The organism is Dethiosulfatibacter aminovorans DSM 17477 (assembly GCF_900142005.1).
GTDB classification, from domain to species: Bacteria; Bacillota; Clostridia; order Tissierellales; family Dethiosulfatibacteraceae; genus Dethiosulfatibacter; species Dethiosulfatibacter aminovorans.
In genome coordinates, this window is record NZ_FQZL01000011.1 from 57,672 (window position 1) to 107,862 (window position 50,191).

The 50,191-nt window shown below is 40.9% G+C and carries 49 protein-coding genes (1 of these 49 running past the window's edge); 30 read left to right on the forward strand and 19 right to left on the reverse strand.

Annotation, left to right across the window (positions count from 1 at the left end; translation table 11 throughout):
* The 5 genes in view from pabB to folK are tightly spaced (at most 9 nt apart) and all read left to right on the forward strand, a layout consistent with a single transcriptional unit that may run on beyond the window.
* Positions 1 to 414, forward strand: the end of a protein-coding gene (gene pabB, locus BUB05_RS08845) for an aminodeoxychorismate synthase component I (protein WP_073049243.1). The gene continues 1,059 nt to the left of window position 1, outside the view; 414 of the gene's 1,473 nt are visible here — the last part of the coding sequence; its start codon lies off the left edge, out of view; its stop codon occupies positions 412 to 414.
* Positions 401 to 1,165 carry an aminotransferase class IV gene (locus BUB05_RS08850; protein WP_175548535.1) on the forward strand — a complete coding sequence of 255 codons (765 nt, stop codon included), beginning with the start codon at positions 401 to 403 and terminating at the stop codon, positions 1,163 to 1,165. Before pabB ends, BUB05_RS08850 begins: the two co-directional genes overlap by 14 nt.
* A gap of 4 nt (positions 1,166 to 1,169) precedes the next feature.
* Positions 1,170 to 1,667, forward strand: coding sequence for an HD domain-containing protein (locus BUB05_RS08855; RefSeq protein ID WP_245819817.1), 498 nt, complete (start codon positions 1,170 to 1,172; stop codon positions 1,665 to 1,667).
* A 9-nt stretch (positions 1,668 to 1,676) separates the two neighbouring features.
* Positions 1,677 to 2,477, forward strand: coding sequence for a dihydropteroate synthase (folP, locus tag BUB05_RS08860; protein ID WP_073049244.1), 801 nt, complete (start codon positions 1,677 to 1,679; stop codon positions 2,475 to 2,477).
* A gap of 9 nt (positions 2,478 to 2,486) precedes the next feature.
* Positions 2,487 to 3,299: a 2-amino-4-hydroxy-6-hydroxymethyldihydropteridine diphosphokinase gene (gene folK / locus BUB05_RS08865; RefSeq protein WP_073049245.1), complete on the forward strand. Its 813-nt coding sequence runs from the start codon at positions 2,487 to 2,489 to the stop codon at positions 3,297 to 3,299.
* Between the two features lie 74 nt (positions 3,300 to 3,373).
* Here folK and BUB05_RS08870 read toward each other — a convergent pair whose 3' ends face one another.
* Positions 3,374 to 3,925 carry a DJ-1 family glyoxalase III gene (locus tag BUB05_RS08870; RefSeq protein WP_073049288.1) on the reverse strand — a complete coding sequence of 184 codons (552 nt, stop codon included), beginning with the start codon at positions 3,923 to 3,925 and terminating at the stop codon, positions 3,374 to 3,376.
* 304 nt (positions 3,926 to 4,229) lie between these two features.
* On the opposite strand from BUB05_RS08870, the gene katG reads away from it, so the two are divergent.
* The 8 genes from katG to cobO all read left to right on the forward strand — a co-directional run bounded on the left by katG (position 4,230) and on the right by cobO (position 12,595).
* On the forward strand, positions 4,230 to 6,446 hold the full coding sequence (katG, locus tag BUB05_RS08875; RefSeq protein WP_073049246.1) for a catalase/peroxidase HPI: 2,217 nt from the start codon (positions 4,230 to 4,232) through the stop codon (positions 6,444 to 6,446).
* Positions 6,447 to 6,667: 221 nt separating this feature from the next.
* Positions 6,668 to 9,016 carry an ABC transporter permease gene (locus tag BUB05_RS08880; RefSeq protein ID WP_073049289.1) on the forward strand — a complete coding sequence of 783 codons (2,349 nt, stop codon included), beginning with the start codon at positions 6,668 to 6,670 and terminating at the stop codon, positions 9,014 to 9,016.
* 182 nt (positions 9,017 to 9,198) lie between these two features.
* Positions 9,199 to 9,636: a hypothetical protein gene (locus BUB05_RS08885; protein ID WP_073049247.1), complete on the forward strand. Its 438-nt coding sequence runs from the start codon at positions 9,199 to 9,201 to the stop codon at positions 9,634 to 9,636.
* Entirely contained in the window at positions 9,636 to 9,866 is a 231-nt protein-coding gene (locus BUB05_RS08890; protein ID WP_073049248.1) for a helix-turn-helix transcriptional regulator, read from the forward strand. Before BUB05_RS08885 ends, BUB05_RS08890 begins: the two co-directional genes overlap by 1 nt.
* Before the next feature lie 111 nt (positions 9,867 to 9,977).
* A complete protein-coding gene (gene cobU, locus BUB05_RS08895) occupies positions 9,978 to 10,553 on the forward strand; it encodes a bifunctional adenosylcobinamide kinase/adenosylcobinamide-phosphate guanylyltransferase (protein ID WP_073049249.1) in 576 nt (191 codons plus the stop codon).
* Between the two features lie 14 nt (positions 10,554 to 10,567).
* Positions 10,568 to 11,314, forward strand: coding sequence for a hypothetical protein (locus tag BUB05_RS08900; protein ID WP_073049250.1), 747 nt, complete (start codon positions 10,568 to 10,570; stop codon positions 11,312 to 11,314).
* Positions 11,315 to 11,331: 17 nt separating this feature from the next.
* The gene (gene cobS, locus BUB05_RS08905) at positions 11,332 to 12,075 is read left to right on the forward strand and encodes an adenosylcobinamide-GDP ribazoletransferase (protein WP_094762813.1); all 744 of its coding nucleotides are present in this window, start codon (positions 11,332 to 11,334) and stop codon (positions 12,073 to 12,075) included.
* A gap of 1 nt (position 12,076) precedes the next feature.
* Positions 12,077 to 12,595: a cob(I)yrinic acid a,c-diamide adenosyltransferase gene (gene cobO / locus BUB05_RS08910; RefSeq protein WP_073049251.1), complete on the forward strand. Its 519-nt coding sequence runs from the start codon at positions 12,077 to 12,079 to the stop codon at positions 12,593 to 12,595.
* 48 nt (positions 12,596 to 12,643) lie between these two features.
* Here cobO and BUB05_RS08915 read toward each other — a convergent pair whose 3' ends face one another.
* Genes BUB05_RS08915 through BUB05_RS08925 form a run of 3 tightly spaced genes read right to left on the reverse strand, consistent with a single transcriptional unit; the run spans position 12,644 to position 19,803 of the window.
* Entirely contained in the window at positions 12,644 to 13,693 is a 1,050-nt protein-coding gene (locus tag BUB05_RS08915) for a flavodoxin family protein (protein WP_073049252.1), read from the reverse strand.
* A complete protein-coding gene (locus BUB05_RS08920; RefSeq protein WP_073049253.1) occupies positions 13,686 to 14,933 on the reverse strand; it encodes a lactate/malate family dehydrogenase in 1,248 nt (415 codons plus the stop codon). The genes BUB05_RS08915 and BUB05_RS08920 overlap by 8 nt, the downstream gene beginning before the upstream one ends.
* A 7-nt stretch (positions 14,934 to 14,940) precedes the next feature.
* Complete coding sequence (locus BUB05_RS08925; RefSeq protein WP_073049254.1) at positions 14,941 to 19,803, reverse strand: nicotinate-nicotinamide nucleotide adenylyltransferase; 4,863 nt, start codon at positions 19,801 to 19,803, stop codon at positions 14,941 to 14,943.
* Between the two features lie 133 nt (positions 19,804 to 19,936).
* Between BUB05_RS08925 and BUB05_RS08930 the strand changes: the two genes are divergently transcribed.
* Positions 19,937 to 20,653, forward strand: coding sequence for a GntR family transcriptional regulator (locus BUB05_RS08930; protein ID WP_073049255.1), 717 nt, complete (start codon positions 19,937 to 19,939; stop codon positions 20,651 to 20,653).
* Between the two features lie 99 nt (positions 20,654 to 20,752).
* Here the strand turns inward: BUB05_RS08930 and BUB05_RS08935 are convergent, their stop codons facing one another.
* Together BUB05_RS08935 and iorA are read right to left on the reverse strand one after the other, a co-directional pair.
* Positions 20,753 to 21,328 (reverse strand): indolepyruvate oxidoreductase subunit beta, encoded by a 576-nt coding sequence (locus tag BUB05_RS08935; RefSeq protein ID WP_073049256.1) that lies wholly within the window; start codon positions 21,326 to 21,328, stop codon positions 20,753 to 20,755.
* Between the two features lies 1 nt (position 21,329).
* Positions 21,330 to 23,108: an indolepyruvate ferredoxin oxidoreductase subunit alpha gene (gene iorA / locus BUB05_RS08940; protein ID WP_073049257.1), complete on the reverse strand. Its 1,779-nt coding sequence runs from the start codon at positions 23,106 to 23,108 to the stop codon at positions 21,330 to 21,332.
* Between the two features lie 202 nt (positions 23,109 to 23,310).
* On the opposite strand from iorA, the gene BUB05_RS08945 reads away from it, so the two are divergent.
* On the forward strand, positions 23,311 to 24,378 hold the full coding sequence (locus BUB05_RS08945) for an NAD/NADP-dependent octopine/nopaline dehydrogenase family protein (RefSeq protein WP_073049258.1): 1,068 nt from the start codon (positions 23,311 to 23,313) through the stop codon (positions 24,376 to 24,378).
* Here BUB05_RS08945 and BUB05_RS08950 read toward each other — a convergent pair.
* On the reverse strand, positions 24,368 to 24,901 hold the full coding sequence (locus tag BUB05_RS08950) for a DUF2179 domain-containing protein (RefSeq protein WP_094762814.1): 534 nt from the start codon (positions 24,899 to 24,901) through the stop codon (positions 24,368 to 24,370). The genes BUB05_RS08945 and BUB05_RS08950 overlap by 11 nt on opposite strands.
* 173 nt (positions 24,902 to 25,074) lie before the next feature.
* Between BUB05_RS08950 and trmB the strand changes: the two genes are divergently transcribed.
* The 3 genes from trmB to BUB05_RS08965 all read left to right on the forward strand — a co-directional run bounded on the left by trmB (position 25,075) and on the right by BUB05_RS08965 (position 27,978).
* Complete coding sequence (gene trmB / locus BUB05_RS08955; protein WP_073049259.1) at positions 25,075 to 25,722, forward strand: tRNA (guanosine(46)-N7)-methyltransferase TrmB; 648 nt, start codon at positions 25,075 to 25,077, stop codon at positions 25,720 to 25,722.
* A 427-nt stretch (positions 25,723 to 26,149) separates the two neighbouring features.
* Positions 26,150 to 27,166 carry a 3-deoxy-7-phosphoheptulonate synthase gene (gene aroF, locus BUB05_RS08960; protein ID WP_073049260.1) on the forward strand — a complete coding sequence of 339 codons (1,017 nt, stop codon included), beginning with the start codon at positions 26,150 to 26,152 and terminating at the stop codon, positions 27,164 to 27,166.
* The gene (locus tag BUB05_RS08965; protein ID WP_073049261.1) at positions 27,160 to 27,978 is read left to right on the forward strand and encodes a prephenate dehydratase; all 819 of its coding nucleotides are present in this window, start codon (positions 27,160 to 27,162) and stop codon (positions 27,976 to 27,978) included. The genes aroF and BUB05_RS08965 overlap by 7 nt, the downstream gene beginning before the upstream one ends.
* A gap of 192 nt (positions 27,979 to 28,170) precedes the next feature.
* On the opposite strand, the gene BUB05_RS08970 is transcribed toward BUB05_RS08965, so the two are convergent.
* The 9 genes from BUB05_RS08970 to BUB05_RS09010 form a co-directional block, all read right to left on the reverse strand.
* Entirely contained in the window at positions 28,171 to 29,778 is a 1,608-nt protein-coding gene (locus BUB05_RS08970) for a complex I subunit 5 family protein (RefSeq protein WP_073049262.1), read from the reverse strand.
* A complete protein-coding gene (locus tag BUB05_RS08975) occupies positions 29,775 to 30,152 on the reverse strand; it encodes a sodium:proton antiporter (protein ID WP_073049263.1) in 378 nt (125 codons plus the stop codon). The genes BUB05_RS08970 and BUB05_RS08975 overlap by 4 nt, the downstream gene beginning before the upstream one ends.
* A gap of 26 nt (positions 30,153 to 30,178) precedes the next feature.
* A complete protein-coding gene (locus BUB05_RS08980; RefSeq protein ID WP_073049264.1) occupies positions 30,179 to 30,565 on the reverse strand; it encodes an MnhB domain-containing protein in 387 nt (128 codons plus the stop codon).
* On the reverse strand, positions 30,558 to 30,827 hold the full coding sequence (locus tag BUB05_RS08985) for a Na(+)/H(+) antiporter subunit B (RefSeq protein ID WP_073049265.1): 270 nt from the start codon (positions 30,825 to 30,827) through the stop codon (positions 30,558 to 30,560). The genes BUB05_RS08980 and BUB05_RS08985 overlap by 8 nt, the downstream gene beginning before the upstream one ends.
* Positions 30,824 to 31,366 carry a Na(+)/H(+) antiporter subunit B gene (locus BUB05_RS08990; protein ID WP_073049266.1) on the reverse strand — a complete coding sequence of 181 codons (543 nt, stop codon included), beginning with the start codon at positions 31,364 to 31,366 and terminating at the stop codon, positions 30,824 to 30,826. The genes BUB05_RS08985 and BUB05_RS08990 overlap by 4 nt, the downstream gene beginning before the upstream one ends.
* A 4-nt stretch (positions 31,367 to 31,370) precedes the next feature.
* Complete coding sequence (locus BUB05_RS08995) at positions 31,371 to 31,664, reverse strand: cation:proton antiporter (protein WP_245819819.1); 294 nt, start codon at positions 31,662 to 31,664, stop codon at positions 31,371 to 31,373.
* Positions 31,665 to 31,668: 4 nt separating this feature from the next.
* Positions 31,669 to 31,914, reverse strand: coding sequence for an MrpF/PhaF family protein (locus BUB05_RS09000; RefSeq protein WP_073049267.1), 246 nt, complete (start codon positions 31,912 to 31,914; stop codon positions 31,669 to 31,671).
* 4 nt (positions 31,915 to 31,918) lie between these two features.
* Positions 31,919 to 32,404 (reverse strand): Na+/H+ antiporter subunit E, encoded by a 486-nt coding sequence (locus BUB05_RS09005; protein WP_073049268.1) that lies wholly within the window; start codon positions 32,402 to 32,404, stop codon positions 31,919 to 31,921.
* Positions 32,405 to 32,611: 207 nt separating this feature from the next.
* Positions 32,612 to 33,457 (reverse strand): LysR family transcriptional regulator, encoded by an 846-nt coding sequence (locus tag BUB05_RS09010; protein WP_073049269.1) that lies wholly within the window; start codon positions 33,455 to 33,457, stop codon positions 32,612 to 32,614.
* Between the two features lie 227 nt (positions 33,458 to 33,684).
* Between BUB05_RS09010 and BUB05_RS09015 the strand changes: the two genes are divergently transcribed.
* The gene (locus tag BUB05_RS09015; RefSeq protein ID WP_073049270.1) at positions 33,685 to 34,692 is read left to right on the forward strand and encodes a YeiH family protein; all 1,008 of its coding nucleotides are present in this window, start codon (positions 33,685 to 33,687) and stop codon (positions 34,690 to 34,692) included.
* A 45-nt stretch (positions 34,693 to 34,737) separates the two neighbouring features.
* On the opposite strand, the gene BUB05_RS09020 is transcribed toward BUB05_RS09015, so the two are convergent.
* Positions 34,738 to 35,646 (reverse strand): DMT family transporter, encoded by a 909-nt coding sequence (locus BUB05_RS09020; RefSeq protein WP_073049271.1) that lies wholly within the window; start codon positions 35,644 to 35,646, stop codon positions 34,738 to 34,740.
* Between the two features lie 145 nt (positions 35,647 to 35,791).
* Here BUB05_RS09020 and BUB05_RS09025 point away from each other — a divergent pair, with 145 nt between their 5' ends.
* From BUB05_RS09025 to rsmI, 3 genes are read left to right on the forward strand one after another with little or no spacing between them, the layout of a single operon-like run.
* A complete protein-coding gene (locus BUB05_RS09025; RefSeq protein WP_073049272.1) occupies positions 35,792 to 36,607 on the forward strand; it encodes a PrsW family intramembrane metalloprotease in 816 nt (271 codons plus the stop codon).
* 12 nt (positions 36,608 to 36,619) lie between these two features.
* Positions 36,620 to 37,369, forward strand: a complete 750-nt coding sequence (locus BUB05_RS09030; protein ID WP_073049273.1) for a tRNA1(Val) (adenine(37)-N6)-methyltransferase — start codon at positions 36,620 to 36,622, stop codon at positions 37,367 to 37,369.
* Positions 37,359 to 38,180 carry a 16S rRNA (cytidine(1402)-2'-O)-methyltransferase gene (gene rsmI / locus BUB05_RS09035; protein ID WP_073049274.1) on the forward strand — a complete coding sequence of 274 codons (822 nt, stop codon included), beginning with the start codon at positions 37,359 to 37,361 and terminating at the stop codon, positions 38,178 to 38,180. Before BUB05_RS09030 ends, rsmI begins: the two co-directional genes overlap by 11 nt.
* A gap of 121 nt (positions 38,181 to 38,301) precedes the next feature.
* On the opposite strand, the gene BUB05_RS18925 is transcribed toward rsmI, so the two are convergent.
* Together BUB05_RS18925 and BUB05_RS09045 are read right to left on the reverse strand one after the other, a co-directional pair.
* Positions 38,302 to 38,634 (reverse strand): helix-turn-helix domain-containing protein, encoded by a 333-nt coding sequence (locus BUB05_RS18925; protein ID WP_073049275.1) that lies wholly within the window; start codon positions 38,632 to 38,634, stop codon positions 38,302 to 38,304.
* Positions 38,635 to 39,241: 607 nt separating this feature from the next.
* Positions 39,242 to 40,927 (reverse strand): sigma-54 interaction domain-containing protein, encoded by a 1,686-nt coding sequence (locus BUB05_RS09045; protein WP_094762816.1) that lies wholly within the window; start codon positions 40,925 to 40,927, stop codon positions 39,242 to 39,244.
* Between the two features lie 198 nt (positions 40,928 to 41,125).
* Between BUB05_RS09045 and BUB05_RS09050 the strand changes: the two genes are divergently transcribed.
* From BUB05_RS09050 to BUB05_RS18995, 8 genes are all read left to right on the forward strand, one after another.
* Entirely contained in the window at positions 41,126 to 41,752 is a 627-nt protein-coding gene (locus BUB05_RS09050; RefSeq protein ID WP_073049276.1) for a cobalamin B12-binding domain-containing protein, read from the forward strand.
* Between the two features lie 35 nt (positions 41,753 to 41,787).
* Positions 41,788 to 43,227, forward strand: coding sequence for a trimethylamine methyltransferase family protein (locus tag BUB05_RS09055; protein WP_073049277.1), 1,440 nt, complete (start codon positions 41,788 to 41,790; stop codon positions 43,225 to 43,227).
* Entirely contained in the window at positions 43,224 to 43,796 is a 573-nt protein-coding gene (locus BUB05_RS09060) for a proline racemase family protein (RefSeq protein WP_073049278.1), read from the forward strand. Before BUB05_RS09055 ends, BUB05_RS09060 begins: the two co-directional genes overlap by 4 nt.
* Positions 43,797 to 44,064: 268 nt before the next feature.
* Positions 44,065 to 45,513: a sodium:solute symporter family protein gene (locus BUB05_RS09065; protein ID WP_073049279.1), complete on the forward strand. Its 1,449-nt coding sequence runs from the start codon at positions 44,065 to 44,067 to the stop codon at positions 45,511 to 45,513.
* Positions 45,514 to 45,588: 75 nt separating this feature from the next.
* Complete coding sequence (locus tag BUB05_RS09070) at positions 45,589 to 46,596, forward strand: proline racemase family protein (RefSeq protein WP_073049280.1); 1,008 nt, start codon at positions 45,589 to 45,591, stop codon at positions 46,594 to 46,596.
* Positions 46,597 to 46,666: 70 nt separating this feature from the next.
* Positions 46,667 to 47,575, forward strand: coding sequence for a glycyl-radical enzyme activating protein (locus BUB05_RS09075; protein WP_073049281.1), 909 nt, complete (start codon positions 46,667 to 46,669; stop codon positions 47,573 to 47,575).
* Between the two features lie 17 nt (positions 47,576 to 47,592).
* Entirely contained in the window at positions 47,593 to 49,965 is a 2,373-nt protein-coding gene (hypD, locus tag BUB05_RS09080; protein WP_073049282.1) for a trans-4-hydroxy-L-proline dehydratase, read from the forward strand.
* A 134-nt stretch (positions 49,966 to 50,099) separates the two neighbouring features.
* A partial coding sequence (locus tag BUB05_RS18995) for a 4Fe-4S binding protein (protein WP_175548536.1) occupies positions 50,100 to 50,191 on the forward strand: 92 nt, incomplete at its 3' end.

Consider the following 50,191-nt stretch of genomic DNA (forward strand, 5'->3'; position numbering starts at 1 on the left):
ACTGTGGAGGGAATGTTAAAGGATGACTGCAGCAGCGTGGACTGCATCGAGGCGGCATTTCCCGGAGGGTCCATAACCGGAGCACCCAAGATTAGGGCCATGGAGATAATTGAGGAGCTGGAAAAGACCAGCAGGAACATATACACAGGTTCCATAGGCTACCTTGGATTTGATGGAAATGCGGATTTCAACATTATAATAAGGACCGTGCTCCTAAAGGATGAAAGAGCATATATTGGAGTAGGCGGAGGAATAACCTGGGAGTCTGACCCTGAAATGGAATATGTCGAAACCCTGGACAAGGCAAGAGCTCTTTTCAAGGCTTTGGATGCAGACTATGTAGAGGACCGATGCAAGTCGGATCAGTCATTGTATAAAGCACATGGAGGAAGGTGTAGCTGTGGAAATCAATGATGTAATAATGGAATGGAACGACGATTGCAAGAAAAGAATAGATATTGATGACGGTATGAGATACGGTCTGGGATTTTTTGAGACAATTCTTGTGAAGGACAGGGCGGTTTTTCTCAGGGAGCATGTTGAAAGGATAAACGGAAGCCTGGAGACATTCGACATAGAGAAGAGACTTACAGAGGAACTTGTACAGGACATAATCAGGGAGCATGGCATAAGGAATGAAGCTCTTAAGATTGTTGTCACTGAAAGGAACATAATAGCTTCGAGAAGGGATTTGTCTTATGGAAAGGAATACTATGAAAGGGGAGCTGACATTGCTGTCAGCAGCATTGTACGTTCCAGCGCTTCCTTTCTGGTAGGACACAAGTCCATGAACTATGGCGACATGATACTGTCCCTTAGGAATGCCAAGAAAAAAGGATATGACGACTGCCTTTTCCTGAACGAGGACGGTTGCATTACCGAGACTGCAATTGCCAATATCTTCATCGTCAAGAAGGGAAAAATACATACTCCCAGTCTTGATTGCGGACTTCTTCCCGGTGTTGTAAGGAGATATATAATTGAAAATCACGATGTAAGGGAAAGTCATCTGACACTTGAAGATTTGTACTGCTGCGATGGAGCATTTTTGACAAACAGTCTTGTTGGAGTGATTAGGGTCAACAGCATCCTTGGAAGAAGGATACCTGAGAGTGCAATTGTAAATGATATTTCGAATGAATACGTTGATCATATGGGAAGGTGAAGTGATGGATTGTAAATACATGGATGCAGTCGACAGAATATTAAATGATAAGATGTATCGGGAATGTCTTGGCAGGATATGTGAAATTGAGAAGGACAGGAAATTCTGCAGACACAACATGGCCCATTTTCTGGATGCATCAAGAATTGCATACATAATGTCCCTTGAGGATGGAGCAGTCATTGAGAAAAACCTCATTTACGCCACGGGGCTCCTCCATGACATAGGAAGACACGAGCAATATTTGAGGGGAGTACCACATGAGGTTGCAAGTGCTGAAATAGCTGCGGGAATATTAATGGACGCAGGCTATACAGACGAGGAGACTGTGTATATAACAAAAGCCATACTGGACCACAGGAATCCTGAGGTGAAAGATGAAAAGAGTCTTTCGGGATACATTTACAGGGCGGACAAGAAGTCGAGAGCTTGTTTCAATTGTGCATCAACGGACGAATGCAACTGGTCTGAAGATAAAAAGAACATGAAGATTATTCTGTAGGAGGATACAGTGAGGATAGGTAATAAGGATTTTGATTTTGATAAAGAAGCGTATATAATGGGCATACTGAATGTTACGCCGGACTCCTTTTCTGACGGTGGAAGGTTCAATTCTGTTGATGAAGCCCTTAAGCAGGCGGAGAAGATGATTGAAGAGGGAGCCCATATTATAGATATAGGCGGAGAGTCCACGAGACCCAGCCACGACAAAGTGGAAATCGATGAGGAGATTTCAAGAGTAGTACCGGTGATTGAAGCCTTGAGAAAAAGGTATGATGTGCCCGTTTCAATCGATACATCAAAGAGCAGGGTGGCGGAAGCTGCACTGGATGTCGGAGCAGATATGATAAATGATGTCTGGGGCTTTAAAAGGGATGAATATATTGCAGGAGTGGCCAGAGACTTTAATGTTCCATGCTGTCTCATGCATAACAGGGTGAAATCGGGATATGTAAATCTCATGGAAGAAGTACTTGACGAGATGGGTGAAAGTGTTCAGATAGCACTTGACGCCGGTGTATCCAGTGAAAAGATAATGATAGACCCGGGAATAGGATTCGCAAAGACTCCTGAGGAAAATCTGATTGTCATGAAGAATCTGGAGATGTTTGGAAGATTCGGCCTGCCTGTTCTTCTGGGAACATCCAGAAAGTCAATGATAGGATATGCCCTTGATCTGCCTGTAGGAGAACGGCTTGAAGGTACAATTGCCACTACAGTCTTCGGATACATGAAGGGATGCAGGATATTCAGGGTCCATGACGTCAAGGAAAATCTGAGGGCACTTAGAATGGTGCAGGCAATGAGCTAGGAGGATGAAATGGACAATCTAATAATCAAGGGACTTGAGCTCTTCGGATTTCACGGTGTGAATCAGGAGGAGAAGGCCATGGGACAGAAATTCATAGTCGATGCTGTCCTCACAATGGACATGGGGGAAGCCTGTGAAGGGGACTCCATTGACAGCACCATAAACTATGCAGTACTTTGTCGCGAGTTGCAGAATGTATTCACATCGGAAAAGCACGATCTCATAGAAAGGGCTGCTGAAGTCCTATGCGAATACGTGCTCATGAACTACGGAAGAGTAGACAAGATCGACCTGACTCTGAAAAAGCCCTGGGCGCCTGTCCACATGCCTCTGGAATATCCGGCTGTGAGGCTGGTGAGAGAAAGGCATGTTGCATACCTGGCACTTGGCTCAAATTTGGGGGACAGGGAGGAAAATCTGAAAAAGGCTGTTGAAGCCATTGAGGGTAGCAGCCACACGTCGGTGCTTAAGGTGTCCAAATTCATAGAGACCGATCCTGTGGGATATGAGGACCAGGACCCATTTCTCAATGGAGCGGTGAAGGTGGAGACGCTGCTGTCGCCTAAGAAGCTCATAAGATGGCTTCTTTCGATAGAGGAGGACCTTAAGCGTGTGAGAACCATTAAATGGGGACCAAGGACAATAGATCTCGATGTCATCTATTATGACGATATGGTGTCCGACGATGAAGAGATAGTGCTTCCGCATCCCCGGATGCACGAGAGGGCCTTTGTACTGGATCCGATGAATGAAATAGCTCCCTATGCATTACATCCAATATTGAAAAAAAGAACTTTTGAGCTCCTTGATGAAGTGCTGTAAATAAGGAGCGGCTATAATAGAAAATGCATCCTTGAGTTGAAAAGAAATCAACTGCAGGATGCATTTTTGTTGTGTCAGCTGCTTTTTCCCAGCAAAAATTCGAACTGAGTTGCTTCACGGAGTTTACCGGTGTCAAGGCCAAGAGCCTCCAGCACGGCAAAGGCAAATGAAAAGGTTGCGGCGGGACCGTTCCCGGTAACTATGTTGCCATCGGTTTGGACTACGGACCTTTCGTAGTTTGCTGACTTCAACTCATGACTGACTGTGGGATAAGAGGTCACTTTTTTTCCCTTGATCACTCCTGCCTTTTCCAGGACTATTGGAGCTGCGCAAATTGCTGCCACTACCTTGTTTCTGTCAATGTATTTCCTGACTATGTCTATTATTCGGTTATCATTTCTCAAATCGTATGCGCCGGGACCTCCAGGAAGCACGATGGCGTCATAGTCATCATCCATTTCTTCGAATCTTAAATCGGCTTCGATTTTAACATGGTGGCTTCCTGTTACATAATCGTCATCACAACCGATTATATGGCATTTAACATCCATTCTTCTAGCCATGTCTACAATACCCATCATCTCGAGCTCTTCGAAACCATTCTTAGCCAATACTGCTATTTTCATATAAATCGACTCCTTTACATTTGTTTTGTTATCAATACAAGTATACAATGAAGCAGCAAGTTCATTCAAGTCGAGATGAATGAACTTGTTGTTATTCATTAATTTTACACAACCATAATTTTCCATGTATTTCGAAATAATCAACAAATATGATATAATGATAGTATTGAAAGTTTCTTCGTCAATCCTTATGGGATGACATTTCATTTTACAAAAGACTTGCTTAATCATACTGAATTTTTTCAAAAGATTAATATTCACGGTTTCACTGTGCAAAAGTTAAAAAATGATAGGAGGAATAATTATGCATGTAGAAGACAAATGTCCCGTAACCGGACACGGCAAAAAAACAATGGCAAGCAGCGGTACTTCAAACAAGGACTGGTGGCCCTGCCAGTTGAATCTCAACATTCTCAGGCAGCATTCGTCAAAGGCAAATCCTATGGATGAGGATTTCAACTATGCTGAAGAGTTCAAGAAGCTGGATCTTGAGGCAGTCAAGAAGGACCTTTTTGATCTCATGACAGATTCACAGGACTGGTGGCCGGCAGACTACGGGCACTACGGACCACTTTTCATTCGGATGGCCTGGCACAGCGCAGGCACCTACCGCATAAATGACGGCCGGGGAGGAGCAGGCACCGGGAATCAGAGGTTTGCTCCGCTGAACAGCTGGCCGGACAATGTAAACCTGGACAAGGCAAGACGATTGCTTTGGCCAATCAAGAAAAAATATGGCAGAATGATATCCTGGGCCGACCTTATGATACTGGCAGGAAACTGCGCCCTTGAATCAATGGGATTCAAGACTTATGGCTTCTGTGGCGGCCGAGAGGATATATGGGAGCCTGAAGAGGATACCTACTGGGGAGATGAAAGCGAGTGGCTTGGAGACAACCGTTATTCCGGTGACAGGCAACTTGACAATCCATTGGCAGCAGTACAGATGGGACTCATATACGTAAATCCCGAAGGCCCCAACGGCGAACCCAATGCTGTTGCATCAGGAAAGGATATCAGGGAGACCTTTGCGCGTATGGCCATGAACGACGAGGAGACTGTGGCCCTCATAGCAGGAGGACATACCTTCGGCAAGTGCCATGGTGCTGGAAGTGCCGAACATGTAGGACCCGAACCGGAAGCAGCTGGCATTGAAGAGCAGGGACTTGGATGGAAGAGCAGCTATGGTAAAGGCAAGGGAAGAGATACCATTTCAAGCGGTATTGAAGGTGCCTGGAATCCTACACCTATCAAATGGGACAACAGCTATCTTGAAACCCTTTACAAGTATGACTGGAATCTTGTAAAGAGTCCCGCAGGTGCATGGCAGTGGATACCTACCGATCCGGCAGCGGCAGATACCGTGCCTGATGCGGAGGATCCAAAAATGAGGCATGCTCCTATGATGACAACTGCAGACCTTGCACTCAGGATGGATCCAATATATGGACCTATTTCAAAAAGATTCCTTGAGCATCCTGAAGAGCTGGAAGAAGCCTTTGCAAAGGCCTGGTTCAAGTTGACACACAGGGACATGGGTCCCAGATCCCGTTATCTTGGTCCCGAGGTTCCTGAAGAGGTGTTGATCTGGCAGGATCCAGTACCTGAAGCTGATTATGAAATGATTGACGAGAATGATATAAAAGAACTTAAGGGCATGATTCTTGCATCAGGCCTTTCCGTATCCCAGCTTGTTTCAACAGCCTGGGCGTCTGCTTCGACCTTCAGGGGTTCCGACAAGCGAGGAGGAGCCAATGGAGCCCGTATCCGACTTGCACCAATGAATGGCTGGGAAGTCAACCAGCCTGAAAAACTGGGACCGATTCTGAAAACTTTTGAGGTTATAGTCAACGAGTTCAACAATTCCCAGTCGGGAAACAAGAAGGTTTCGATGGCCGACATGATTGTTCTGGGCGGATGTGCCGGTATAGAACAGGCGGCAAGGAATGCCGGTATGGAAGTGACTGTACCCTTTACTCCCGGACGTACCGATGCAACAGAGGAACAGACTGACAAATATGCATTTGCAGTGCTGGAGCCTGCTGCCGACGGATTCAGAAACTATACAAAGGCCAAGTTTTCCATACCTGCAGAGGAGCTTCTTGTCGACAAGGCACAGCTTCTGACACTGACTGCACCTGAAATGACAGCTCTCATAGGCGGCATGCGTGTTTTGAATGCCAACTACGGACAATCGCAGCGGGGAGTATTCACCAACAAACCGGAAACACTTTCAAATGATTTCTTTGTAAACCTTTTGGATATGGGCACCGTATGGGAGGCGACAACCCAGGATGGAGACGTTTTTGACGGCCGCGACCGAAAAACCGGTGAACTCAAGTGGACTGCAACCCGTGTGGACCTTGTTTTCGGGTCTAATTCACAGCTCCGTGCGCTTGCTGAAGTTTATGCCTGCGACGATTCCCAGGAGAAGTTTGTAAATGATTTCATAGCGGCATGGAACAAGGTTATGAATGCAGACAGATTCGATGTAAAACTAAAGGAGACAGTGACAATTTAAGGTCTTGAATGGAATATCAAGGTACCTGCAGTGGAGGAATTGAGTATTTTTCCGGTGCTGGTACCTTTTTGCATAATGAAAACTATAATCTGCTATGTAATATAAAAAACAATAGTGAACATACTTTGTTTGACCGTGAAAGCTGACTCGTGATACAATTAAACTGACAGAAATGTCAGTTGTTTTTTTGAATTGATTTCCAAATGGAAGGATTGATAATTGTGAAAAAACTAAACCTCAGACTTTTTAGAATGATAATGCATTCAAGAGGTCAATACATATCCATTCTTATAGTTGTAATTGCGGGATTGTTCATGTACACCTTTATGGACAATGCCTCAACCAGCCTTGAAAGTTCGATGAACGAATTTTACGATGTCACAAACTTCGGTGATGTGTTTGTTGAACTCATGCAGATTTCAGACAAGGAAACAGAAGAACTTGAAAAACTAGAAAATATAGAATCCGCGGAAGGCAGGATTGTTTTTGACGCGCCGTTTTTATCCGAGGATAAGGATGAGAAGGTGACCTTGAGAATAGTTTCCGCAGATGCCGAGCTCAACAAGATCAGTCAGCTTTATGTTGAGGAAGGAAAACGCGAAATAGAGGAAAGGGAAATACTCCTTCTTTCACAATTCGCCACAGCACGGGGAATTGAAATAGGCGACGAAATAGACATACAGATTTTCGGAAGGAAATATACCTTTGAGGTCAAGGGGCTGGTGGCACATCCTGAATATGCATATATCATGGAAAATGAGCAGACCATATTCCCCAGACCTGACAAATTCGGAATTGCCTTCATTGAAAAGGAATATCTCGGTAAGATAACCGGTCTTACGGGGAAATACAATGATGTGGTCTTGAAGCTTGACAACTATGACAAACTTAAGGATACCAAGAAGGTTCTTGATGAAGAACTTGATAAAAACGGACTGAAAAGGATAATCGAGAAAGAGGATCAGTTGAGCAACAGTATTCTTGTTGCTAAAATTGATGGCATAAAACAGGTTTCAGGATTCATCCCTGTAGTATTTCTATTTGTTGCAGCAGCAATACTGGCAGCCATGATATCAAGGAATGTGAAGAAGGACAAGGTGATAATAGGTATATTGAAAGGGCTGGGATATTCCAGGACAAAGATTATCGCCCACTATACAATGTATGCTGTGAGCATAGGAATTGTAGGCGGAGGAATCGGCACCATCCTCGGTACACTGATGTCAAGGGCCATGACCATGCTTTTCCTTGAATATTTTTATATACCGGTCATGAAATTCACAATATACCCTGAAAACATAGCCCGGGCAATGATTCTTTCCTCGATATTCTGTACCTTTGCCGGCATGTTCGGAGCCAGGAAGGCTGTATCCATGACTCCTGCAGATGCAATTAGAGATGAGCCGACAGTAACGGGACACAGCATATTTATGGAAAGAATAACTTTCATATGGAACAGGTTGACTTTTTCATGGAAGATGATATACAAGTACATATTCAGGGAAAAGAAGAAGTCCGTATTCATAAGTCTAGGTGCGGCTTTTACGGTAGCCATGGGAATGATGACCTTTTGGATGATAGACATGCTGACAGTAGTCTTCATAAATTATTTCGGCGGTTTTCTGGCAATGGACTACAGTGTTGAGTTCATGCAGCCGGTAAATGAAAATGCACTGAAGGATCTTGAAAAACTCATTGGTCCGGACTTGATCGAGGGAAAGATTGAGCTTCCCTTTGAAATGCAATATGGACGGGAAAAGATATACGTCAAAATTGTCGGTGTTGAAAAGGACACTCCTTTCTACAAATTCAGGGATTTTGTCGGGAACGAGGTGCCGCTGCCTGATGAAGGAATGATCATTTCATCAAATCTGGGAACTGTATTGGGAGTTGATGTTGGAGACCGGATCCTTGTCAGAAACTTCATTCCAAATATGGACGACGTGTACATTGAAGTCAAGGGGATGGTAAATCAAAATCTTGGCATAAACGGCTACATGAATATAAATTATATGAGAGAAACACTGGCAGGAAAGAATACGCTCACCGGTGCCCTGATGATGACGGATGAAAATATATCCCAGGAGCTGAACGAGCTGAAAAATGTAGGAGGCTTCCAATCCATGAATGACATGCAGGACATGTTCCTGGAATATCTGGACCTCACAAAAATCAGCATATCTTTCATGGTCTTCTTCTCCGGAATACTGGGATTTGTAATAATATACAGCATGACAATGATGAGTATTCATGAGAGGAAGCTGGAATTTTCATCATTGAGGGTTCTGGGTTTCACAAAAGGTGAGATATTCAACATAATATTGAGGGAAAATGCAGTGATGTCACTCGTGGGGATGGTTTATGGCCTTCCAATGGGAAAAGTGATTATCGACTCCATGAGGACAATATATGTAACGGATATGTATGTATTCAATGCACCGATTACCGTGAGTCTAATAATCAAGGCGATACTGTACACAATACTGTGTCTGACGCTTGCACAGCTTACCACATACAGGAAGATAACAAATCTTGACTTCATTGATGCACTCAAGAGCAGGATGACATAAGGTTCAGTTGTTAGGCATTTAAATCAGTTGATTTTCCGGAAGGGATATGCGTACAATTTGTAATGTATGAAATAGTTTACATTTAGTATAAAATATTATATAATATAGGTAGGAAGAAAGGTTAAGTTTATTTGATCAATTACAATTGGAATGGCTTGAATAGTTATAAAAAAGGTGATCTTATGTCAAAGAAGTTGAGACAATCCATTATACATTTGATAATCTGGTCAATAGTTGCTGTGGGGTTCATTCTGATTTTTTCACGAGCGAATACCATAGTAAACTGGACGGACAACAGGGCTGAAAAGATAATATTGGCGATACTGTTTCTGACAGGATTCGGAGGAGATGCCATACTTGGAATGGCATTCAGAGGGAAAGGCAATGAAGTCGACAGTGATGAGAGGGATGCAGCAGTGACTGGAAAAGCGATGGAAGCAAGTTATATAGTGACACTGCTTTATGTATTCCTGGTTACAATAAGCATATACACTAAATATGAATCTGCAGGCACGGTTAATGTGGGATGGCTTTGGTTCATCGCCTACAGCCTGGTCATAGTGGCCAATGTTTCCAGCTCAATCTGCACTATTATAATGTACAAAAGGCTGGGAAACTGATGAAGAAGGAATATACACTAAAAAACAATATCAGGAAGATCAGGAGAGGCTTCGCAGACATAACCCAGCAGGAGCTTGCCGATGCAACAGGATGCACAAGGCAGACAATAGTTGCACTTGAGAAGAACAAGTACAATCCTTCCCTTATTCTTGCAATGAGGATATCCAAGGAGCTGGGAGTCAGTGTTGAGGAATTGTTTGAACTTAAGGATGCTAATGGAAATCGTTGAAATCCGGCTGTTGTTCCAGCCATATCTTGACATACCGGTTCAACTGAAATATAATTTATTTAACGACTGCGCACATTTTTTTGCAATGTGTGCTTTTTTTAGGAGCATAATATGAGTGAAATAATACTTGTGACAGGTGGTGCAAGAAGCGGCAAGAGCACTATTGCTGAAAAGATACTGCTTGGCAAGAAGGAAGACATACTGTATATAGCGACTTCCATTGCCTTTGACGAGGAAATGGTGGACAGGATAAAAAAGCATCAGGAGAGACGTGATGAAAGATGGAAGCTGGCTGAGACCTACAAGGATTTTCACAAGCTTGTAGACAATGACGATTTCAAGAAATGCAAATATATTTTGCTTGATTGCATAACTGTAATGCTTTCCAATAGGTTATTCGACAAAAGGTTGGGTAATGAAACTGATCTTGATGAGTATGATGTACTGGAAAGTGAAATACTTGAGGATATTGAAAATCTTCTTAAAATATCCAGGGAAAACGACAAGACAATAGTCATAGTGACAAACGAGCTTGGAATGGGTATAGTGCCTATTGACAGAATCAGCAGGATGTATCGAGACATAGCCGGGAGGATCAATCAAAACATTGCATCCCAGGCGGACAAGGTAATACTGGCAGTTTCAGGTATAGGTGTTGATATAAAAAAGCTTGAAATAGACGCATAACAGGCTGGTGGATTATGGAATTGATGACAGTCAGGGATCTATCAGTGGTACTCATGGGAGATGCATACATGGTTGTGGCCTGTGATTCCTGTGGAGGAATCGGACTTAAGGAACACGATGTAGTGAAGTTGTCTCCCGACAGGATGGCATATATAACCATGAATGTAATATGCTGCGAGCTTGCCTCCTTGCGGGTGAAGCCTTCAGTAATAATAAACAATGTTTGCGCAGAAATGGATGATACTGGTAAAATGGTAATAGAAGGAATAAGGGAATATATGAATGATTACTTTCCTGAGATGAAATTCATCCTTACCGGAAGTACCGAGGAGAATTTCAAGACCGTACAGACAGGTATAGGTCTGTCAGTAATAGGTTATAAGAGCAGGGATGATTTTTCACTTCCAGAAAGCAATGCTGGAGACCTTGTAGCAGTAATTGGAATCCCAAAGGTGGGCCAGGAGGTAATTGACGATGGAGGAGAGATTCTCAATTCAAAAGAGTTGTGGAAGCTCCTGGATTCAAGGTGCATAAATGAGGTGATACCGGCAGGTTCAAAGGGACTTTTTTATGAACTGCAACAGCTGAATGTTGCTGATGAAGCTGAATTGCTGCTTTACGACGATGCTGAAATTGACCTAAAAAAATCAGCAGGACCGGCAACTTGTGCTGTTGTCACTTTACCAAAGGAAAAAAAAGATGACTTTGAAAATTGTCTGACCATACCATATGAAGTGATTGGTGAAATAAGAACAAAATAAACTTACAGGATGATTTTATGAAAAATAATATGAAACAGATAATGAGAAGTTTGTCCATGATGATTGCTTTCTTCACGAGGATACCAATGAAATATGGACATGAATTCGACGAGGATGATTATTGCATAGGCATAATGTTCCTTCCTGTGATCGGACTTATCATAGGTTTGGGACTTTTTGTCCTTAAACATGCATTGTTTTTTGCCAGTCCATATGTAGGCGGCCTCGTGATGCTTATATTCTACATATGGATAACTGGAGGCCTTCACATAGACGGTCTAGCTGATACCTTCGACGGCATCTTCAGCGGAAGGGACAGAGACAGAATGTTTGAAATAATGAAGGACAGCAGGGTTGGTTCCTTTGGGGCAATATCCATTTCACTTCTTATGATTAGCTATGTGATTCTGTTTGCAGAAAATACTCCGGGAGCAATACTGATGATGGGCGTTGTAGGAAAGAGTTCGGTACTGTCATCTGCTTCCATTTCAAGCTATGCAAAGGAAGAAATGGGTCTTGGGACAATGTTTGTTGAAAACTGCGGCGAGAGGGAAAGATATATAGGAATACTGTTCACTGCACTGGTTTCAGTGTTTGCAGGATATAAGCTTATGATACCGGCTGGTATAACTTTTGTTCTGGTTGCATTGATTACACAGTATTTAAAAAAAGTTTTGGGAGGAACGACTGGAGATACAATGGGATTTATTGGTGAGTTGTCACAGATAATATTCCTGATTTTATCTTCAATAATATATTGATATGGACAAGGGATATGTACACTTGTATACAGGTGACGGAAAAGGGAAAACAACTGCTGCCTTTGGTTTGGCGCTGAGGGCTGCCATGTCCGGCAAGAAGGTCTATATAGGACAGTTTGTGAAGGATATGGAGTACAACGAAACAAAAATTAAGGATATTGTGGATAACATTGACATAGAACAGCTGGGCAGGGGATGCTTTATATTTGAAGACCCTGCTGAAGAGGACAAGGAGGCTGCCAGGGAAGGACTCAGGAAATGTACTGATGTATTAAAGTCCGGAGAATACGATATGGTAATTCTCGATGAACTTACAATAGCATTGTATTTCAAGCTTTTCGATGTTGAGGATATTATTGAAGCCATAAGGAACAGGGATGAAAAGGTGGAAGTTGTAATCACGGGAAGATATGCTCCAAAAGAGCTTTATGACCTGGCGGATTTGGTTACGGAAATGAAGGAAGTAAAGCATTACTACAGCACTAAAGGTCTTTTAGCGCGGGATGGAATAGAACGTTGATGCATATGGTATGAAAAATTTGAAAATTAAATGTCAAAAAAATGAGACTCAAGTAAGAGTCTCATTTATTTTTTCTGCAAAATCCTTTGCTCGTGTTCTGATGTTTTCAATCTCCAGTACAGCTCCGGGATCGTTAGCCGTTTCCATCATTGAAAATCCCGGTGGAAGCCTGAAGGTCTTGTTTATGTTCAGGGCGCTTATTAGCTGCTCAGCAAGAATATCGCTTCCCGAATGACCTGAAACGATGATTGAGAATAGATACTTGTCATAAAACTGGGTTTTTCTGAAAAGTGCCGTCAGCCTGTTTATTACAGCCGACAGGTTTGCAGAGATTGAGTCGTTGTAATTTGGGCACAACAGCAGCAAAGCATCGCATGACAGTACCGCTGGATATACATCTTCTACCATTATACCTCCATAATAGCATCTTTCCTGCTGGCCGTAGTGGCTGCAGGTCTTGAAGGGACATCCTATGCAGTCTCTTACAGAGCCGTTTTCTATATGGATTTCATTTACGTGTATTCCTTTCAGGTTGCTTTTTACCTCTTTCCAGAGCATTAAAGTGTTTGAGGTTCTCCAGTTGCTTGAATGCAGGACTAGAAGTTCAGGTTGTTCATTCCCGGATTTTACGGGTTTGTTTTGTACAAGCCTGTTGACGAGGTCTGTAGATGACTTGAGGCAGGCTTCTTTTAGGCTGAGGTTTTCCGCCATGGCTATATGGACCAGGTTTTTCATGGAACCAGTAACTTCAAGCATGGGTCTTCCTATGAATGAAGCGCCGGACTGATTCAAATAAAAGATTATTCGTCTTCCAATGGATTTGGTGAACAGCTCCGAATCTCCGTGTATGAGAACCACTGCTGAAGAACCCTTGAAAAAGTCCATATCTGCTGAAATTTTTTTTAGCATTTCCATCAAGGGAATGTTTATACCGCTTTTGTCTATATAGACTGAAAATACAATCTTCCCGTCATTGATTTTATCAAGTTTTTCCAAAGTGTCTATTGTTTTATATTTCTTGTCTTTCAGAGAAACAGCGTGTATTTCCCTCTGGAGGTCAGACATTTTTCCAGGACATATCAGATACAGATCATTCATTGAAATCCCTCAGTTTGTTGTAAGTGGTCAACAGTCTCTTTTCAAGTTCCTTGTCCATCTTGATTCTTTCAAGTTCCATTCCCGTTTCAAGATTCCGGTTTTTGCTTCCCATGTAGGCTCCGCCAATGAAGTTGGAGCTGTAATGCCACTGACCGGTCATTGTTGCCAACAGTGAAATGGCTCCCGATGAAAGGGAAGGGGCAATGTATGGCTTGTAGCCCAGGTCCCTTATTGCCAGGTTGGCCTTCACTGTCTGTTCCGTAAGCTTCAATGAATTTTCATTGTTGTAGTCGTAGATATTGTCAGCTATCACAAGGTCCTTTCCGTGGGGACCGAATGCTCTTCCTTTATGTTCATATTCCTTAAGTTTTTCATCCTGTTTTGAATAATAGATTGCCCGTGCATTCATTACTCCAAGACCATAGCCCTTTATCTGTTCGGGGAACAGTCCCTTGTTGTCCCAGTTTCCGTTATCATCCGTATTGCTTTCCTTGAATACTGTGTAGCACAGCTGGTCCACTGGGTCCGATACTACAGAGAACCTTCCCTTGAAATTATTTTTTCTTGCCAGTTTTGCATATTCCCTTATTATCTTTGCATTTTCTTCAAACTGTACCATCCTTACATCCTTTACCGAAGTGCCCACGGGAGGCACTCCCTTGGATGCACAGAACACAAACATGTCACAGTTGAAAAGATCGTCATATTCAACTATCTCAACTTCAGGAAGATTGTTGTTGAATGGCAGGGATACCTGGTTCATTTCAACTTCCCACCTTTTCTGGTTTTCTGGAATCCTGTCATGGATGCCGATTCTAGATATGGTGTTTCCTCCAAGCAGTTTAAGACCTATTAGGAGGGTGCTGCCTACATCACCAAGGGCAAGGATGTTAACCTTCCATTTTTCAGGTGTGGTATAGTCAAGTAAATCTCTCCATTTTGGATAAGTCGTATTGATATATACAACCTGTCTGTTTGAAATCTTCAGAGACAGGTTTTCAGGAACTGCAGGTTTGTTTTCCGGAGTCTTGAGCAAATCCAGGTTTTCCTTTTCGGCAAAAAGAAGAGAAGAATCTGAAATGCAGAAACTTCCTCTTGATTTGTTTAGGGGCAAGGACCCAAGGAAATATATTGTATTATCGCCGCTGAAGAAATCAGTTCCTTCAGCAGCCTTGAGATTTTTTTGCTTTGTAAGTGAAAACAGCTTTTTGTTGTTAAGTGAATAGTAAAAGATTTTCATAATGCACCTACTTGATTATTTTTCTGAGTCTTTTCAGTTCTTCTATATCGTTTTGGATATAAACTGACGGGTTTTTGTTGTAGTCGTAATGCATATTGCTGCCCTTGTATGGGAATCTTGGTGAGATTGTCACTTCTCCAAGCCTGCCTAGGGTTAATGTTCTTTCGTATATCTTCTGGTATTCTCTTTCAATTGTTTTCATAATGTCCCGTGCATTTTCAAGACAGGTCATGGACAGGTCGTATATTTTTTCCTTTTCCGTATCCCTTATGAAATGGGGTGCAACATAAGGCAATATAAGATTTATTGATTGAATCAGATTGCCTTTTTCATTGTTCGGCTTAAGGAGAGTATCTCCACCCAGGAACGGACACAACAGGTTCTCATTAAACCAGATTCTTAGGTTTGGTATGAAGTATGCAGAGTCCACATCGCGTCCTCTAACATCCATAAGTTCCTTTCCTCTTCCTGATAATATTCCTACAATGATTTTTTCCACAGGAATATTTTCCTTCCTGAAAAGCGGGCTTACCGCCTTTATCCTGTAGCCCTTGTGAAGAAGGTCGTCTACAAGTATTACCGGCCTGTCGAAGGACTTGATTGTCTTTATCTGATGAGGAAGTGCAGGATAATTTGGATATTCACCTATGGTGAAATCATCAAGGTCCTCAAAAAACATCTTTTCGGTATGCAGAGATTTTGTAACTGTATTGGGAACTACCTTGCCCTGCATTATGTTTCCGAATGGAACACACATGGCTTCTCCCAGCTGTCTCTTTTCATAAGGGATGTTTGATACATTGTTTGACTCGCAGATTTTCTTTATCATCTTGTGGTGAAGCATTTCATTGTCAAATGACAGTACCAGGGAGCCCGGATAAAGATTGGTCAATGCTTTTTGAAGCTTTTTCCTGGATTCCTGCACTACTTTCTTAACCTTGCTGTTTTTACTGAAGGGCTCCTTCAGGAAGCTTTTAAGATTAAGCATCAATGATGCAGTTTTTCTCATGTCCACACCGTATACAGGCAATCCGAAGTTTTCAACCGGAAGTTTGACAAATCCTTGCAGGTCCAGTATTTCGGATATCTTGTTGGAATCCAGGTTGGTAAGTATGTTGTGGTAGACCGCATAGGTAAGGTCTTCTTCCAAACCGTGGGACAAGGTTTCCGTAATTATGATCTGTTCAATGTCTTCATTGTTGTATTCCTTGTTTGTATATATACCGTCGATTATCATTATTCTGCCTGAAGCAGCTTCTCTTATATGTTCCGTTACATTGGTGTTTTTGAATTCCCTGTAAAGCTCTGTAAGCTTGATAAAGTGGAAGGCGGAAAAACCGATTATCTTGCCTTCGTCCCTTGATTCCCTGATAATCAAGAATTTGATATGCTTGTTGTTTATATCTTCGCCCATATTTTCATAAAGGTCCGTATGAATGAATATGTGGTGGCCTATTTCGTTTATTATCTGGACGCTCAAGTTTTCCACAATGTCAATGTCCAGTGAAGTGGTTTCAATAAGGGACTTGTATTGAGGCTCTCTTGGGTACAGGTTGTAGTCGTAGATGAACTTTTGTGCCAGGGGGTCAATAAGATTTGATATGTCCCTGTTTTCATCAATAAGTTCCCTTATGAGTGATGAACTGATATCTTCCATATGGACGGGAAGCATAAGCTCGAGAACATCTCCCTTGATCTTTTTTACCATCTCGTCAGATTTCGCTGCTTCCTTATCGGTGGAGAAGGAGCTCGCTCTTTTGAAAACCACATGGTTCATGGAGTGTATTGAAGATTTGGACACCCTTTTGTGGTATGCACTGGCGTTGACGATTACGTCGCTGCCTACGACAATATACACTTCCTTTTTGTTGAATATTTCCTTGAGGGATGCAATATCCTTGTTGTTTGCAATATTGATCGGTATCTCTGAAGGAAAGAGATATACATCCAGTTCATCAGCAATTGACAGGTTCACTATCTGCCTTCTCAACAGCCTTGGCTGTGTCTTTTTTGACCAAGAGAATTCATCAATTGCAAGATAGACTTCAAATCCATGTTCTTTTATTTCCTTGACTATCTGCTTGTGACCAATTGTAAACGGGTCAAAGGTGCCGGGGAATATTGCAATTTTCTTGCTCTGCTCAAGCTCTATTTTCCCTATGAAGAAGCTGTAGTCACTTATGAATCTGTATATGTGGTTAAGGGATGCCGAGTTGTTGATGAAGAAAACATCTTCAAGGTTTTTCTCTGACAGTAGTGTAATGAGTTTCTTGCTTATTTTCTGGTATATCTGGCATTTCATTTCAAGGGAAAGATACTGTGAATCAAAGATGTTCTTTCCGATAAAGAGGAATGATTCCTGCTTTATGTTTTCGTCATAGTTTGAGAGACCTGAAAGGAAAAGACCCAGTATTCTTATAAGTCTGTTTTCAAATACATTATTGTCTTCTTCAAATCTTTTTGGATAGTTATGGTAATGCTCAATGATTACACCCATCGTGTTAAGTATAAGTGGTATGGTACGTGAGCTTTTTCTCTTAACGTGTTTTTCCAAATCATCGATTGATTCGTCAAACTCTTTGGGATGGAGATAAAGCATGAATTCGCCAAGGTATCTCGGTATGTATTTTGAAAATTCATAGCCTTCGATTTCAAGTCCACGAACAAGCTCTATATAGACATCGTTTCGCTGGTCTACGGAAAGGAGAGGTGCAAGCTTCAGGAGTGTCCGTCCTGCCTGGTTTCTCACAAACTCAACAGCGCTTACCTTTACAAGATTACACAGGTGGGTAGCTGTATGGAGTCTTGATACTGGTGAAATATATTTGATGAATTTATCTATGTACTTGATATTTGTTGATTTCACTATCCATGGTACTGCGGTTTTAAGGTTCATAAGGAACAGGTCCGACAAGTTTCTTGAAGTTTCATAGAGCTTGGTTTCATAAAATTCCATAGTGTCACTATCAAGCTCAAGGTTTTGCGCAATTTCATACTTCAGGAAGGTTTTGCACAGTTCGTCCTTATGGTTCAGATTTTTAATATGGTTTACGATCTTGTCATATTTGCAGGCGTCCTTGCCTAGTAGGTAAGTTATCCTTTCTATTGTATCCAGTGTTATTGTTGCTATAAATAAATCACGGTCATAGAACTTGACAAGAAAATCTACAGCCCTGTCTACCTGGTCTTCTCTCAAATCCGGGTAAGGCAGTCTCCAAAGGGAATCCAGTATTATAAATATCTTTTCCTTGTCGCTCTCGTTTTCATCAAGGTGATCAAGGTATATATCCACATATGTATGGAGGCTTTCCTTGTTGCATTTGTTGAAGAATGATCCCATCAGCGTTTTCAGTGAATAACCTATCCATATCTTGTGTTGTGCAATAATCTTGTGGTCCGGATTTATGACCATGTCAAGATATTTGTCCCACAAAACGATACTGTCAATTTCAGGCTTGTCAAGCTGTTTGTCCTTGGGAACCTCTTTTCTGTATTTGTCGTCAAAGTTTGCTATTGTCTCACCCAGTATTTCGGAAGCTTGTCTTCTGATATCCCCCTCCCGGTGCATAAGTAGCTCATACATGAAGTTCAGGGTAAGGAGCTTTTGCTTGTGGGTAAGATAGGTGGTATATTCATTGAATACATTAAGATAGGACCTGATGTTTTTCCAGCTTTTTTCACTTCTGGCAGATTCAAGAAGAAGGTTCAGCGATTCGTTTGAACTCAGCTTGTACATGAGATCAATATTGTGGCTTATAGCCATATATTTGAAATTTTGTGTTATTTCATCTTCAAATAGAAGGGCATTGTCCTTTTCTTCAACGTATCTTAGCTCTCTGTTTACAAGAGTGGTATCTACTCCCTTGCTTATCATGAAATCCTCAAAGTCCTTGAGTTTTTCGTAGACTCTTCTATATCTCTTTTCCTTTGTCTCATCTACATTATCCAGCTTGTCCAGAATTACTTGGAAGGAATCGGAAAGTGAGTAGATGTTCATTTCATATCCGTTTTGCGTTTGCTTGTTTTTAACTCTGAAATCCGCATAAATCAGTACCAGGGATTCAAGTGGAAGGTTTTCCAGTTCCAGGTCCCAGGTGGAATGGTTAAGAGCAACGTGGCCTATTTGAGGAATTCGGAACTTTTTGAACCACAATTCAGTGTAGTAGTAGTGGTAGTATGCGACTCTTTTTTGTTCTTCTCCAACACAGCCGTATTTTCCAATATCATGTCCTGCCGCAGCGCCTGATACTCTTCCGAGATATATTGGTACCCCTGCTTCATTCAATTGTCTTGCTACATGGATGGCAACATGGTGAACTCCTGCAATATGGGAAATCGTATTGTATCCCGTAACTTCATAGCCAAGACGCATAAGCTCGTATACATAGTTTTCATCAAAGACCTTTCTGAATCTCAAGTATTCACTGGGATTTCTCAGGCCTTCTATTTCTTCCTGCGTAAGGAATTCAAAGTCCATGAATTTATTGAATTCCTGGTTCTTCCTTTGGGAAATAAAGATTGTTTTTAAGATTTCAAGATATATGATTACGGATTTCTCATATTTCTTCAATAGATTTATGTTTATTGCATGAGGATAGGACATATTCAGAACATACTGGTATGTATAGGTCAGCCAGTCTTCCTTCTGCTCGTTGGCAAGATTGTTCATTATGTCGATGCAAAGGTTAAGAATATTATTGCAGGTAAATTCGTTCTTATTTACAAGAGTAGATAATTTGTTAACGAAATGTTTATTCAAAACCAAAGAATGCATTTTTTCTTCAGTCATCTCAATTTTATTTAAAAATTCTTTATCGGTTAAATTGCTTAAAATATCTCTGTGTAATTCGTTTAAAGTAAGTCTACTCATAATTTCCTCCATTTTTATATCCCTTTAATTTTAACATTTATAGTCATCTACGTAAAGTATTATTAGCGCTTCGTCCACTTGACATATCAACTTCTGAGTGTATAATATTTACATAATAAACAGGGAGGAAAAAATGGCTTATACTCCGCAGTATGTAAAGATAAAAGAATATATAATTGAAAATATAAAGCATGGAAATTTCAAGCCGGGGGAGAAGATTCCTTCTGAAAAGAACCTTGGCGATATATTTAACGTCAGCAGGATAACAGCAACGACAGCGATAAGGGATCTTGTCAAGGAAGGGTATGTGTACAGGATACAGGGGAAGGGAACTTTCGTGTCCGAGAAAAAGATAGAGAATGTCAGGAATCACAATGCCTATGGGTTCGAGAACAACAGCTCTCTCAATGAAGATGTCCATGAAACCAAGTCTGTCAGGGTAATCAAGGTAGGCAGTGAGTTTTCAGAAAAGATGGACCTTACGGAGACCGAGGAATTATACGAGATCATTAGATACAAGCTTGACGATGGAAAAGTCAATGCAGTTGAATATGTTTATCTGCCCCTTAAATACTATCCTTCCCTGAAGCTGAGGGAAGTGGAAATAGGTCATATTCACGACCTTGTAAAGGACAGTTGCTTTCTCAAGCAAAAGAAGGCAAAGGTCTATATAGAGCCTGTCATGCTTGATGAGGAGCAAAGTGAAATTTTGGGGCTTGACAAGGAAAAACCTGTTCTGCAGCTTGAAAAGACAACATTTTCTGTGGAAGACAAGATAATAGAATATTCAAGAAATATTATCAATTCTGACATATATAAGTTTTATATGGATTTGGATCTGGAGGCGTAAACATTAAGACCGGTTGCAGTAAAAATTAAATGCATCCGGTCTTTTCATATTTCTTGTAAGACGGGCTGTAGAAGCCCTCTCCTTGTTTTTGTTATGTTTTTAGTCGTTGTATCCTGCCTCAAAGGCTTCCTGGTTAAGCTTTACATATTTTTCCGGTACCGTCCTGGCTATTATTTCCTTCCAGTCGATTTCGTCGATTGAAAGAGCCTTAACCATTGACCCGAGAAGAACGATGTTCATGACTTTTGAGTTGCCAATCTTTTTTGCCATATCAAAAGCATTGAAAACATGAATGTTTTTGATCTTCTTCTTATATTCGTCAATTACCTCTTCAGGATATCCGCTGATACCAAGAGACACTGTGAAGGGCTCTATGGTGTAGTCGTTTACTATGAGTATGCCGTCTTTTCTCAGATATTCCAGCCATCTCAACGCTTCGGATTTTTCAAAGGCAACAATGAGGTCAGCCGTGCCTTTTTCGATTACCGGGGAGTATACCTTCTCTCCGTACCTTATCTGAGTAGTTACGCTGCCTCCTCTTTGAGACATGCCGTGGATTTCAGCCATCTTCACTTCATAGCCTGCATCTATAAATCCGTTGGATATTATTTTTGAAGTCAGTATTGTACCTTGACCCCCTACTCCCACCAATAGGATATTCTTGGTTTCTGACATATTATTCACCCGCCTTTTCTATTGCATCAAATGGACATACCTGCATGCATATTGTACATCCATTGCATTGAACCGTGTCTATGAATATCTTTTCGTTTTCATGGTCTATCTGCAGGGCGGGGCATCCTGTGTTTATGCATATCTTGCAGAATCTGCACTTGTCGTAATCCACCTTGCATTTCATGTCAACCCTTTCCTGCTGTACAGGCTTGAGAAGGGCACATTCCCTTCTGGTTATAATTACAAAGGGCTCTGTTGCTTCATAGCCTCTTTTAACTGCTTCCTTAGTAGCATCCAGATCGTAAGGGTCTACAACTACGATGTTGTTCTCCTTTACGCCACAGGCAAGACAAAGTGTTTCTATATCCACCTTCTGAGACATGTTGCCCATTGCACTTACACCTGTTCCGGGATTATCCTGGTGTCCGGTCATTGCAGTGATGCTGTTGTCAAGGATGATGACAGTTATTGGCGTATGATTGTAGGTCATGTTCAACAAGCCTGTAACGCCTGAATGGAAAAACGTAGAATCGCCTATCAATGCAAAAGGCTTGAGGTTAGAATTGTCATCATCAGCCTTCTCGTTTGCTCGTTGATATCCCTGTGCAACGGTAATTGAGGCGCCCATGTCTATTGAAATGTCCATTGCTTCAAATGGAGGAAGGTAGCCAAGCGTGTAGCATCCTATGTCTCCTGAGAAGAAGGCCTTTTTCTTGTATTTGCCAAGTTCGAAATACAAACCTCTGTGGGGACAGCCTGCACACAGTACGGGAGGTCGTAATGGCGGCTCGTTTTCAGCCGTGAAGGCTATTTCGGGCTTCACTCCCAGGAGCTTTTCTCTAATCAGTTCGGGACTGAATTCTCCGCAAATGGGAAAGAGATCCTTTCCTGTGCACTCAATGCCCCAGGATTTGATCTGAGTTTCCATGAAGGGCTCGTTTTCCTCAATTATATAGAGTTTATCCACTTTTTTTGCAAAACTCTTGATTTTTTCTATAGGAAGAGGATTTGACATTCCGATTTTCAGATATGATGCCTTATCTCCCATTACTTCTCTTGCATAGAGATAGGATACTCCGTTGCAGATTATTCCTATTTTAGTGTCGTGAATTTCTTCTCTGTTCAGAATAGTAGTGTTGCTGAATTCCCTGAGCTTCAAAAGGTTTTCTTCTATTTCAGGATGTTTGGCTCTTGAATGGGCAGGAACCATTACATATTTTTTCGGGTTTTTAATAAAGGTTTCGGTTTTCGGTACAATTCGCTCATTTAGTTCTACAGGAGTTTTTGAGTGGCATACTCTTGTTGTCAGTCTGAAAAGAACCGTCGTATTAAATTTCTCGCTTATTTCAAATGCGATCTTCATGAAGTTTATGCACTCCTGAGAGTCGGAAGGTTCTATGCATACTACCTTGGCATGTATTGAATAGAGTCTGTTATCCTGTTCATTTTGCGATGAAAACATGTTTGGCTCATCTGCAGTTATTATTACAAAACCACCGTTTGAACCGTGATAGGCAAATGACATGAATGGGTCTGCTGCCACATTGAGGCCCACATGTTTCATGGATGCAAAGGATCTTACTCCTCTGACTGCTGCTCCCATTGCAACTTCAGCCGCCACTTTTTCATTTGGAGCCCACTCAGCATACACTCCTTCGTATTTTGAAAAGTTTTCCATTATTTCAGTGCTTGGCGTACCTGGATATGCAGATGCAACCATTACGCCTGCTTCATATGCGCCCCGTGCAACTGCTTCATTTCCGGTCATTAATACTTTCATAACTTCCTCCTTCTTTCTTGTATAAGACGGGTTGACATGTCAACCTAATTAAATTATAGGACTATAATGTTGCATAGTCAAGTATCCGGAAAGATATAAAAAATAATAATTCTGTTTTGAATTTTTCATGTTTGATATAAAATTCATGTAATTGCGGCTGGCTTTTGATATAATGTATTAGACTAAATTTTCGAGGATTTTTATGGATAAGATGAAAATAGCTGTTCTTGGTGGAGGGAATTCAGGATATGCTCTTTCAGCATATTTAACACATCTTGGACACTGTGTGAAGCTCTACAAGAGAAGCTTTAAAAGAGATAAGACGGAGTACGAATATGAAATGAATGCCAGTGGAATATTCGATTTCAGCTGCAGTATTCATATGGTCACAGGAAATCTGGATTATGCTTTGAAAGGTGTTCAGATTGCATTTCTCTGCATTCCGGCATATTGTCAGGAAATGTTTTTTGACGATCTTCTGAACAGCCTGAAAAAAATCGACTATGAGAATGTTTATACTGTATTGATGCCCGATAATTATGGATGTATTCTTTTGGAGGATATGATCATGAAAAGAGGCATGGGCGGGTACAATAGAGTATTGTCCCTTGGCTCTTCCTTGTTTGCCAGTAGAGCCATTGATGACAGAAATGTTGACTTTAAGGGTATTAAAAGTGAAATTCTGGTGTCCTCAATTTATCCGGAAGTTGTGAATGATGGGGTGTCAATAATGAACAGGATTATTGACGTATTTGTAAAAGGAAGAAATATTTTCGAGGTTAATCTTTCAAATATGAATCCGGTTGTCCATACTGCAGTAACGGTAATGAATGCAGCAAGGCTTGAAAATACAAAGGGTGAATTCGACTTTTACAGGGAAGGAATTACACCTTCAGTGGCAAGGGTTATTGAGAAGGTGGACATGGAAAGGATGGAAATTGCAAAGGCGCTGGGAATAGAAACGGAAACACTTATGGACTATATAGAACACGTTTACGGATTCAGGAAGAGCGGCTTATATGAAACTCTGTCTGAAAGTTTTGTGCATACAAGGGCCAATGGTCCTGCATCTTTGGAATCAAGATATGTAACGGAAGATATTCCCTATGGACTTATGCCAATGGCTGCCATGGGAAGGTATTTGAAAATAAAAACGGAAGCAATTGATTCCCTTATAGTATTGGGAACAATTGCTTCCGGAAAGGTCTTTGACGGTGAAATATGTTCAAGGATCAATAATTATATAGTCAGGAATCAGTTTACTTTCTAATATATCCACCTCTTATTATTTTAACTGCATTTATGCTTATTACAGCATTATCCAGTTGTGAGTTAAGAAGGTCTACTGCCTCTTGTGTTCTTTTTCTTTTTAGGTGGATTAGGAGGATTTCACGAGTGCATTCTCTACCCTCACCTTTTATTACGGTAACGCCAAAGTTATTGTCCCTCAACAGCTGGGCGGCTTCCCTGCCTTCGCCTTCCTTGGTTATAGCCTGTATTGTCGTAAGGCCTACGGCCATTTTTTCTTCTAAGGTTATTCCAATATAGTTGCCAATTGTAAATGCCGCACTATAGATTATTGCCTTAATAGGATCCTCGCTCAGGCCCTTGAGGACGGAGCTCACAACTACGATCCACAGCAGTATTTCGAAAAATGCTATGAAGGAAGCCTTCATCTTGTCTCCCCTTGATACAAACATAATTCTTATGGTTGAGATAGATACTTCAAAAATTTTTGCAAAAAATATCAGGAAATATGAAAGCAGACTGGAGCTGCTTAAAATTTCGTTCATTCTAGTTCCTCCTGTATGGTTTGGATACATAAAATATACTCCTTTTTGATAGGATTTCAATCTGTTTATTGTTACGTTTTTGTAATAGTTGCGAAAGGAATTTATTCTATTATATAAATGTTGAAATGCAGACCTTTTAATGATAAAATTGCTAAACTGGAGGAGATGAATTAATGAGATTAAGGCATGTTAAGGAAGGGCACAAAATACTTGATGAACATCCAAGGGTAGTCACCAAACCTGAAAACATGGAAGGTGGACTTGACAAAATATTCGACAATGAAAACGAGCTTCATATAGAATTAGGTTCAGGAAAGGGAGGATTCATTCGAAAGCTTGCGCTTATGAATCCTGACATCAATTATCTCGGATTCGAGATGAGCACAAAGGTCATTTTCAGATGGCTGAACACAATAGAAACAGAAGGCGTTCTGCCAAATTATTATATAGTTCATTCCAAGGCTGAAATTGCAAGGGAAATATTTAGTGATAATTCTGTAGACAGGATATATTTGAATTTCTCCGACCCATGGCCAAAGCCGAGACATGAAAAGAGACGTCTAACAAGTCCGAATCATCTTGACATATACAGGAGGATACTCAAAAATGAGGGTGAGCTTGTTTTCAAGACTGACAATGTAGACTTGTTTGACTATTCGCTGGAAGTCATGGCGGAGAACGGATGGGATGTTGTTTTTCAAACCCACGACCTTTACGGCACGGATCATGTAGATGACAATGTTGCCACGGAATATGAAGAGAAATTCGTAGGGGAAGGAAAGAAAATCTGCAAATTGATAGCAAGGGCCTCGCTTAAATAAATCAGGCTCTTTTAAAGAAGTCGAATGATTGTTAGCTTGGCTTGTTTCTGTAAAATGCAAATGACAGGACAAATATTCTTGACATTTATGTAACATTTGAGTATAATTAGTTTCAACTAATGGAAATGGAGAAGTACTATGAATAAATTGAACATGATTCTAAAAACTTCAAAATTGAATAGTTTCTTTTTTAGCTTTTACTGGGGCTTTTTTAGCGCTGGTTTCTTTACATACAAAAAAACAGAATATGTAATTTGTTAAAAGCTAAACTCAAATAAAGATTGCGGCAATACAGACCTGTGAGTTTAACTCACAGGTCTTTTTTATTAAATTCCTCACATCAATCGACTGCAGCTTTTGGTGTGGATATGAAGGGCCCATGGCTCGAGATGATTAATCTGGAATATTAAATACTTGGAGGATAAAGATGGTAATAGTAATGAAACAGGATCAGGGAGAATTGACGGAACAAATCAAAAAGAGAGCTGAAAAGATGGGGCTTCAGGTTATAGTAACTTATGGAGAGGGACAGAACATACTTGCTCTTGTAGGAGATACACAAAAAGTGGAATTGGATTATTTCGCTGGTGAAGAGGGGGTTGAAAAGGTGTACAGGATTCAGGAACCATACAAGCTGGCAAGCAGATATGCAAACAGGGTGGACACCATCATCGATGTTGAGGGAGTGAAAATTGGCGGTGACAATTTCACAATCATGGCAGGACCCTGCTCGGTGGAAAATGAGGACCAAATAATGCAGACAGCCTTAAAAGTAAAGGAATATGGAGCAGACATATTGAGAGGTGGAGCATTCAAGCCCAGAACATCTCCATACAGTTTCCAGGGACTGGGACTGGAAGGTCTTAAACTTTTAAGGAAAGCAAAGGAAGCTACAGGTCTTCCAATCATTACGGAGCTTATGGATCCCCATGATTTCGATGCCGTATATGAGTATGCCGACATTATCCAGATTGGAGCCAGGAACATGGCGAATTTTGCCCTTCTCAAGGAAGTTGGAAAATGCGACAAGCCTGTAATGCTGAAAAGGGGAATGTCTTCTACTATAAAGGAATTTCTCATGTCTGCAGAATATATCATGTCTGAAGGAAATGAAAAAGTCATTCTTTGTGAAAGGGGAATAAGAACTTTCGAAACCCACATGAGAAACACTCTTGACCTGAATATTGTAACTGCAATCAGGGAACTGTCACATCTTCCGATAATTATTGACCCAAGCCATGCAACAGGAAAGGCAAGCATGATTGAGCCCGCTTCAAGAGCTACTGCTGCCATTGGAGCCCACGGACTTATAATAGAGGTTCACAACAACCCTCATGAGGCTCTCTGTGACGGCGCACAGTCCCTTACACCTGAAGAATTCAAGGTGCTCAATGACAAGGTCAGGAAAATACACGACTACGTTAATGGAGGGGGCCTATGCTAAAAGTTGGTTATCAGGGAGTTCCAGGTGCATATAGTGAAATAGCTGTTGTGAAGTATTTTGGAAATGATGTTGAAGGGGTTCCCTATGACAATTTCAGGGACATGATTTCGGATGTCCACAACAGGAGACTTGACTATGCTGCTCTTCCTCTGGAGAACAGTACTACCGGAGCAATTACAAGAGCACTTGACCTCATGAGGCACTATGATGTGTATATTGTTGGAGAGGAATATGTAAAGGTGAGTCACTGTATTATAACCTTCCCGGAAACGGAGTTTGAGGATATCAGGACCATATATTCCCATCCGGAAGCTCTCAAGCAGTGCGAGGATTTCTTTGACGACAACAAGCAGATAAACAAGGTTGCATATCTTGATACTGCCAAGAGTGTTGAATATATTATAGAACTTGGCGACAAGAATGCTGCGGCTCTTGCCAGCAGCAGGGCGGCAGAAATATACAATATGAAGATCCTTCAATCTGATATACAGGACAACAAATTGAACACTACCAGATTCGGAATCATAACAAACAAGAAGGATTATCCTGAAGATGCGGATATTATAAGCCTCTACATTGAAACAAGCCACAAAGCCGGTTCTCTCTATGACTGCATCAAAGTCTTTGCGGAACATGGAGTGAATATGGAGAAGCTGGAGTCCAGGCCAATCCTTTCGAAGCCGTTCAGCTACGGCTTTTATATAGACATTACCGGAAATCTTGAAGATGATGAAATGAAGGCTGTGTTGAAGGAATTGAAGGAACACTCGAAATACAAGAGGATAATTGGAAACTACAAGAGAAACAGATAGTGATAGAGTAAAAGTGCTTGAAAAGGTATGATGGAATGAATAATAAAAAAGTCGCAGGAGTTAATCCATGCGACTTTTTTAATGTATATGGTGTTCAAGATAATTTCGGTTTCTGGGAATTATTACTCGATTGAACGTCAGATGATTCGAAGGACTCGATGTCCTGAGAATTTTAATGTCAGACAATTTTACTCATATGGACAGGCTCAGCACCATCAGACTCATGGCAAAAAAGCTGATGATTGAAAGTGATATGCTGTTGAATCCAAGTTCGAATCCCCTGACCCTGGTGATCCAAAGTCTGTCCTTAATTATGGCCACGTATACAAGGTAGGAGATGGCAAAGGTCAAAACATAGGTTGGAAGGTGACCAATTTGGCTGAAGATCGAATAAGAGGATGCATGTCCGGTTGCAAGTAATATGAAATTGTCTCCAAATACGCCCAGAAACAGACACAAGAGGGCCATTACCGATATAACCGCGGTTTCGTTTACTCCGGGTTTTCTAACGGGGGTTGCAGAAGGCCTTGAAAATATGACCTTGAAAAATTTTATGAACGATATCATCGTACCTGCACTTATGATTTTAAGAATAAATGGAGCAAAAATGCCGTTGGCGGAATACATGATCAAATGTTTGGAGTATCCTCCGCTGAAGAAGGGCGCCCCGGTAATGCTGAGAACTGCAGCAATGAGGGAGATGCTAAGTATCTTCGAATGGTGCCAGAGTCCCCGTATTTCGGATATCTTCCTTGTATGGAACATCTCTACCAGTATTCCCGCAATGAGGAACAGCAGGGACTTGAAAATGCCGTGGGCCAGCATATGATATAGAGCACCGTCGTATGCTTTGAGATTGTTCATGCTAAGACCTATCACTATGAGACCAACCTGGGATATTGTATGATATGCCAGTATGAGCTTGATATCGCTTTGCGATATGGCGAATATGAAGCCCGCTATTGATGTTATGTATCCCATGAAAAGGAAGTAGTCCGATACATCCACGATGGGTCCGAACATAATGGAGAGCCTTATGAACATGTAGACTCCAAGCTTGATGAATATGCCTGAAAGTATGCTGGAGATTATTGAGGGTGCGCTTGGAGTTCCGTGGGCTTTTGGCAGCCAGCTGAAAAGGGGCATCAGAGCAGCCTTAAGACTTATACCCGTCAGCATCATTGCATAGGGCATTACCAGGGGTCCAGGATTGTCAACCTCCTTTATCAGTCTTGAAACCGTTATGAAGTCCAATGCTCCGAAATATCTGTATATGTATCCTATTCCCAAGAGGAAGAATGCCATTCCTGCCATGTTTACCATTAAGTATATCATGCCGTCATACATTGACCGGCTGTCTTTCTTGTACATTATGAGAATACTCACAATAACCGTTGCAGCGTCCATCAAAATATAGAAGTTGAAAAAGTCCGTAGTCAGGAATATGCCGTTTATTAGACCCTGGAGACTTAGAAAGAGGAAGATGAAAAGTTTGTTCATGTATTCCTTTTTCATGTTGAATACAACCATGAGTGGAAACAGGAGGTTGTTCATCAAAAGCATGATGGACGACAGCATGTCAAGCTTCAGTGCCATTCCTAACGGTAGAGGGTAGCCACTGAGGCATTCAAGAATCTCTCCCGATGACTGAAGAAGCAACATGTATTTTATGTTGAAAAAAAGGATAAGTGCCTGTACAGCAAGGGTGGATGCCAGTGTTATTCTACTTGGCTTAAGGTACAGGAGCAGTCCCGCTATGACTGGTATCAGCACGAATCCGACAAGAGGAATGTCTGTCATTTCATATCCTCCCTCTTTCTTCTGGCCTTGCTCCAGTTGGTGGTACCGTATTTCCTATACAGGCTGATGAACATGGTTAGGCTGACTGCAGTGACTGATATGCCTATTACAACTGCAGTTATCATAAGGGCCTGTGGAACAGGGTCCGAAGGTATTTGCGAAAAGGACTTTCCTATGGGCGGTACGGAGCTTGAGTCCGCATCCATTGAGACAAAAAACAGTATTATTGCTGCCTGTACTATGCCTAGGCTGATTATGGATTTCAATATGTTCCTTCTTGCACTCAGTCCGTAGATTCCCACAAAGAACAGGACCAGTGATATATTTTCACCGTTTATATATTCGATTGTAAGTTGACTTACTCTTTCAATCATATCGCTCACCTTTAACTGCAACTTTTTTATTTTGTTTCGTAGTATACGAATCTGAAGAATATCAGGCTAAGGCCGCAGGCTACCTTGAGGGATATGAGTATATTCATTCCCACCAGGTATATGGAGTTGAATCCCGGAAAACTTATGTTTAGTTTTGAAAAAATGAACGCAACCGGAAACAGGAGTATGAAAATCAAGGCCAGCTTTTCCACCATTTGAATCCTTTCAAGCCTTGTATCATGAATGGGAAGTACAAGATGCTTGATTATGAAAATGGCAGCCAGGACAGCGCCACCCTGGAAACCGCCGCCGGGAGACAGATGGCCGTTAACAGTTACATATATTCCTGTTATCAGAATGAAGGGGTACAGCACTCCCAGTGATCTGGATAAAAGTTCGGAATGGTTATTCATAATGGTCACCGCCTTCGTGAGCAGACATGTATATGACTGCAATTATGCTGAATAGGAGCATAAGAGTTTCAAACAAGGTATCGTAATATCTGTAGAAAAGATAGACGGCAGTGACGAGGTTTTCGGACCCCGTCTCAACATATCCCTTTTCTATGACGTGGTCATACACCGGTCTGCCAAATACGTTTGTAAAAATGGAATTGCAGTACAGCACTACCAGTCCTATGAGGTATATATACAGTGCGATCATCTTCCTTCTCATTCTATCACCTCTTTGCTTCTTACGATGGAGTATACGTAGGGATAAGGCTTCTTGCTTTCCAGAAATATTTCCAGGTCGTCAACCTTGCAGTTTTCCGAGTGTACGTGGAGTTTTAAATCACCATTTACAGGTTCTAGTATCACGGAATACATGTTGTTTTCCATTATTTCATCCCTGCTATCTGTGGTGTAGATAATATGGGGATCAAGTTCCTGCTCTGCACAGAAGTCCTTAAGGGCATTTATGAAATCCGAATGTAGCCCTTTTCCATAGTAGCTGTCTTCCACCTTGCCTGAAGGGACATGGTAGAATACGGTGAATATCCTGTATTTCTTGAGGGCTACAAGGTATAAGATTGTTGAAAGAGTGCAGCCGATTACAGCCTCCGCTATGGCAACGTCGGGAGCGTTGTAGAGCATATAGACGAAGGATATGCACAGGGAAAATGCTCCCATGAATATTATGGCCCTTCTAAGCTTTTGTGACTGTATGGCGTAGACGGCCAGTACCACAAGAAGAATGAGTGATATCTGTTTCATAGACTTACTCCTTTCTAATCCTGTATCCGCTGAAATATGCAGACCTGGCGATGGAATGGGTGCTCAGGGGGTTGATGACGGTCATTATTGCAAGTATAAGAATTACTTTCAGAGAGAAGAATGTGAACCCGTTTTTTATTACCACTCCAAGCATGAGGGTGATGTTTCCCACTGTATCTATCTTTGATGCTACCAGTATCCGGGGATAGAAATTCTTGAATCTGTATATGCTTAATACACCAAGTGCAATGAATATTATTCCAGTCCATATTAATATTGTTCCAATTGTCATTTTCATATCATTATCCTCTGTTTTGAATATATATTGCCATGAAGGTGATGCCGATAAATCCCAGCAGTGAATAGACAAGGGCTATGTCAAGAAGGAAGGTTTCATTTCTCAGGGAAGCTATAAGTACTATGAGCATGATGAGTTTGGTTGTTACCAGGTTGAGTCCCAAAAGCCTATCCCATATTGTAGGCCCTATGATTATCCTGAAGGTGCTCATGACTGTAAGAAAGATGATTGAAAGAGAAGTAAAATCCATGGAATCACCCCTTCTTGAGAACCCTTTCCAGGTTCTTCTTAATTAGCATGCCTGCTTTCTCGGGATCCTTTGTCTCAACATTCAGCCACAGAACCTTCAGCTTGTTGCCCTCCTTGGCAATAGTAACGGTACCAGGTGTTAGTGTTATTGAATTTGCCAGGATTATTCTTGAGAATTCACTTTCGAGGCTGGTTTCGATTTCAACTATTCCGGGAGTTATATTTCCTGAAAAGACCTTGATTGTAGTGATTATTCCAGCTTTGTAGATTTCAAAGAGGAGAAATATTATGTATCTTAGAAGCCAGGGAATGCTGATTGGATATAGTCTGTTGTAGGAATCGCCCATTAGATATTTTTCGGTGAAAAGAAGGCATAGGCAAGCAACTGCAAGTCCGCTGACTGCAGTTCTCATGCTGAGCTCCTCAAATAATACTATCCAAACCAACAAAAAAATGAAAATCCACTGTATGTTTTGCATCAATCTTTTCATAACCGGCCTCCATGAAAGGATATAATTGCATATGATTTAATTGAAATTTAGAAGAAAATTGCATGGATTGCGTTTTATCGCCATTTATTGATTATGTAGCTTGGGTACTTGATTAATAGATAAGAATGATTCAGATGTGTAACTATATTTTCCTATAAATAGTCAATGTTGTCAAATGAATGTTTCTTTTGTTTTTTCATCAAGACACTACAACAAATAATCTATCAGCCCGCGGGCATCTGAATTCTTCAAATATACAAAGTTGAACTCTCTATCGATTTCCAATCCGTCTATTGTGAAGGTGCCCAGTCTATCGCTGCTGTCAGCAAAGGCTTTGTAGGCAAAGGTAATGCATTTGTTCTGTACGAGACACTCCTTTATCAATCCAAAACTGCTTAAGCACACCATCCTTTCAAAATGCCCTAAGGAATAGCTGTAGCTTCCCAGCAATTGTTCGAGTATGGCTCTTGTTCCAGAACCTTCTTCACGGATTAAAATTGTTTCGGTGAACAACTGCTCCATAGATACAGTTGTGCCTGAAAATGGGTGCTCCAAACTGCACACTCCTACAAAAGGCTCCCGTCTGAATAATTGATGACCATATCTCACCTTGTCGAAAAAACCCTCGATTACAGCTAAATCAATCCTGTTCTCATCAAGTTTCTTAAGCAGCCTCTCAGTATTGTCTAAATATAATGAAATATTCATTTTAGGATCATCTGCCAGTTCCGTTATCGTATTGCAAAGTACATAATCCCCTATTGTTTTCGTCGCTCCAATTCGCAACTCCACCTTGTCCACTTTGCCGAGAGCTTTTCGAAGCTTGTACTCATTGTATATTTCTCCTCTTGCATACTGTTCCAGAATCTCTCCGTTTGCGGTTTTTTTCAAGACTCTATTGTTGTAGCTGAACAGTTTGCATCCATATTCTTTTTCCAGATATTGGATATGCTGAGTCACTCCCGGTTGTGTAATATTCAATTCTTCCGCTGTCTTTCTATAATTCATGGTGTCGCATAGCTTGACAAAGGTAATCATACGGTAATCCATCATTGTTTCCACCCTCCGTTCTATCCGGATATTTATTATGCCACACTGTTAAAGTATGGTTCTTTAATACTGTAACACAATTCTGAAGCAAATTCACCTCTTGTTCATAAAATCATCTTATCGAGGCATAATAATTAATAATTTGTTTTTATCAACATGGTGTTTTATACTCTAACTGTAAAGCACAACCAGATTATTTTATTTACATCAATTTAAATTGGAGGACACTTATGAAAGATATATACAAGGGGCTTTTGTTGACTGCAATCATTTCAGTCATATCAATTATGCTCAATGCATCATTTCTGAACTTTATTGAAACAATGACAATTGGAATACTGCTGGGTATTATTGTTGCCAATGTTTTTCGAATTCCGGAATCTTTTGACAAGGGTATTTCCTTTGCATTGAAGAAAATACTTAAATGGGGAATAGTTCTACTTGGCGTAAAACTGAATTTTTCTCTTCTTCTGGAACTGGGACCGAAGATCTTATTGCTGGTCGTCAGTTTGATCACAATAGCTATAACAGCTTCATATTTTGTAGGAAGGGCACATAAACTGAATCCATGTTTGTCTGTTCTGCTGGGTGTGGGTTCATCGATATGCGGAGCTTCGGCTATTGTTGCAATCGCTCCTGTAATAGGTGCAGAGGATGAAGATGTGGCCATATCCGTCACTGTAATAAGTCTCTTGGGAGCAATAGGTGTCATCGTATATTCTTTCCTGGCCCAGAAGCTCCCCTTGACAGATCTGCAGTATGGCATATGGTCGGGAAGCTCTCTGCAAGGCGTAGCACATGCAATTGCAGCAGCGGGAGCCAGGGGAACCGACAATATCAGCCTTGAAATCGGAACTTTGGTTAAAATGTCAAGAGTGGCGCTGCTTGCTCCGGTTGCCCTTGTCCTCAGGTCGCTTTTCTCCAAATCCCAGGAAAGGAAAACAAAATTTCCGGCATATGTAATATACTTTATACTCGTGGGAATCTTGTTTTCAGTAAATGACTATTTCAATTTCTTTCCTACGGCTTGTCGTTTGGGGGACATGACTGTTGACATAACCGTATTGCTTAAAAAGGTCAGCAACATTTTCATACTGATGTCCATGGTGGCTATGGGTCTGAAAGTCAACTTCAAGTCCTTTGAATCGAGAGCTTCAAAAGCTCTGGTAATATGCAGCTTTGTCTTTGTTCTGATTTCATTGACAAGTCTGGCTGGAATCAGATTAAGCGGATGCTGATCCTGTAACAGGTGCTCTGTCCTCCTACAGTGCCATCCGCCTGAATCACACGATCTTTTCGATATTGATTGCATTTTCCTTTTCCGAATCCTTGGTTATGAAATATATGGAGAACAGTATTAGAACTGTACCAAATATCTGTTGGGCGGTGATGGTTTCATCAAGGACTAATATTCCAGTCACTATGGATACTGCAGGAAGAAGATTGATGAATATATTGCATACCGTTGCATTCAGATTGTTTAAAGCATAGTTGTAGAGGGAATAGGCAACTGCCGAGCATATGATCCCAAGATAAGCCAGGTTGAAATTGACGGTCAATGTCGTTCCAAGGGGGCTTGACCAGTTGAATGGCATCAAGAATCCAAGCAGCACCATGCCGATTAAAGTCTGATAAAATAAAATTGAGATTGGCGCATAATTTTTAGACAGGGATTTCGTGGAGAAGGTATAAGCAACCCATGAAAATACAGACATGAGAATAAGCAATGACCCGATTATGATGTTTCTGGTGCTCGTTCCCGTCTCGAAGCCTACTATAAGACATACACCGGCCAGTGATATGAAAACCGATGCCACTTTAACCAAATTCAGTTTATTTCTGGATATAACGGCTTCAACAATCATTGTAATTATGGGTATTATACCCAGGATTATTGAAGTAAGTGAAGCAGAAATGAATATGAGTCCTGTGTTCTGGAATATGAAGTAGAAAAAGACTCCTGAAGCACCTGCTATGAGGAAAGTCTTCCTGTCCTCCTTTTTCATCTTTTCTTCAGGATGGTTTGCCATTTTAAGAATAAAGAGAGTTGCAGAGGCAATGACAGTTCTCCAGAATGAAATTGATATGGAATTGTAGTACTCCATGGCTATCTTTGTATTTATAAGAGAAATTCCCCATACAGTTATGGTGAATAGAATTGCTGCATAGGCAGTTCTTTTTTTGTTGTTCACTTAATGCTCCTCCTGTATAATTAATTATGAATGTAAATCAGACATCAAATTATGCAATATTATTGATATATGTCGATTGATAAGGTATTATAGCATATGTTTCATTTGCTATGAAGACATAATTTCTAAAAAACGAGGTGATTTTATGGATTTGAACTTGCTTGTTACTGCAGTTACACCGGGCATTGCCCTTGCTTTGATTATATATTTTGTTGACAGATACGACAGGGAGCCTGTGAAGCTTCTGGTGAAGACATTCATTGGAGGAGCACTCATTGTATTCCCTACAATATTGCTGGAATCATTTTTATCCGCTTTCAATATATTTGGAGGACTTCTTGGTGCGGCATATACAGCCTTCATAGTGGCAGGATTTTCCGAGGAATTTTTCAAAAGGTTTGTCGTCATGAGGATGGACTATGATGACCCTGCCTATGACGAGAAGATTGACGGCATAGTCTATTGTGTAATGGCTTCCCTTGGTTTTGCAACTGTTGAAAATGTAATGTATGTGGTTTTTCGGTTTGCCGACGTTGAAAGTGTTGGTCTGTACAGGGCTTTTTTGGCTGTGCCGGCTCATATGCTTTTTGCGATAACAATGGGTTATTTCCTGTCTATGGCAAAGTTCTGCAATGATCCCTTCAGAAAGAAATATTACTATACAAGATCACTGACAACTCCCATGTTGCTTCATGGAATATTCGATTTCATATTAATGTCCGGGAATTCCTTCCTCATGCTGATATTCTTTCCATATGTGATATACCTTTGGAGGACCAATCTCAGGAAGCTGAACCAGTACTATCAGGAATCAAAGGACCAAAACGGCAACAATGGCAATATAAGAAATTTCCACGGTTTGAATGAGAATGATGAAATAATCGATGTAGATGAATATGAGGAAGTTGATGATTCAAGCGAATACGAATATAAGAACAACGACGACAATGATGAAGATTGATTGGAGAAACAGATGATACTTAATGACGGTGAAAAGATTGAAGACCTTCAGTTAAAGGGTCTTAAAATAATTCAGAACAAGAAATGGTTCTGCTTCGGAATGGATTCTGTCCTTCTTTCTGATTTTGCGGACCTGAAAAAGAAATCCACAGTTGTGGACCTGGGTACCGGCACTGGAATTATTCCCCTGCTGTTGTGGGGAAAGAAGGAACCTGAAAAGATTTATGGAATAGAGATTCAGGATGAGGTTGCAGAAATGGCCGGAAGGTCCGTGTCCATGAACAACCTGGAGGATAGGATTGAAATACTCAACATAGACATGAAGGATGTTGAGAACCATATAAAAAGCAATTCCATTGATGCAGTGGTGACAAATCCTCCCTATGTGGAAAGCAATGGAGGCATAGTCAATCCTGAGGATAAGAAGGCTCTTTCAAGACATGAGATATCATGCAGTCTCGAGGATGTTATCAGGACTTCATCCAGACTTCTTAAGCACCACGGGAGATTCTACATGGTCCACAGGCCCTACAGGATGGCTGATATTATCGAGCTCATGAGAAAATACAAGCTTGAGCCAAAAAGGATGAGGCTTGTATATCCGAGACAGGGAACCAACCCCAACATGATACTCATAAAGGGAGTAAAGGGAGGAAATCCTGAAATGAAGATAGATCCTCCTCTCTATGTCTACAGGGACAAGGAAAGCTATACTGACGAGATATATGAAATCTACGGAATGGAGAGAAAAGATGGAAGGTAAGCTGTATATTTGCACGACGCCAATAGGGAACCTTGGAGACATTACAATAAGGGCTCTTGAAACACTTAAGGAAGTGGATTTCATTGCTGCCGAAGATACGAGGCATACCATAAAGCTTCTTAACCATTTTGACATCAAGAAGAGGATGGTAAGCTGTCACGAGCACAATGAAATGTCAAGGAGCACAGAAATAATAAATCGCGTGCTGGCAGGAGAAAGCTGCGCACTTGTATCCGACGCTGGAATGCCCGGAATTTCAGACCCTGGAGAAATACTGATTAAGGAAGCCATAAAAAGGAATGTGGAAGTGGTAATACTTCCTGGAGCCACTGCATTCGCTTCGGCTCTTGTAATCTCAGGCCTTGACACACATAAGTTTGTATTTGAAGGTTTCCTTGCACACAAAAAAAGTGAAAGGACCAGGGAGCTTGAAAATCTCAGGAACGAGAGACGTACAATGATCTTCTACGAGTCTCCCCACAGGCTCAAGGAAACACTGAAAATAATGATGAAGACACTTGGCGACAGGAACATGTCCATAAGCAGGGAGATAACCAAGAAGTTTGAGGAGACTGTAAGGGGAAACATATCCTTTTGCCTTGACCATTTCGAATCCAAGGATGTGAAGGGGGAATTCGTCATAGTGGTGGAAGGCTCCTCTGAGGAAGAGATGGAAGAGGAAGTCGATGTGAGGAAAAAGCTTATTGAACTTCTTGATGAAGGATATACAAAAAAGGATGCCGTCAAGAAGGTGTCAAAGGACTATAATCTTCACAAGAACGAGGTGTATCAAATATCCCTTGAAATATAGCTGATGCATGGATAGCTCCTTAGATGAACAATATAAATATTTTGAGCGGCTGTATATTCAGCAATTTCCTGGCAATAAAAAATGCTTCCAAATATTATGGAGGCATTTTTTGATGTGTCAGTTAATGGTGTTCCTTTTTCAAGGAATACTTCTTTATCCTGTACTGGAGGCTTTGTCTTTTAAGTCCCAGCTTTCTTGCTGTTTCAGCAATTTTCCAGTTGTTTTCAGCAAGCTCCTTCTTAAGTATTTTTATTTCTTCAATATGTAGCCTTTCTTCTAGGGTTTGTGATGATGTTTCCTTTCTTTCCGCTTTATCAAAAGGAGTAGTTATATGTGAGTAAACAAAAGTTTCGAAGCAAAATGAATTTGCTTTATTTATATTAAAATAAGCAAAATGATTTTGCTTAATGAATGAGTTTAATATTTTTTTGTTGAATTGTGGGCATTTGATCAAATTGGAACGTTGGCATAGCTTTTGCTTAATCTTATTGTGTGAGAATATTTATTTGGAGTACTGGATAAATAATAAAATTTATTTAGGTTGCCAGTCTTTATAAATAACCGGTTCCAAAAGCGGTTATCATTTCTATTTCTCCCATAACAGCTGTTCAGAGGTTATGGGAGAAATTATTGTTCAAAACATACTCCACCCCTTAGTATTTTTTTATATAAAAAGAAAGCTCCTTTCATGTTATGAATTGTTTGCAGACAAAATCAACGAAGAAGGTGCTTTCTTTATGTATAATAGAATACTTGCTTTAACGAATTTGGAGTAGAGACAATTGAAAAAGTAATAAAAAATTTTATAGTGGATGAAAGTATTACAATTTGAGATCTTATAATAGAACTGAAAAAACAGAGACTACATACTGAATCATTGGGAAGCGATAATCATAAGATAGGATGATCCATATGCCAGAATGGGCTGTAGTACGGAATGGGTTATAATAATCATAAGAGTATGAAGGCTGAAGCCTTGAAATCGGCTATGTATTTAGTAACTTTCCTGGCAATAAAAAATGCTTCCGAAATATTATGGAGGCATTTTTTTGACTTGTCAATTAAGGGTATTCCTTTTTCAAGGAATACTTCTTTATCCTGTATTGGAGGCTTTGTCTTTTAAGTCCCAGCTTTCTTGCTGTTTCAGCAATTTTCCAGTTGTTTTCAGCAAGCTCCTTCGTAAGTATTTTTATTTCTTCGACATTGAGCTTTTCCTCGAGGGTCTGTGATGATGTTTCATTTTTATTCATTTTTTCAAAGGGATCAGTTATATGCGAGGGTAGATGTTTGAGTTCTATGATTCTTTCATTTTCATGTGCAATATTCATGGCATATTCGATGGTATGCTGCAGCTCCCGGACGTTTCCCGACCAGTTGTATCTGTCAAATGCTTCAAAGACATCTGTTGAAAGTCTTTCGACTTGTCTGTCCAGATTGCGGTTGAATTTTAGTATGAACATTTTTGAAAGGATTGGGATGTCCTCCTTTCTCTTTCTGAGAGGTGGTACTTCTATGAGTACTACGCCTATTCTGTAGAAGAGATCCTGCCGGATTTTGTTTTCCTTCACTGCCGCTATTGGATTTTCATTCATTGCAGTAATTACTCTTGTATTTATGCTGATTTCCTTTGAACCCCCTACACGACGTACCTTGTTTTCCTGCAATACTCTCAGTAACTTTGACTGTAGGTTTAAACTCATTGAATTAAGTTCGTCCAGAAGAATTGTTCCGCCTTCTGCTTGTTCGAAAAGTCCTGGCCTGTCAATGGCGTCTGTGAATGCCCCTTTTACGGTTCCGAAAAGAAGACCCTCCAATAGATTATCGGGTATTGCAGCGCAGTTGATTGCAACAAAGGGTCCTTTTGAGTTGGCGCTGTAGTTGTGAATGCTCTGGGCGAAAAGTTCTTTTCCTGTGCCCGTTTCTCCATGTACAAGAATTGGAGAGTTGGACTTTGCAGCGCGTTTGGCCACGGATATTATACCGTTCATATTGTCGCTGGTGCATATGATATCCTTGAATGAATATCGTGCCGACAAGGGAGACTGGCCGTTATCATTTTCATTTAGATTGATCAGCTTGCTTTGCAGGTCTATTATCTGCTTTGACAAAGACTCGATTTTGGTATAGTCAGTCATTATTGAAACGGCCCCGAACAGTTCACCGTTCTCAAATATTGGCCAGGTGTCAACCATGTCATCTATCATCAAACCCATATTGTTGACAGAATACTGATGAATATTAAGTAGAGGTTCCCCTGTACGTATGACTGACATAAGTAGACTTGATTCTTCAGTGAGATTGTAAAGGTCTGTGATATTATGTCCAATGATTTTGTCCTTGCTTATTTTTTCATAATCCTCGCTTGCCTTGTTGAAAAGAAGAACATTACCTTCCTTGTCCGAGGCGACTATTCTTTCGTTTATTGAGTTTACAACCTTCTCATAAATACGGTTGGTCTGGTTATCCACTTTCTTCCTTATAAGAAAATAATAGTTGTCTGCTGATTTAAACCTCTCCAGAATATGAACGGAATTCAAAAGGGTGATTTCAATTTCGCTCATATCATGGTCTTTTAGCATGTCGTAAGCTTTCAAATCAATATAACTTATATTTGTTATATCCAAGATAATATCGTTGAATTTTGCAAGAAAGTTGTTGTTGGCATCGATTATCCGACCTTCATTGTCTGTTGTTAATAAATACATTCCCAGTGCATCAAAGATTTTCATCAAAGTTTGATTGTCCATATGTTCTCCTGTAAACAAAAGTTTCGCAGCAAAATATGTTTGCTCTCTATATATTTTAACAGGCAAAATGATTTTGCGCAACGGGGAAGTTTTATAATAAATCGTTGGAATAAAGTGAATTTTACTGATTTGAAAGTTGGCACGCTATTTGCTTTATATATCTGCGTAACTAAACTAAAGTTCTTAATGGAGGATGGAATGGAATTAACAAGGATAGCAGAAGCTTTAAAAGCTGGTAGAGTTGAAGATGTGAAGACATATACTGAAATGGCATTAAGTGTAGGTAAAGAGCCTAAGGAAATCATCAATAGCGGATTAATGGCAGGTATGAATGTTGTAGGTGAAAAGTTCAAGAATGGAGAGATGTTTGTACCTGAGGTGCTCATAGCTTCAAAGGCAATGAATGCTGGAATGGAAATCATAAAGCCTTTGCTTAAGGAAGGGGATGTTACATCAAAAGGCAAGGCTGTTTTTGCAACTGTAAAGGGAGACCTTCACGACATAGGCAAGAAGCTGGTATGCATGATGATGGAGAGCTCTGGATATGAGGTTGTGGACCTTGGTGTTGATGCTTCTCCCGAGAAAATAATTGAAGCTGTGAAGGAACACGATGCAGACATAGTTGGAATGTCTGCTATGCTTACAACTACAATGATGGCTATGAAAAATACTGTTGAAGGACTTAAGGAAAACGGACTCTATGATGATGTGAAGGTTATGATCGGTGGAGCACCTGTTACTGACAACTATGCGGAAGAAATAGGCGCAAACTACTCGTCTGATTCTACTGAAGCGGTAGAACTGGCAAACAGACTTATGGCATAGCAGGCTTATTCGAAAATTAAAAGGAGGAATGTATTATGAAAGCAGGATTTGAACAATTGTGTACACCACACATGAGGGTGTTGTCTGATTCACAGATTAAGGAAATATTTTATGCGGCATGTGAGATACTTGAAACAACAGGGATGAAGATTGAGTGCAAGGAAGCTCAGGACATGCTTCATGCACACGGTGCTAGGGTAAACGGAAACATAGTGCGGATACCTACACACCTTGTACAGAGGGCAATAAGCACAATGCCCAAGAGAATCACCCTGGCAAACAGGGAAGGCGAGAGAAAGATTTTCCTTGAAGGAAACAAGTCATATTTCGGATGCAACCCTGACAATCCAGAGTACTACGATCCATATACTGGTGAAAGAAGACCTATGACAAGCAAGGATGGAGCTGATATAGCAAAGGTTATAGATTATCTTCCTAATATAGACTTTGTTCTTAATGCATGCTTCAGTGCTGACGTTCATGAAGATGTGGCCGACAGGGTAATCATCAGACAGATGATGTTCAACATGAGAAAGACAATAGGATTTAGCTGCAAGGATGTAGACACACTCCAGGATATAATCGATATGGGAGCAATAGTTGCAGGAAGCCATGAAGAGCTTCAGGCAAATCCATGGATGTTCCATATTCAGGAACCTATCAGTCCACTGGTACATGAAGAAAACACAATGAAGGAAATCAAGCTTTGTGCTGAGAACAGATTCCCTCTCGTATACTATCCAATGCCTATGGCTGGAGCAACTGCACCTGCAACTGCTGCAGGATTGTTGGCTCAAAACCTTGCTGAATGCTTCGTGGGGCTTGTTTACCATCAGCTTGTAAATCCTGGCGCACCAATCATTCACGGTGGAGTTGCATCCATAATGGATATGAAGACAACTAGATTCTGTTACGGCGCTCCTGAAACATATCTTCAGATTGCGGCACTTACAGACATACTCCATTACTATGAGATACCAGTATGGGGAACTGCAGGGCCATTGGATGCCAAAACCCTTGACCAGCAGGCGGCAACAGAAATGGCGATGGGATATCTTATGGCAGCCCTTAGCGGACAAAACCTTGTACACGATACTGGCCTCATGGACCAGGCGACAGTAACATGTCCAGAGATACTCATACTTGCAAACGAGCAGATTTCGATGGTGAGAAAGATAATGGAAGGAATTGAAGTAAATGATGAGACACTGGCTCTTGACGTAATAGACCAGTCTATGATATCGGGAAGCTTCCTTGCTGAAGAGCATACACTTAAGCACTTCAGAAAGTTCTGGCAGCCAACGTTATTCGACAGATCCACTGCAAAGGTTGCAGAGAAGACAATAACTCAGAAACTTAACGAGAAAGCTATCGATATAATTGAAAACCATCAGGTGCCTGAGCTTGACAAGGATAAGAAAAATGCAATCCTCGAACTTGAGAAGAAGTGGATGAAAGAGGTAGTTAAGGCATGAAAATAAAGAGAATGTTCACAACTGTAGACACCCATATGAATGGAACTCCAGTCAGAACAGTGACGGGAGGGCTGCCATATATTCCAGGGAAAACTGTAGTTGAGAAGACTCTTTATTTGGAGGGGAATGCAGACTGGATAAGAAAGATGCTCATTGAAGGACCTAGAGGCAATGAAAACCAGTCGGGCATAATCCTCACAGAGCCTTGCTGCAGTGAAGCCGATGCAGGAATAATCTATGTTGACGGAAACGGGTATGAAAACATATCAACCGAAAGCATAGTTGGGGTATCCACTGTCATGATTGAATCGGGGCTTGTTGACATCGTAGAGCCCTATACTTACATATGTCTTGAATCCAAAGATGGATTAATACATATAAAGGTAAGAGTAAAGGATGAAATCGCTAAGGAAGTTACTTTCAAGAACGTTGAATTTGTGATTACAGAAAAGGTTTCAGGAGAAGTTGAGTTTGGTGGAAGTGAAGAGACGGTGGAAGAAATTTCTGGAAGGGCATTTATTACTGGAATGCACACTTTCACCTTGGATCCGGAAGATTCAATCCAATAGTAATGGAATTGAAAAATATGATAGAATTGAAGTATAATGACATTGCAGCCGGGTTAATAACAGCATAAGATAATGACCCGGTATTATTTCTAGAATTGTAAACAAATAGAAATTTATCGCAGGCTGGGATTAAGTAAATTGCACATAGATGCAAGCTATAAACCAAATAGGAAAAAGAGAGATTAACAGCAAGCTTATTGATGATATATTAAGCATTTGACAATATGCTTTTTGAATGATGATAAATAATTTTTGGAGGGATTTTTAAATGGATGGTTACAGAGTAGCAGCATTGATTCTAATAGTATCTTATATGATTCTTTGTTTAGGTGTTGGATTTGTAAAGAAAAGCGTTATAACAAACAGGCAGGATTATTTCCTTGCCGGAAAGAAAACCGCTTTGATAGTATTGTTCTTTACAACATTTGCAAGCTCAAGTGGTGCAGGAAACTTTATTGGACAGGCAGGAAGGGGATCCCTTATGGGTGTATCTGCATACTGGTGGTTCTTGGGAGAAGCTTTCCTTGCGTGGATTATTTTTGGAATGATAATAGCTCCATATCTGGCGAAATTCAAGTACATGACTATGCCTCAATACATAGCCGAGGAACTCTGTGGTGGAGATATGGTTGTAAGAAAGGTTGCAGGTTTTGCGGCACTTATGCCTAACATAGTATGGGCAGGAGGACAGATCATGGGTCTTTCATACGTGCTTGATCAGCTCTTTGGAATAGACTACAGAATAGCAGTCCTTGTTACTTCTGTTGTTTTCATATACTATACAGTACAGGGTGGACTGGAAGCGGTTATTTATACAGATACATATCAGGGAATCATTCAGATTGCACTGGCAGTGTTTGTAATATTCTTTGGACTGAAGACTTTCGGATTCAATCCTTCAATACTTAAAGAGAGAGTTGTTGACATGGATCCAACTCACTGGGATCTTGGGGCTCTTGGATTCAAGGCCACAATATCATCTTTCTTTGTTGCCTTCTTTGGAGGCCTGGCCAATCCAATATTATGGAACAGGGCTTTTGCGGCCAAGGATGTAAGGGCGGCAAAAGGTGCATTCAGACTGAGTATGATATCTACAATAGTGCTTGTTTTCTTCATAATTTCAATAGGGATGAGTGCGAGCACAATGAACCCCGGCGTTGGTGACCAGGCCCTTGTATGGCTTATAATAAACAAGATGCCTAAGTTCCTTACTGTTCTTTTAGGACTTGGAGTTGCTGGCGCAACAATGTCAACTGCGGATACCCACCTAAATGCAGGTGCTGCAAACATAGTGGTTGACATTATCGATCCTGAGGAAAAGCTTTCAGAAGAGCAGGCTATCAAATACAGTAGATATGCTACATTTTTTGCAGGGATAATAGCTGTTGGCGGCGCAATGACCTTCCCGACAATATACGACCTTGCAGCTGTAGGATATGCAATATGTGGTGGAGTTCTGATACCGCTGTTTGTAATGGGTTATATAATGAAGGACAAGACGGCAAAAACCTTCAAATCAAAGCTTTCTATCAAGGCTGCAAGATTTGGAATAATTGTTGGTGGAGTATCAGCATGTCTATTTGAACTTGTACCAGCCTTAAATGCAGTGGCAGCCGGTGGAATAATACCTGCCATAGTATTTACAATAGGTACCACCTTGCTGGTTAATCTAGCAGTAAAAGATGATGAAGACATCAGCAGCCAGGCTGCACGTTAATAAAGAATAAATTAATGAATGAAATCCCGGCCTGCCTGCTGGAATAAACAAACTTGAAAGAGGGAGATTAATGATATGAAGATTGGCAATATTTTCCCGGCTATAGATACAAATACTGGAGGAGAGCCTACGAGAACCATTCTGGGAGGCATACCACATATACCTGGAATAACAATGAGCGAAAAGATGCTTTACATGGAAAAGAATAAGGATTGGATCAGAAGGATGCTAATGCTGGAACCAAGGGGCAACGAGGTTATGTCCGGAGCCTATCTGACACCGCCCTGCAGCGAAGGTGCGGATATCGGTGTCATCTACATAGAGGTTGGTTGCTACCTTCCCATGTGCGGACATGATACTATTGGAGTGACTACGGCTCTCATAGAATCCGGGATTGTAGAAGCAAAGGAACCGTACACATACATAAACCTTGACACTCCTGTCGGTATAGTAAAGGTAAAGGCGGAAGTTGAAGACTACAAGGTGAAGGATGTATATTTTGAGAATGTTCCTTCCTTCGTATTTGCACAGGATGTTGAAGTAGATGTTCCGGAGCTGGGGAAGGTAACGCTGGATATCAGCTACGGTGGTAACTTCTTTGCCATAGTAGAAGCTGCTGATGTAGGTCTTAGGGTTAATCCTGAATCGGCCAAGGAAATAGTCAGGAAGGGAAATCTGATCAAGGATGCAGTAAATGAACAGGTCAAGGTTTATCATCCTGAAAATGAATTCATGAATGAAGTGACACATGTTGAATTTTCTGATGTTCCATCAGTTGAAGGAGCGGACAAGAGAAATGCAGTGGTCATAATACCGGGTTCCATAGACAGATCTCCATGCGGTACGGGAACTTCAGCCAAGCTTGCATCATTGTATGCAAAGGGAGAAATTGGAATAGATGAGATCTTTGTCCATGAAAGCATAATAAGTTCAACTTTCAAGTGCAGAATAAAGAAAACAACAAAGGTTGGAGAATTTGATGCAATAATTCCGGAAATAGGCGGCAATGCATTTGTTACCGGAATCAATACATACACAATAGACAGAGATGATCCTATCAAGTATGGATTTAGAATAGACTAACAATCAAGAAACATACTAAATACTTTAGGGTGTTAGGCTCTAAAGTATTTAGTAATTATAGAGGTGCAATTTGGAAGCGTTAATATTCAATATTCAGAGATTTTCAATACACGATGGACCGGGAATAAGAAACACAGTGTTTTTCAAAGGATGTCCATTATCCTGCAAATGGTGTCACAACCCAGAGAGCATAAACAGGGAGATAGACTATCTTTACAACAAGGGAAGCTGTATTGGATGCCGTGAGTGTGAAAGGGCCTGCCAATATGGAGCATTGACCTTTGGGGAAGAAGGATTGAAATGGGACAGGGACAAATGTGTATTTTGTGAGGAATGCATAATATCTTGTGTGAACTCGGCCATTCAGTTTGCGGGGAAATACTATGATGTTGAAGGACTTATCGGGGAAATCGAAAAGGAAAGAATAATCTTTGAAGAATCAGGCGGAGGAGTCACTTTGTCAGGAGGGGAGCCTTTAATTCAGATCGACTTCATTGAAAAGCTTGTAAAGGAACTGAAAGCCAGAAATATTCATGTGACGGTAGATACCTGCGGAGCTGTGCCTTTCAACCATTTTGAAAGGATTGCCGACTATGTAGACCTGTTTCTTTATGACTTCAAGATTTTCGATGAGTATACCCACAGGAAATATACAGGCATAGGCAATGAATTGATAATAGACAATCTGTTGAAGCTTGACAGGATTCATAAGAATATCCTTTGCAGGATACCTGTAATAAAAGGCAAAAGTGATAAGATAAATGCAGTTGACGAAAATATGACCAACACCTGTGAAGTATTGAAAAATACGGATATAAGAAAGGTTAATCTATTGCCTTATCACAGCACGGCAGTTCATAAATACTACAAGTTGAATATGGAATATTATGAGGATATGTCAAGACCATCTGATGAGGAAATGGAAAGATTCAGAAAAATGTTTGAATACTATGGATTTGAAGCCAAAATAGGCGGCTAATTGATTGAGGTGACAATATGAGAGGAAGTACAAAGAGAACCCAGGAACTGAGAAGAATAAGCACTACTACTGTACCAAGACTCAGTGTGGAAAGAAGCAGGATTGAAACGGAGGCATACAAGAAATATTTTGGAACAATGGAAGCTCCTGTATTAAGAGCTACATTCTTCAAGGAGCTAATGGAGAAAAGAAAGCTTTACCTTGGAGAAGGAGAGCTGATTGTTGGTGAAAAGGGAGAGTATCCATTGACTGCCCCCACATTCCCTGAGCTGTGCTGTCATACCAGGGAAGACCTTGATATCCTGAATGTTAGGGAATACATAGGATTTAAGGTTTCCGAAGAAGACAAGGAATTCCATGTAAATGAAGTAATGCCATACTGGAACAACAAGGCTACAAGACACAAGATTCTTGAGCAGAATTCCCAGGAGTGGAAGGATGCATATGGAGCGGGAATCTTTACGGAATTCATGGAGCAAAGGGCACAGGGGCACACTGTTGCGGACGACAAGATATACAAAAAAGGATTCAAGGATATAATTGCTGAAATCGACGAGGCTATATTAAGACTTGATTTTCTGAATGACAGGAAAGCCTATGACAAGAGGGCTCAGCTGGAAGGGATGAGAATCTCCTGTGAGGCAATCATCATCTATGGTAAAAGATACGCTGAATATGCCGAAGAACTGGCGCAAAGGGAAACCGACCCTCAAAAGAAAAAGGATTACGAGTTCATTGCTGCAAACTGCAGAGTTGTTCCGGAAAGCAAGCCCGAAACCTTTGCTCAGGCACTTCAGATGTACTGGTTTGTACATATAGGCGTAACAACTGAGCTAAATACTTGGGATGCATTTTCCCCAGGGAGACTTGACCAGTATATATATCCTTTCTACAAAAATGAAAAAGAAGCTGGAACCATTACAAGGGAAGAGGCTGTTGAATTGCTGGAATGCTTCTGGATAAAATTCAACAATCAACCTGCACCTCCAAAGGTGGGGGTTACTGTGAAGGAAAGCGGGACATATACGGATTTTGCCAACTTGAATACAGGTGGAATCAATCCTGAGACGGGAGAAGATGGAGTAAATGAGGTTTCATACATGATACTTGATGTCATGGACGAAATGAAGCTTTTGCAGCCCAGTTCAAATGTGCAGATAAGCTTGAAAACACCAGATAAATTCCTTAAAAGAGCATGCGAGGTTTCAAGAGAAGGATGGGGACAGCCTGCATTCTACAATACAGAGGAACTGATTGAGGAGCTCCTTCAGGCAGGCAAAGATATCAGAGATGCAAGATACGGTGGATCAAGCGGATGCGTAGAAACGGGAGCCCAAGGAAGAGAAGCCTACGCTCTGACCGGTTATCTCAATGTACCAAAGATCTTCGAGCTTGCCTTGAACAACGGATATGACAAGTTCACAGAAAAGCAAATTGGTCCTGAAACAGGTGCAATCGACAGCTTCAATACCTATGAAGATGTATACAAGGCATTTGAAAGACAATTGAAGCATTTCATCGATATAAAAATTGAAGGAAACAATATAATCGAAAAGATATTTGCCGAGCACATGCCTTCACCGTTCCTTTCCACGGTTGTTGACGACTGCATAAGCAAGGGGCGGGACTATAATGCAGGCGGAGCAAGATACAATACAAGATATATACAGATAGTGGGAATAGGGAATATAACAGACTGTCTGTCAGCCATCAAGTACAATGTCTTTGACAAGAAAAGATTCACCATGCATGAAATCAAGGAAGCCATAGACAACAATTTTGAAGGATATGAAAAAATAAGGAACATAGTTCTCAACCATACACCCAAGTATGGAAATGATGATGACTATGCTGACAACCTGATGATTGATGCATTCAATAGCGTCAATGATGCCATTACAGGCAGACCTACAATGTATGGAGGAACCTACAGGATAGACATGCTGCCAACTACCTGTCATGTGTATTTCGGATCCGTAACCGGAGCAACACCAAATGGAAGGTTGACAGGCAAGCCTCTACCTGATGGAATATCACCGGCCAAGGGTGCGGATGTAAACGGACCATCCTCTGTAATAAAGTCTGCTGCCAAGATGGACCATGTGAGAACGGGAGGTACCCTCCTCAACCAGAAGTTCACTCCGGACGTAATTGCAGGAGGAAACGGACTGAATAATTTTGCATCATATATAAGGGCATATTTCAGGATGGGAGGACACCATATCCAGTTCAATGTAGTCAACAGGGATACTTTAATCGATGCACAGCTCAATCCTGATGAGTATAAGGATCTCATTGTAAGGGTTGCAGGATACAGTGACCATTTCAATAACCTGGAGAAGGCATTGCAGGACGAGATAATTGACAGGACCGAGCAGGTTTTTAATTAACTTTGATACCGATATAATTACACTTTAAGTTGTGCTTCATATTTAAATTAGAGGAATATAGAGTATCCTTGACCTGTGGATGCTCTATATTTATGAAATAGAATTAGACAATAATAAAATTTAAGGAAGGAAAAATGAGAAGACTCATAAAAGACGAATCAAAATGCATAGGATGCGGAGCATGCGTAGAAAAATGCTCGTCGGCATACTTCAAGGAAAACAACGA

Bases quoted from the DNA above. Each gene is read 5' to 3' on its own strand.
- BUB05_RS09005 (WP_073049268.1), bottom strand. From the start codon at position 32,404: ATGAAAAGATTGATGCAAAACATACAGTGGATTTTCATTTTTTTGTTG.
- BUB05_RS09050 (WP_073049276.1), top strand. From the start codon at position 41,126: ATGGAATTAACAAGGATAGCAGAAGCTTTAAAAGCTGGTAGAGTTGAA.
- BUB05_RS09045 (WP_094762816.1), bottom strand. From the start codon at position 40,927: ATGGACAATCAAACTTTGATGAAAATCTTTGATGCACTGGGAATGTAT.
- iorA (WP_073049257.1), bottom strand. From the start codon at position 23,108: ATGAAAGTATTAATGACCGGAAATGAAGCAGTTGCACGGGGCGCATAT.
- BUB05_RS09000 (WP_073049267.1), bottom strand. From the start codon at position 31,914: ATGGATTTTACTTCTCTTTCAATCATCTTTCTTACAGTCATGAGCACC.
- folK (WP_073049245.1), top strand. From the start codon at position 2,487: ATGGACAATCTAATAATCAAGGGACTTGAGCTCTTCGGATTTCACGGT.
- BUB05_RS08930 (WP_073049255.1), top strand. From the start codon at position 19,937: ATGGCTTATACTCCGCAGTATGTAAAGATAAAAGAATATATAATTGAA.
- BUB05_RS08870 (WP_073049288.1), bottom strand. From the start codon at position 3,925: ATGAAAATAGCAGTATTGGCTAAGAATGGTTTCGAAGAGCTCGAGATG.
- BUB05_RS09030 (WP_073049273.1), top strand. From the start codon at position 36,620: ATGATACTTAATGACGGTGAAAAGATTGAAGACCTTCAGTTAAAGGGT.
- BUB05_RS09060 (WP_073049278.1), top strand. From the start codon at position 43,224: ATGAAAATAAAGAGAATGTTCACAACTGTAGACACCCATATGAATGGA.
- aroF (WP_073049260.1), top strand. From the start codon at position 26,150: ATGGTAATAGTAATGAAACAGGATCAGGGAGAATTGACGGAACAAATC.
- cobO (WP_073049251.1), top strand. From the start codon at position 12,077: ATGGACAAGGGATATGTACACTTGTATACAGGTGACGGAAAAGGGAAA.
- cobS (WP_094762813.1), top strand. From the start codon at position 11,332: ATGAAAAATAATATGAAACAGATAATGAGAAGTTTGTCCATGATGATT.
- BUB05_RS09010 (WP_073049269.1), bottom strand. From the start codon at position 33,457: ATGATGGATTACCGTATGATTACCTTTGTCAAGCTATGCGACACCATG.
- BUB05_RS08995 (WP_245819819.1), bottom strand. From the start codon at position 31,664: ATGAAAATGACAATTGGAACAATATTAATATGGACTGGAATAATATTC.
- BUB05_RS08925 (WP_073049254.1), bottom strand. From the start codon at position 19,803: ATGAGTAGACTTACTTTAAACGAATTACACAGAGATATTTTAAGCAAT.
- trmB (WP_073049259.1), top strand. From the start codon at position 25,075: ATGAGATTAAGGCATGTTAAGGAAGGGCACAAAATACTTGATGAACAT.
- BUB05_RS08855 (WP_245819817.1), top strand. From the start codon at position 1,170: ATGGATTGTAAATACATGGATGCAGTCGACAGAATATTAAATGATAAG.
- BUB05_RS09015 (WP_073049270.1), top strand. From the start codon at position 33,685: ATGAAAGATATATACAAGGGGCTTTTGTTGACTGCAATCATTTCAGTC.
- rsmI (WP_073049274.1), top strand. From the start codon at position 37,359: ATGGAAGGTAAGCTGTATATTTGCACGACGCCAATAGGGAACCTTGGA.
- BUB05_RS09055 (WP_073049277.1), top strand. From the start codon at position 41,788: ATGAAAGCAGGATTTGAACAATTGTGTACACCACACATGAGGGTGTTG.
- BUB05_RS08965 (WP_073049261.1), top strand. From the start codon at position 27,160: ATGCTAAAAGTTGGTTATCAGGGAGTTCCAGGTGCATATAGTGAAATA.
- BUB05_RS08950 (WP_094762814.1), bottom strand. From the start codon at position 24,901: ATGAACGAAATTTTAAGCAGCTCCAGTCTGCTTTCATATTTCCTGATA.
- BUB05_RS08885 (WP_073049247.1), top strand. From the start codon at position 9,199: ATGTCAAAGAAGTTGAGACAATCCATTATACATTTGATAATCTGGTCA.
- BUB05_RS09070 (WP_073049280.1), top strand. From the start codon at position 45,589: ATGAAGATTGGCAATATTTTCCCGGCTATAGATACAAATACTGGAGGA.
- BUB05_RS08975 (WP_073049263.1), bottom strand. From the start codon at position 30,152: ATGATTGAAAGAGTAAGTCAACTTACAATCGAATATATAAACGGTGAA.
- BUB05_RS08945 (WP_073049258.1), top strand. From the start codon at position 23,311: ATGGATAAGATGAAAATAGCTGTTCTTGGTGGAGGGAATTCAGGATAT.
- BUB05_RS09065 (WP_073049279.1), top strand. From the start codon at position 44,065: ATGGATGGTTACAGAGTAGCAGCATTGATTCTAATAGTATCTTATATG.
- BUB05_RS08990 (WP_073049266.1), bottom strand. From the start codon at position 31,366: ATGAAACAGATATCACTCATTCTTCTTGTGGTACTGGCCGTCTACGCC.
- katG (WP_073049246.1), top strand. From the start codon at position 4,230: ATGCATGTAGAAGACAAATGTCCCGTAACCGGACACGGCAAAAAAACA.
- BUB05_RS08935 (WP_073049256.1), bottom strand. From the start codon at position 21,328: ATGTCAGAAACCAAGAATATCCTATTGGTGGGAGTAGGGGGTCAAGGT.
- BUB05_RS08920 (WP_073049253.1), bottom strand. From the start codon at position 14,933: ATGAAAATCTTTTACTATTCACTTAACAACAAAAAGCTGTTTTCACTT.
- BUB05_RS09025 (WP_073049272.1), top strand. From the start codon at position 35,792: ATGGATTTGAACTTGCTTGTTACTGCAGTTACACCGGGCATTGCCCTT.
- BUB05_RS08900 (WP_073049250.1), top strand. From the start codon at position 10,568: ATGGAATTGATGACAGTCAGGGATCTATCAGTGGTACTCATGGGAGAT.
- BUB05_RS08890 (WP_073049248.1), top strand. From the start codon at position 9,636: ATGAAGAAGGAATATACACTAAAAAACAATATCAGGAAGATCAGGAGA.
- hypD (WP_073049282.1), top strand. From the start codon at position 47,593: ATGAGAGGAAGTACAAAGAGAACCCAGGAACTGAGAAGAATAAGCACT.
- BUB05_RS08915 (WP_073049252.1), bottom strand. From the start codon at position 13,693: ATGAATGATCTGTATCTGATATGTCCTGGAAAAATGTCTGACCTCCAG.
- cobU (WP_073049249.1), top strand. From the start codon at position 9,978: ATGAGTGAAATAATACTTGTGACAGGTGGTGCAAGAAGCGGCAAGAGC.
- BUB05_RS08980 (WP_073049264.1), bottom strand. From the start codon at position 30,565: ATGAATAACCATTCCGAACTTTTATCCAGATCACTGGGAGTGCTGTAC.
- BUB05_RS08985 (WP_073049265.1), bottom strand. From the start codon at position 30,827: ATGAGAAGGAAGATGATCGCACTGTATATATACCTCATAGGACTGGTA.
- BUB05_RS08970 (WP_073049262.1), bottom strand. From the start codon at position 29,778: ATGACAGACATTCCTCTTGTCGGATTCGTGCTGATACCAGTCATAGCG.